The 57,671-nt window shown below is 56.4% G+C and carries 40 protein-coding genes and 1 tRNA gene (1 of these 41 cut by a window edge); 14 read left to right on the top strand and 27 right to left on the bottom strand.

The window, feature by feature from the left end; all coding sequences use genetic code 11:
* A protein-coding gene (locus QGM61_RS14270; RefSeq protein ID WP_281133376.1) for a TonB-dependent receptor plug domain-containing protein crosses the window boundary here: on the bottom strand, positions 1-364 show its 5' portion. 1,634 nt of this gene lie to the left of the window's left edge; only the first 364 of its 1,998 coding nucleotides appear in the window; the start codon lies at positions 362-364; its stop codon lies beyond the left edge, outside the window.
* Between the two features lie 313 nt (positions 365-677).
* On the opposite strand from QGM61_RS14270, the gene QGM61_RS14265 reads away from it, so the two are divergent.
* A tRNA-Leu gene (locus QGM61_RS14265) sits at positions 678-764 on the top strand.
* Between the two features lie 333 nt (positions 765-1,097).
* On the opposite strand, the gene QGM61_RS14260 is transcribed toward QGM61_RS14265, so the two are convergent.
* The 8 genes from QGM61_RS14260 to QGM61_RS14225 all read right to left on the bottom strand — a co-directional run bounded on the left by QGM61_RS14260 (position 1,098) and on the right by QGM61_RS14225 (position 7,656).
* The gene (locus QGM61_RS14260; protein ID WP_237134368.1) at positions 1,098-1,415 is read right to left on the bottom strand and encodes a CcdB family protein; all 318 of its coding nucleotides are present in this window, start codon (positions 1,413-1,415) and stop codon (positions 1,098-1,100) included.
* A complete protein-coding gene (locus tag QGM61_RS14255) occupies positions 1,415-1,660 on the bottom strand; it encodes a type II toxin-antitoxin system CcdA family antitoxin (RefSeq protein ID WP_281133375.1) in 246 nt (81 codons plus the stop codon). The genes QGM61_RS14260 and QGM61_RS14255 overlap by 1 nt, the downstream gene beginning before the upstream one ends.
* Before the next feature lie 92 nt (positions 1,661-1,752).
* The gene (locus QGM61_RS14250) at positions 1,753-3,471 is read right to left on the bottom strand and encodes an ABC transporter substrate-binding protein (RefSeq protein ID WP_281133374.1); all 1,719 of its coding nucleotides are present in this window, start codon (positions 3,469-3,471) and stop codon (positions 1,753-1,755) included.
* 22 nt (positions 3,472-3,493) lie between these two features.
* Positions 3,494-3,775 (bottom strand): DUF2160 domain-containing protein, encoded by a 282-nt coding sequence (locus QGM61_RS14245; protein ID WP_281133373.1) that lies wholly within the window; start codon positions 3,773-3,775, stop codon positions 3,494-3,496.
* 12 nt (positions 3,776-3,787) lie between these two features.
* Positions 3,788-4,609 carry a carbohydrate ABC transporter permease gene (locus QGM61_RS14240; protein WP_237134364.1) on the bottom strand — a complete coding sequence of 274 codons (822 nt, stop codon included), beginning with the start codon at positions 4,607-4,609 and terminating at the stop codon, positions 3,788-3,790.
* The gene (locus tag QGM61_RS14235; protein WP_237134363.1) at positions 4,606-5,502 is read right to left on the bottom strand and encodes a carbohydrate ABC transporter permease; all 897 of its coding nucleotides are present in this window, start codon (positions 5,500-5,502) and stop codon (positions 4,606-4,608) included. The genes QGM61_RS14240 and QGM61_RS14235 overlap by 4 nt, the downstream gene beginning before the upstream one ends.
* The gene (locus QGM61_RS14230; protein ID WP_281133372.1) at positions 5,499-6,578 is read right to left on the bottom strand and encodes an ABC transporter ATP-binding protein; all 1,080 of its coding nucleotides are present in this window, start codon (positions 6,576-6,578) and stop codon (positions 5,499-5,501) included. The genes QGM61_RS14235 and QGM61_RS14230 overlap by 4 nt, the downstream gene beginning before the upstream one ends.
* Position 6,579: 1 nt before the next feature.
* A complete protein-coding gene (locus tag QGM61_RS14225; RefSeq protein ID WP_281133371.1) occupies positions 6,580-7,656 on the bottom strand; it encodes an ABC transporter ATP-binding protein in 1,077 nt (358 codons plus the stop codon).
* A gap of 349 nt (positions 7,657-8,005) precedes the next feature.
* Between QGM61_RS14225 and QGM61_RS14220 the strand changes: the two genes are divergently transcribed.
* Complete coding sequence (locus QGM61_RS14220) at positions 8,006-10,474, top strand: penicillin acylase family protein (protein WP_281133370.1); 2,469 nt, start codon at positions 8,006-8,008, stop codon at positions 10,472-10,474.
* A 192-nt stretch (positions 10,475-10,666) separates the two neighbouring features.
* Positions 10,667-11,785, top strand: coding sequence for an OprO/OprP family phosphate-selective porin (locus QGM61_RS14215; RefSeq protein WP_281133369.1), 1,119 nt, complete (start codon positions 10,667-10,669; stop codon positions 11,783-11,785).
* A 69-nt stretch (positions 11,786-11,854) separates the two neighbouring features.
* Here the strand turns inward: QGM61_RS14215 and QGM61_RS14210 are convergent, their stop codons facing one another.
* From QGM61_RS14210 to QGM61_RS14195, 4 genes are all read right to left on the bottom strand, one after another.
* Positions 11,855-13,033, bottom strand: coding sequence for a hypothetical protein (locus QGM61_RS14210; RefSeq protein WP_281133368.1), 1,179 nt, complete (start codon positions 13,031-13,033; stop codon positions 11,855-11,857).
* A 17-nt stretch (positions 13,034-13,050) separates the two neighbouring features.
* Positions 13,051-13,971: a hypothetical protein gene (locus QGM61_RS14205; protein ID WP_281133367.1), complete on the bottom strand. Its 921-nt coding sequence runs from the start codon at positions 13,969-13,971 to the stop codon at positions 13,051-13,053.
* 79 nt (positions 13,972-14,050) lie between these two features.
* The gene (locus tag QGM61_RS14200) at positions 14,051-15,442 is read right to left on the bottom strand and encodes a c-type cytochrome (RefSeq protein ID WP_281133366.1); all 1,392 of its coding nucleotides are present in this window, start codon (positions 15,440-15,442) and stop codon (positions 14,051-14,053) included.
* Between the two features lie 172 nt (positions 15,443-15,614).
* Positions 15,615-18,083 carry a vitamin K epoxide reductase family protein gene (locus QGM61_RS14195; protein WP_281133365.1) on the bottom strand — a complete coding sequence of 823 codons (2,469 nt, stop codon included), beginning with the start codon at positions 18,081-18,083 and terminating at the stop codon, positions 15,615-15,617.
* Positions 18,084-18,292: 209 nt separating this feature from the next.
* On the opposite strand from QGM61_RS14195, the gene QGM61_RS14190 reads away from it, so the two are divergent.
* The 7 genes from QGM61_RS14190 (at position 18,293) to mtnC (ending at position 23,395) form a co-directional block, all read left to right on the top strand.
* Complete coding sequence (locus tag QGM61_RS14190) at positions 18,293-18,538, top strand: DUF4142 domain-containing protein (RefSeq protein WP_281133364.1); 246 nt, start codon at positions 18,293-18,295, stop codon at positions 18,536-18,538.
* Positions 18,539-18,676: 138 nt separating this feature from the next.
* On the top strand, positions 18,677-19,273 hold the full coding sequence (locus QGM61_RS14185) for a nitroreductase family protein (RefSeq protein WP_281133363.1): 597 nt from the start codon (positions 18,677-18,679) through the stop codon (positions 19,271-19,273).
* Positions 19,274-19,339: 66 nt separating this feature from the next.
* Positions 19,340-20,194, top strand: a complete 855-nt coding sequence (locus QGM61_RS14180) for a pirin family protein (RefSeq protein ID WP_281133362.1) — start codon at positions 19,340-19,342, stop codon at positions 20,192-20,194.
* On the top strand, positions 20,191-21,402 hold the full coding sequence (locus QGM61_RS14175) for a class I SAM-dependent rRNA methyltransferase (protein WP_281133361.1): 1,212 nt from the start codon (positions 20,191-20,193) through the stop codon (positions 21,400-21,402). The genes QGM61_RS14180 and QGM61_RS14175 overlap by 4 nt, the downstream gene beginning before the upstream one ends.
* A 97-nt stretch (positions 21,403-21,499) precedes the next feature.
* Positions 21,500-22,141: a methylthioribulose 1-phosphate dehydratase gene (locus tag QGM61_RS14170; protein ID WP_281133360.1), complete on the top strand. Its 642-nt coding sequence runs from the start codon at positions 21,500-21,502 to the stop codon at positions 22,139-22,141.
* Positions 22,138-22,698 (top strand): 1,2-dihydroxy-3-keto-5-methylthiopentene dioxygenase, encoded by a 561-nt coding sequence (locus QGM61_RS14165; protein ID WP_237134350.1) that lies wholly within the window; start codon positions 22,138-22,140, stop codon positions 22,696-22,698. Before QGM61_RS14170 ends, QGM61_RS14165 begins: the two co-directional genes overlap by 4 nt.
* 7 nt (positions 22,699-22,705) lie before the next feature.
* On the top strand, positions 22,706-23,395 hold the full coding sequence (mtnC, locus tag QGM61_RS14160; protein WP_281133359.1) for an acireductone synthase: 690 nt from the start codon (positions 22,706-22,708) through the stop codon (positions 23,393-23,395).
* A gap of 333 nt (positions 23,396-23,728) precedes the next feature.
* Here mtnC and QGM61_RS14155 read toward each other — a convergent pair whose 3' ends face one another.
* The 9 genes from QGM61_RS14155 to QGM61_RS14115 form a co-directional block, all read right to left on the bottom strand.
* Positions 23,729-25,738 carry an acetoacetate--CoA ligase gene (locus QGM61_RS14155; protein WP_281133358.1) on the bottom strand — a complete coding sequence of 670 codons (2,010 nt, stop codon included), beginning with the start codon at positions 25,736-25,738 and terminating at the stop codon, positions 23,729-23,731.
* A gap of 2 nt (positions 25,739-25,740) precedes the next feature.
* On the bottom strand, positions 25,741-26,622 hold the full coding sequence (locus tag QGM61_RS14150; RefSeq protein ID WP_281133357.1) for a hydroxymethylglutaryl-CoA lyase: 882 nt from the start codon (positions 26,620-26,622) through the stop codon (positions 25,741-25,743).
* On the bottom strand, positions 26,619-28,448 hold the full coding sequence (locus tag QGM61_RS14145; protein ID WP_281133356.1) for an acetyl/propionyl/methylcrotonyl-CoA carboxylase subunit alpha: 1,830 nt from the start codon (positions 28,446-28,448) through the stop codon (positions 26,619-26,621). Before QGM61_RS14145 ends, QGM61_RS14150 begins: the two co-directional genes overlap by 4 nt.
* 2 nt (positions 28,449-28,450) lie before the next feature.
* Positions 28,451-29,323, bottom strand: a complete 873-nt coding sequence (locus QGM61_RS14140) for an enoyl-CoA hydratase-related protein (protein ID WP_281133355.1) — start codon at positions 29,321-29,323, stop codon at positions 28,451-28,453.
* A gap of 42 nt (positions 29,324-29,365) precedes the next feature.
* A complete protein-coding gene (locus QGM61_RS14135) occupies positions 29,366-30,967 on the bottom strand; it encodes a carboxyl transferase domain-containing protein (RefSeq protein WP_281133354.1) in 1,602 nt (533 codons plus the stop codon).
* 384 nt (positions 30,968-31,351) lie between these two features.
* Entirely contained in the window at positions 31,352-32,515 is a 1,164-nt protein-coding gene (locus QGM61_RS14130) for an isovaleryl-CoA dehydrogenase (RefSeq protein WP_281133353.1), read from the bottom strand.
* A gap of 832 nt (positions 32,516-33,347) precedes the next feature.
* Complete coding sequence (locus tag QGM61_RS14125; RefSeq protein ID WP_281133352.1) at positions 33,348-34,895, bottom strand: methyl-accepting chemotaxis protein; 1,548 nt, start codon at positions 34,893-34,895, stop codon at positions 33,348-33,350.
* 75 nt (positions 34,896-34,970) lie between these two features.
* On the bottom strand, positions 34,971-37,928 hold the full coding sequence (locus tag QGM61_RS14120) for an EAL domain-containing protein (RefSeq protein WP_281133351.1): 2,958 nt from the start codon (positions 37,926-37,928) through the stop codon (positions 34,971-34,973).
* 139 nt (positions 37,929-38,067) lie between these two features.
* The gene (locus QGM61_RS14115; protein WP_281133350.1) at positions 38,068-39,261 is read right to left on the bottom strand and encodes an aspartate aminotransferase family protein; all 1,194 of its coding nucleotides are present in this window, start codon (positions 39,259-39,261) and stop codon (positions 38,068-38,070) included.
* Between the two features lie 152 nt (positions 39,262-39,413).
* On the opposite strand from QGM61_RS14115, the gene msrA reads away from it, so the two are divergent.
* A complete protein-coding gene (gene msrA, locus QGM61_RS14110; protein WP_281133349.1) occupies positions 39,414-40,040 on the top strand; it encodes a peptide-methionine (S)-S-oxide reductase MsrA in 627 nt (208 codons plus the stop codon).
* A 175-nt stretch (positions 40,041-40,215) separates the two neighbouring features.
* On the top strand, positions 40,216-41,346 hold the full coding sequence (locus QGM61_RS14105) for a hypothetical protein (protein ID WP_281133348.1): 1,131 nt from the start codon (positions 40,216-40,218) through the stop codon (positions 41,344-41,346).
* Between the two features lie 118 nt (positions 41,347-41,464).
* Here the strand turns inward: QGM61_RS14105 and QGM61_RS14100 are convergent, their stop codons facing one another.
* From QGM61_RS14100 to QGM61_RS14080, 5 genes are all read right to left on the bottom strand, one after another.
* Positions 41,465-44,107, bottom strand: coding sequence for a hypothetical protein (locus QGM61_RS14100; protein ID WP_281133347.1), 2,643 nt, complete (start codon positions 44,105-44,107; stop codon positions 41,465-41,467).
* 188 nt (positions 44,108-44,295) lie between these two features.
* A complete protein-coding gene (locus QGM61_RS14095; RefSeq protein ID WP_281133346.1) occupies positions 44,296-46,995 on the bottom strand; it encodes a hypothetical protein in 2,700 nt (899 codons plus the stop codon).
* A 211-nt stretch (positions 46,996-47,206) separates the two neighbouring features.
* Complete coding sequence (locus QGM61_RS14090; protein ID WP_281133345.1) at positions 47,207-48,235, bottom strand: MraY family glycosyltransferase; 1,029 nt, start codon at positions 48,233-48,235, stop codon at positions 47,207-47,209.
* Between the two features lie 129 nt (positions 48,236-48,364).
* Positions 48,365-50,971, bottom strand: a complete 2,607-nt coding sequence (locus tag QGM61_RS14085; protein WP_281133344.1) for a hypothetical protein — start codon at positions 50,969-50,971, stop codon at positions 48,365-48,367.
* Positions 50,972-51,343: 372 nt separating this feature from the next.
* Positions 51,344-52,474, bottom strand: a complete 1,131-nt coding sequence (locus QGM61_RS14080; RefSeq protein ID WP_281133343.1) for a hypothetical protein — start codon at positions 52,472-52,474, stop codon at positions 51,344-51,346.
* Positions 52,475-52,621: 147 nt separating this feature from the next.
* Between QGM61_RS14080 and smc the strand changes: the two genes are divergently transcribed.
* Both smc and QGM61_RS14070 read left to right on the top strand, forming a co-directional pair.
* Complete coding sequence (smc, locus tag QGM61_RS14075) at positions 52,622-56,122, top strand: chromosome segregation protein SMC (RefSeq protein ID WP_281133342.1); 3,501 nt, start codon at positions 52,622-52,624, stop codon at positions 56,120-56,122.
* 30 nt (positions 56,123-56,152) lie between these two features.
* Positions 56,153-57,671, top strand: a 1,519-nt coding sequence (locus QGM61_RS14070; protein ID WP_411268768.1) for a hypothetical protein, incomplete at its 3' end; no start/stop codon positions are given.

Here is a 57,671-nt window from a genome sequence, read left to right as displayed (position 1 = left end):
GTGTATATTTGCCGTCCAGACCCTGAATGCGGATGCTGGAGTTGAAGCTGGTCGGCGAGGTCTGCTGAACGTGAATGCCCGTACTTTCGTTAAGCAGCATGCGAATGTCGCCTGGCTTCATGTTTGCCTTTTCGTTTATCTCCTCACCAGCCAGCACCTCGACTCGGGTAGGTTGATCAGCGAAGCTGCGACGATTCCGTGTGGAGCTGACAACAATTTCTTCGATCTCAGCGTGTTCGTCATGCTCTTCGTGCTCATTGTGATCCGCCTGCTGTGCCAGCAGTGTCGCTGGTAGCGTGAAAGAGGTGATCATTACCACGCGGGCGAGAATTGAGGGCAGAGGTATTTTCTTGGCCAGCGTCATTGCAGTTCCAGTTGTAAAAGTGACAAACCATAAGCAAAAAACGCGTCACAGGCAATGTATACGCAAGGACCAGCCTGTAAGGTGCCGAATATTAAGGTCTTATCCTTCGGTGATCGGTTTGGTGAGGTGGCGTAACTCAGCACGGCGACGAAAAGTGCAGGTTATGAATTTTGGTGAGCTTGATATACAATGCGCGCCTCGAATGGGTCGAGGCACGTACAGGACGTACTGGTGCCGCGGAGGACAGGACGTCCGAGAGCGGCCGCAAGGGACAGCCTCCCCAAAGGCACACAGTATAAAGAAAGCCTCCCATGCCCGGGTGGCGAAATTGGTAGACGCAAGGGACTTAAAATCCCTCGGTGGCAACACCGTACCGGTTCGATTCCGGTCCCGGGCACCAACTCAAGTCGCTGTGCAGCGCATTCTACGCTTTCAGTGGTACTACCGGTTCGATGAGCTCGCCCTGCGGGCTCGGGCTTCGCCCAGCCTGCGGCTGCGCAGTTGCGCAAGCGCAACAGTCCGGTCCCGGGCACCAACTCAAGTCGCTTTGCAGCGCATTCTACGCTTTCAGTGGTACTCCTATCTTAATCGTATTTAAAACGTAGGAGGCCAATCCATGCTGATTGCACCCGTAGGGTGGTAGCGTGCCTTGCGCGACCCACTTCGTTCTCATCCAGTGCGCTAATGATGTTCTGGCACAAAGATCTGAAAAGGCTAGCGCACGATACAAATGTTATATGCCAGAGAGCACGAAATCGACAGCAGCGATAATTTCAGATCGGTAAAGTGCAAGATCGCAAAATTCACGGCCAAGCTGTTTACGATCTATGCCAGCCATATCTTGCACCATTGCTGTAAAGCGGTTGCCATTTATATCTAGCACAGGATTCAGCTTCGAAATGGTGATATTAGCGACTGACTCCGAAGGACTTAGTGGCACTACAATGGTAGTACGCAGATCATCAAGCAGGTTGCTTTGGATATCCAACAAGTAAGGGAACTGCTCGCAGCTATTGGGATTCGGGTTCTGGTAGGCAACGAATTGAGCCATCAGAACTTCCTTGCAGAGTCGCTAAATGTGCCATTCTTTTCGACATGGTCGTTGTAGGCCTGGATAGCTGAAGCGTTTTCCTGGCGCCATTGAACCCTCCGCTGTGCGCGCAATTGTTCGGTAAGTGCTTGTTCAAGTGTCGCAGACAAATTGATTTTCAGGCTTCTTGCTTGGCTAAGTAAGTCACTGTTTATACTGACGTTAGTCGGTTTTTTCGGTGCTTCAGCATTGTAGAAATCGGCCATAGTGCGAGCCCTGCATAACAAATGCGCATAGTTTATGCGCATAATAATTGCCGTGCAAGGCATATAACAATTCGATTAACTACACGCCCAATCTACTGCCAGCTTTTCACCAGTTCATCATAGTCCACTGTCAGAGGTGTTGGTTTTTCATTGGCCAACGGCGGCTTGGGCGCCCCTGGCTGGGAGAACCAGTATTCACGACTTTGCGGTTCGTTCAGACGTGGTCCGCATTCCCCCAGCACATTGGCCCGCTCCAGGCGCTGCATCAGACGATCCTGGGCAGTGGCCAGGGCAGTCATTGCCTCCTGCGGAGACTTGGCGCCCGATGCGGCATCGCCAATGTTCTGCCACCACAATTGAGCAAGGCGTGGGTAGTCAGGCACATTGGTACCGGTGGGCGTCCATTGCAATCGTGCCGGTGAGCGATAGAATTCAACCAGTCCACCCAGTTCTGCGGATCGCTCGGTAAAACTTTCGTGGCGAATATCCGAGTCCCGGATGATGGTCAGGCCCACGTGGCTTTTCTTCAGTGATACGGTCTTTGAGGTCACAAACTGGGCATACAGCCACGCCGCACTGGCCCTGTCTACCGGTGTTGATTTCATTAGTGTCCAGGATCCGGCGTCCTGGTAGCCCAACTTCTGACCCTCTTCCCAATAGGCCCCGCGCGGAGAGGGCGCCATGCGCCATTTGGGAGTTCCGTCCTCGTTCATTACCGGCAAGCCGGGACTGACCATGTCTGCGGTAAAGGTGGTGTACCAGAATATCTGCTGGGCAATATTCCCTTGGGCCGGGACCGGCCCCGCTTCGCTGAATACCATGCCGGCAGCTTCCGGTGGGGCGTACTTTTGCAGCCAGTCAACATACTTGGTCACCGAATACACGGCGGCTGGTCCATCGGTTGCACCACCACGCTCCACACTGGAGCCGACTGGGCGACAACCATCCACACGAATGCCCCACTCGTCAACGGGCAGGCCATTGGGGATGCCGACATCACCGGCCCCGGCCATCGACAGCCAGGCATCGGTAAAACGCCAGCCCAGGGAGGGGTCTTTTTTACCGTAATCCATGTGGCCGTAAACACGGCGCCCATCGATGGTCCCGATGTCATTGGTAAAAAACTCGGCGATATCCTCATACGCCGACCAGTTCACCGGTACACCCAGCTCGTAACCGTATTTTTCCTGAAACTGCGCCTTGATTTCCGGATCGGTAAACCAGTCATAACGGAACCAGTACAGATTGGCAAACTGCTGGTCAGGTAACTGATAGACCTTGCCATCCGGCGCGGTGGTAAACGACAGCCCGATAAAATCATCCAGATCGAGCGTTGGCGAGGTGACATCACGACCTTCATTGACCATCCAGTCGGTAAGATTGCGCACCTGCTGATAACGGAAATGGGTACCAATCAGGTCAGAATCATTGACGTAGGCATCGTATATGTTCTCGCCAGACTGCATCTGTGTCTGCAGCTTTTCCACTACATCACCTTCGCCAATCAGGTCATGTGTCACTTCAATTCCGGTGATTTCGGTGAATGCCCGGGCCAGCGTCTGGGCCTCGTATTCGTGTGTGGTCAGGGTCTCGGAAACAACCTTGATTTGCATTCCGCGGTAAGGCTGTGCCGCATCAATGAACCACTGAAGTTCGCTCATCTGCTCTTCACGACTGAGGGTGGAAGGCTGAAACTCGTCCAGCCAGCGCTGCGCCGCTGCGGTGTCTGCCAGCAGCGGCGATGATGAGAGCAACAACAATGGGCTGGCGGCGCCAATCAGGGCAGCGAGGGCAGTTTTTTTGTGGAACATGAGTGATCTCCGGTTATTGTTATCAGACAAACAAAAAAACGAACAGGGCAAACAGTAGACAGGCTCCCAGCGCCCACCACAGCGGTGGGCCCGCGAACATCAGCCAGGCCATATTGATAAACGCACTGCCCAGCAGGCTTACAAAAAGACGATCCCCTCGCGTGGTTTCAATCTGCAGGATCCCCTTGCGCGGCGCGCCACCGGGACTGACTGCTTCCCAGGCGCACATTAGTACCAGCAAGCCAGCAATCACGGCGAAAAAAATTGCTGTTGGTGTGGTCCACGCCATCCATGATAGATCCATTGATTACGTCTCCTAAACGCGACCCAGTGCAAAACCCCGGGCGATATGGTTGCGCACAAAATAGATCACCAGCGCTCCGGGGATGACAGTCAACACGCCTGCTGCCGCCAGTACACCCCAGTCCAGACCCGACGCTGATACGGTACGGGTCATGATTGCCGATATGGGCTTGGCCTCAGTCACTGTCAGAGTGCGCGCAATCAAAAGCTCCACCCAGGAAAACATGAAACAGAAAAACGCCGCTACACCAATCCCTGACGCAATCAGAGGCATGAAGATTTTGCCAAAGAATCGCGGGAAGGAATAACCATCGATGTAGGCGGTTTCATCGATCTCCTTGGGTACACTGGACATGAAACCTTCCAGAATCCACACCGCCAGAGGCACATTGAACAGGCAATGGGCCAGCGCGACCGCGATATGGGTATCAATCAGGCCAAATGCGGAGTACAACTGGAAAAAAGGCAGCACAAACACCGCCGGTGGCGCCATGCGGTTGGTCAGCAGCCAGAAAAACAGATGTTTGTCACCCAGAAACCGGTAGCGCGAAAACGCGTAGGCCGCCGGCAGGGCCACGGCCAGAGAAATCACCGTGTTCATCACCACGTAAATCATGGAGTTGATATAGCCGCTGTACCAACTGGCATCGGTCAGAATGGTCCGGTAGTTCTGCAGGGTAAAGTCCTGCGGCCACAGCGAAAATGTCGAGAGAATCTCCTGATTGGTTTTGAAACTCATCATCAGCAGCCAGTACAGCGGCAGCATGAGAAAAAGAATATAGAATGTGGGTAACAACCAGTGTTTGCTGGTGACAGAACCTCTGACCGCTGTCATTGGTGATTCCCTCCCTGACGGCTGTCGGTGACCGAATCACTGTCCTGATGTGTCATGACCGTGTAAAACACCCAGCTTATCAGCAGGATGATCAGGAAATAGATCAGCGACATGGCGGCGGCCGGCCCAAGATCAAACTGGCCGATCGCCATCTGCACCAGATCTATGGAAAGGAAGGTGGTGGTATTGCCCGGTCCGCCGCCCGTCACAACAAAGGGTTCGGTGTATATCATGAACGAGTCCATGAAGCGCAGTAGTACAGCAATCACCAGTACACGCCGCATTTTCGGCAACTGGATGTAACGAAATACCGCCCAGCGTGAGGCACCATCAATACGCGCAGCCTGATAATAGGCATCCGGTATGGACACCAGCCCGGAGTAGCACAGCAGCACCACCAGGCTGGTCCAGTGCCAGACATCCATCAGAATCAGGGTCACCCAGGCATCAAAGGTGTCCTGGGTATAGTTATAGTCTACGCCCAGCGCAGCCAGGGAATGTCCCAGCAGGCCGATATCGACCCGGGCAAATACCTGCCAGATGGTGCCGACCACGTTCCAGGGAATCAGCAGCGGCAGGGCCATCAGTACCAGGCATACCGATACTCCCCAGCCGCGCCGGGGCATGGCCAGTGCGACTGCAATGCCCAGTGGAATTTCAATCAACAGGATGAGGCCGGAGAACAGCAGATTGCGCATCAATGAGTTGTGGAAACGCTCGGACGCCAGCACTTCCTGGAACCACTCCAGCCCTACCCAGTAGAACTCGTTATTGCCGAAGGAGTCCTGAACCGAATAGTTCACGACGGTCATCAGCGGGATGACGGCGCTGAAAGCCACCAGCAACAGTACCGGCAGGACAAAAAACCAGGCCTTGTTGTTCTGTGTTTTCATGAGGGATGCTCCCAGCCCAGCAACTGTGAGTTCTGATAAATGTTGATTCGTTTGTTATCGAACAGAACACGAGGGGCGGTGGGGATGGTCTGATGCTCCGGGACAACGATGTCCAGGGGATGACTGCCCAGCATGGCCCGAACGATCCGGTGCCGCCCCACATCTTCAACGCCTGTTATCTGTACCGGCAGACTCTGTTCACTGTCGTCAAGGTAAACAAACTCCGGTCGAATTCCCAGTTCAATCACACCTGTCAGGGACGGGTACTCGCGCGCCAGGGTCACCCGGTGTGCGTCTATCAGGGCCTGTGTGCCCTGGAGCTCACAGGGCAGGATATTCATGCCCGGTGAGCCGATGAATTTGCCAACAAATGTATGTTGTGGTGAATCGAACAGCTCCTGTGGCGTACCTGTCTGAAGCACTTCACCCGCAAGCATCACAACCACCTTGTCGGCAAAGGTCAGGGCTTCGGTCTGGTCATGTGTCACATATATCATGGTGTGACCAAACTGCCGGTGGATCTGCTTGAGCTGGGTCCGTAATTGCCATTTCAGATGCGGGTCGATCACTGTCAATGGTTCGTCAAACAGAATGGCATTGACATCGGTGCGCACCAGCCCCCGGCCCAGTGAAATTTTCTGCTTGTCATCGGCGCTCAGGCCACGGGCCTTGCGATTGGCCATGGCCTCAAGGCCAAGCATGGTGATCGCCTGTTGCACCCGCTGCTGAATTTCCGTATTCGACAGCTTGTCCGGGCCACGCCTGTTGCGCAGCGGAAACGCCAGGTTTTCGGCCACTGTCATGGTGTCGTACAACACGGGAAACTGAAAAACCTGGGCAATATTGCGCTGCTCGGTGGGCAGGGTGCTGACGTCCACATCATCAAACAATAATTGACCTTCGCTGGGTTGCAGCAGTCCGGAGATGATATTCAGCAACGTTGTTTTGCCGCAGCCTGATGGCCCGAGCAGAGCATAAGCGCCGCCGTCATGCCATTCATGCGACATAGGCTTGAGTGCATGACCACTGTTGCTGTCGTAAGAATGTGCAATATTGTTGAGTGTTATTTTTGCCATGTCAGTCTGCCAGACTATCCGGCGCCAGTACCTGTTCCCCGGACGCATCAAACAGGTAGATATTTTCAGCCGAAAAATAAAGAGGGATTGTCCGTTCCACATCCAGTTGCCGGATGCCGTGACTCAGGCTCACCCAGGGTTGCTGTGCCACTTGCAGATGAACGTAGGTTTCCGACCCGGTTATCTCAGTAACGCTTACCTGCCCTTCGATTGCGCTGAGGCGTGCAGCAGACTCGATCTCCAGGTGCCAGGGTCTCAGGCCCAGGGTGTAGTCACCGTCGGGCAGTGAGGCCTGTCTTACTGACAGACCAATCACAAAACGCTCCAGCATCAGTTTGCTCCCGCGCTTGGTAACGGGTGCTGTATTAAAGGGCGGATCAGAGAAAATTTTTGCTGTGACCAGGTCTGCCGGCCGCTGAAACACATCAATGGTACGTCCAAACTGAGTAACACGCCCCTGATGAAGGGTGGCGGTATTGCCGCCAAGCAACAGGGCTTCGGAAGGCTCCGTACTGGCGTACACCAGTATGGCGCCAAGCTCGCTGAATATACGTGGCAATTCCTGGCGCAGCTCTTCGCGCAGTTTGTAGTCAAGATTGGCCAGTGGCTCGTCGAGCAAAACCAATTGTGACTCCTTGACCAGTGCGCGGGCAATGGCCGTGCGTTGTTGCTGGCCACCAGAGAGTTCCGCCGGGCGTTTGTCCAGAAATTCAGTCAATCTGAGCAGTTCAGCGGCATGACGCACTTTTTCGTCAATACTGGCTTTTGCCACTCTGGCAACGCGTAGCGGGGAAGCGATATTTTCGTAGACACTCAAGGTGGGATAATTAATAAATTGCTGATAGACCATGGCGACCTTGCGTTTCTGGACCGGAATGCCCAGCACGCTTTTACCGTCAAGCAGAATCTCTCCCGATGTGGGTTGATCCAGCCCTGCCATCAGGCGCATCAGACTGGTTTTGCCCGACAAGGTAGGCCCAAGCAGTATGTTCATCGATCCGCGTTCCAGCTTCAGGCTGACATCACGGATATGATCCTCGTTGCCCAGCCGCTTGCTCACGCCTGCCAGTTCAAGCATCTCCTGTCCTTGTTGTCGTTGTTTCAGTCAGTTTTGGACGGATGTGTCACTTTGCCCCCGTATTTCTATCACATTAAACTGACGTTTTGCAGTAGCTTTGTTGGGAAAGTATGCTGGTTGTGCCTAACCAGCCTTTACAACGTGGCGACGGATCACGGCCGGCACTGAAAAAGGTGCCAAATGGCACATCAGTTCGCATGCGAACACACGCAGACTGATGGAAATATGGCCGACTGCACTCTTGACTGGCATTACTGACGTTAAACGGGAAAAGACTACCGTTTAGATGGACAGCTAGTGGTGTGGCATTTAAGCTGGACTGATCCGTTTCCCAGACGAGAGGTTAGCAATGACCACCATCCTGTATGTGCTGCGCTGTTTCGGGGCGCCCATCTCCCGTGCCCTGTTGCTGATCCCTATTGGTCTCTGGTCTTCCACTGCAATGGCTGCAGATGAACAATCTCTGTTCCTTGATGGCCTGGAAGCGCCGGTGGAGATTCTCAAGGACGCCTGGGGTGTGTCCCACATATACGCTGAGACGGAGCGGGATCTGTTTTTCGCCCAGGGCTACAACGCAGCCCGTGACCGGCTGTTTCAGCTTGAGATGTGGCGGCGCCAGGCCACCGGCACCATGGCCGAGCTGATGGGCGAACGTATGCTTGATCATGATATTGGCGCGCGGCTGATGCGCTTTCGTGGCAACCTGCAACAGGAAATGAGACATTACCACCCGCGCGGCGACCAGATCATCCCGGCCTTTGTTGCGGGCATAAATGCCTATATAGACCACGTGCTGGCCAATCCGTCGCAATTGCCTCTGGAGTTCCGGCTGATGGAGCTGGAGCCACAGCACTGGACACCAGAAATCGTCATCTCCCGTCACCAGGGTCTGGTTGGCAACATACGCGAGGAGCTGAATCTGGCACGTGCTGTGGCGCGGACCGACAGCGAAACCGTGAAAGAGCTGATCTGGTTCCATCCTGGCGAGCCGGAACTGAGCTTCGATGAGCTTATTGATACCGAACTGCTGCATGATGATATTCTGCGGTTCTACAACGCAGCTCGCAGCAGTGTATCGTTTTTGCCACAGGACATTGTGGCGCAGTACCGGGCCACCGATACAGCCAGTCGTGAGCAGGTGGTCGATCGCCTCAATGATCAATTGGCGGCAGCCCAGACCGAGGTGTTGGGGCGCAATCATGACATCGGTAGCAACAACTGGGTCGTTAATGGCTCACTGAGTGAAAGTGGTTACCCGATCATGGCCAATGACCCGCACCGAGTGGCAGGCGCCCCGGCGCTGCGGTACTTTGTACACCTGCATGGACCGGGCTGGAACATTGCCGGTGGTGGCGAGCCCTCGCTGCCGGGTATCTCAATTGGTCACAATGGATTTGGCGCCTGGGGCCTGACCGTGTTCCAGGTCGATAGCGAAGATCTGTATGTCTACGAAACCCATCCCGATGATCCGAACCGTTACCGTTATCAGGGCCGCTGGGAAACCATGCGCATCGAGGAGACCGAAATTGCCGTGCGTGGTGGTGCCACGCGAACCGTGCAATTGAAATTTACCCGGCATGGCCCGGTGGTTCACGAAAGACCTGACCGTCAGGCGGCATTTGCCCTGCGCCTTGCCTGGCTGGACATCGGAGCTGCGCCCTATCTGGCGGGACTGCGCATGAGCCAGGCGCAGTCCTGGGAAGAATTCCGCGAAGCGGCAGCTTACAGCCGTATACCGGGTGAGAACTTTGTCTGGGCTGACCGTGACGGCAATATCGGTTATCAGGCTGTTGGTGTTGCACCCCTCCGAAACAACTGGGATGGCCTGTTACCGGTTCCCGGAGATGGTCGTTATGAATGGGACGGTTATCTGCCAATCATGGCACTGCCCAATGCCACCAATCCGCAACAGGGATTCTGGAACACATCCAATGAAAATCTGGTGCCGGACAACTACCCCTTCCGCAATGCGGTAGGCTGGACCTGGACCGATCCCTATCGCAGCAGTCGGGTACGTGAGGTGCTGGCCTCGGGCCGCAAGTTCAACCTGCAGGATATGGCGCAACTGCAAAATGATTCACTGTCCATACCGGCGCGCACACTGGTGCCCCTGTTGAACGGTCTTGAGCACAGTAACAGTGCTGTGGAAAGTGCTCGCCAGCAACTGATGAACTGGGACTACCACATGGCGATTGAGTCGGTGGGGGCCGGTATCTATATGGCCTGGGAGCGCGAATTGCGGGCGCGCGTTTCGGCGCTGCTCATACCCGAGGCTGTACAGGACTACATCGGTCTGTTGCAGATGAAACCGACCATCGACCGTCTGCTGTCTCCCGATGGCCGCTTTGGCACGAATCCCACCGCTGATCGCAATCGCTTGCTGCATGATGCGCTGATGGCGGCTGTGGACGATCTGAGCGAGCGCTTTGGCAACGATATGGCAGATTGGCAATACGGCCAGGAGGGATACAAACATGTGCGCCTGCGTCATCCGATGAGCGAAGCCGTCAACGATGAGCTGCGCAGCTCCCTGGAAGTGGGACCAGCGCCGCGGCACGGCTATAGCTATACCGTAAGTAACACCGCGTACGGTGACAATCAGACCAGCGGAGGCACATTTCGCATGATTGTAGATACCGAAGACTTTGATCGCACGCTGGCCTCAAACTCGCCCGGGCAATCCGGTGACCCGGACAGTATCTTCTACGACAATCTGTTTGACGAGTGGGTCGATAATCGCTACTTCCCGCTGTTCTATAGCCGTGACAAAGTGGAGTCGGTTACTGCCGAGAGACTGCGGCTGATGCCAAGCGAATGATGCCAGGCCTGGGGCAGCGCACGATCGTGTATGTGCGGTGTCGCACAGCATGCCATTGTCACGGAAATGTCGTTAAATTGTCTTAATGTCACGAGACTGTCATATATCTGTAATAAAGTTGCGCCCGTTCACTGAAATGAGGTCAGAAACCTTCTTTCAATGCGGATTAATACCGGCAATTTGGAGATAAATGTGACTACAAAACCTACCTGGATCAAACTTTCGCTAGCAACAGCAATCAGCGTCGCGGCAACCGGAACTGCCTGGGCACAGCCTGAGTTCGACCTGCGTGGACGTGCTCATTTCGATGCAGCCTTCGTCGACGCCGACCAGAATCCGGAACTGGGCAGTGGCGCTTTACTCCGTCGTGGCCGTCTGGGCGTCGATGGTGATCTCAACGATGACTGGGATTTTCAGATCGAATACGATTTTGCTGGCGGCAGCGCGACGGCCAATGACGTTCGCTTGCGCCGCTCTTTGGGCCCAGGCCGATTGATTATCGGTCAGGTGAAGGTTCCAATGGGACTGAACGAACTTGCAAGTTCCAACAATATCACTTTCATCGAGCGTTCGGCTCCCAGCAATCTGGTGGTGGATTCACGACGTCTGGGACTCAGTTACCACATGTCGCAGGGACCAGTCACCTTCCAGAGTATGGTCTACACCAAAGCCATCAACCAGAGCACTGCTGGCAACGACCCGGTAGGCGTGGCGGGGCGCGTGGTCTTCAATCCGGTCAATGACGGTGGCAATGTAATTCACCTGGGTCTGTCGGCCGCGGTCGAGGATCTGGGCACGAATGGCAGTGTTCGCCTGCGCGAGCGTCCCGAGTCTCGCCCTGCGAATGGGGTCCGGGTCATCGACACAGGCACGATCAACAATGTCAGTTCCACGGCCAAGTTCGGACTGGAACTGGCCTATCAGGCTGGTCCTTTTTCAGCTGAGGCAGAATACCTCAATGTGAATCTGGATCGCGCCGGTGTCAGCAGCCCAAGCTTTGGTGGTTACCACGTGCAGGCCAGTTATGTGCTGACGGGTGAATCGCGCAGTTATTCGGGTGGCGTTTTTGGTGGCATCAGCCCGTCGGGTAGTAAGGGCGCATGGGAAGTGGCAGCCCGCTACAGCAGCGCTGATCTGGATGACAGCGGCATTGTCGGCGGGGGGATGGACAACATCACTCTGGGGGTGAACTACTATGTTTCGTCCAACCTGCGCTTCATGGGCAATCTGATATTCTCCGATGTCACCGATGGCCGGTTTGGCGACGAGAACGTTAATATCTTCCTGATGCGCGCCGCCTACAGCTTCTGACGAAGAAGCTTCTTCTTGCCAGGGCGAGGGTGCCATTGCTGATCAAGGGCAATGGCATCCCGACCCTGCTCAATTAGGCCCGGACATACTCATATGATGCTGCATGTTCATGGCATCACGGGATCTGTTACGTTCCGAGCCCATCAGTTCGCCAATGGCCGGCCCACCCTGGTTGTAAATGCCGCCGCGCAGAGCTGACAAAAGATAGCTCATATCATCGGTGGCGATGTCCTTATCGGTAAACTGCGCCACTTTTGCCAGAATTGCCTGCTCTTGGGTCTGCGCATCCAGCCCCGGATAGGCGATGATATCGGTGATGGCAGCATCCAGCATGTTCAGATTGTCCACGATGATCGCGGCCTCAGGTGCCAGGGTGTACAGCGACGGCGCTATGGTCGGTACGGTGGGCATTTCCACGGGTGCGGGGAACATGCTCATGCCACTGCCTGAACCCAGTTTGTTGTTGTAGCGTGCCAGTGTCTCTCCGACCTGGCCGTCAAACTGAGGGTCCACCTGGCCACGAATCATGGCTTCCATAGAGGCCAGGTGCAGCCATTGATTGGACCAGAGCAGGCCGCTGACGCGCGGGTAGACACGCTTCAGGCTGCCCGCATAGGCATGATCAAGATACAGGGAGGCTGGCTTGGGGCGCGCGGAAACGGTATACATGTCGTCACCCGTTAGATACGTCTCGATAACTGCCTGCGTCGCCAGTAATTTGGCGTCGATGTCCAGGTCAGGATCGGCCCAGAGCTGCCACAGCTGTTCCTCGAATTGCCGACCCCGGGCCAGCACCATTGCAGCGTGGCGGGGTAAGTCAGCAACATTTGAATAAGCTTCGGCGGCTTCTGCGTCGCTATGATCCCCGCGGACCACCCGTGCCAGTTCGACCCGCATCCCCAGGTCCAGCTCGTCCATATCACTGTTGTGTGCATGACTGGTTTCCGGAGCCGCTGTCATGCCATGAGACATCATCTGTCCGTGATTCTTGTGGCTGGGGCCCTGGTCCTGCATTTGTTCCAGCTGCAAACGCACCTCTGCCTGCGCCTGAGCAAACCGGGGATCCCTGTCAACCTCCGCGATAGCATTCAGCGCGGCGGCATGGGTGACGGTGAAGGCGTTATAGAGGCGGGCCAGTTCGGGGCTGGCCTGACCGAGGGCGACAGCCGGTATCAGCAGGCTCAGGATCGAGAGACTCACGAACAAGGTGACGGGGGGCCTTAAAATGTTCAGTTGTTTGCGGGTCATAGCCCAATCCCCAGTTGTTATTCAGTGACGAGGACGCGCAGATAGGCGTTGCTCCAGCAACACTGGTCCAGCGCATCGCTATCGGAGGCGCGCCAGTTGTCGAGACGGGCTCGTATCAGGTACTCACCCGGTTCTGAAAACGAGGCGGTTACCCGTGCTGGACCCACACTTTCTTTCACCGCCACGGCATGCTGCGGCGGCGCGTTGCGGCTGAGCGGCGAGGCAGGGCGCGTGTCCAGAAACGGCATCGACTCATGGGCGGTAAAGCTCACTTCACCAGGCCCCTGGTGCCGGTACCACGACACGCGGGTGTCCAGTGGTTTGGCATAGCGTGGATCGTTGGGGTCGTGTTTGGATGGGTCATTGGTCCAGACCTCAAGCGTAATGGGCTGATCGACAGGAGTCTGCAGTACCTGCTCCGAGATGATGCCCTCCGGACCACTGCCGTGGGGTCCGCTCTGGCTGAAAGCGATCAGTGGCTGAACGCTTCCCTGCGGACGCGGATTCCGGTCCAGTTCGTAGGCCGTGGATCCCCGTTCGCCGGGCACCTTAAGCTCTTCGCCTTCGGAGATCAGGTGCCACCAGATCGTAATGTCCTCCATGGAGGCGGGGATGGTGACGGCAAACGCACCGTGGTGTCGCCCCGGTAAAAAGTACTCTGGCTGCATGCCGCCCAGCGCTTCCGGCGCAATGCGATTGTTCTCTCCAATCGGGATCAGGACTGGCTCCCGATTGCGGTTTTGATAACCATAGGACACCGTCACCGAGCCGTCCTCATTGGCATACCAGCCTTCCATAAAGGGAATGACAGGTGTCCCGGCGCCAGGTGCCGGTCGCAGCAGGCGATCAGTCTGTTGCGCGCCCAGGCTGGTGATCATCAAGGCATTCACCAGTAAGCACAGCGCCAATCGCAGCGCATGGGAATTCACTATTCGCATGTAACCGCCCTCCAGTCTTATTATTAGAATCCGCCCTTCAATCTGGCGGGCCCTGAACCTGCCAGGGCCCGGCCTGGAATCAGTTGTTCGCCGTCGCAGCCATGGCCCTTGCTTCACGGGCTTCGCGCTCGGCCAACAATCGCTGATAGGTTTCATCATCCAGATGGGAAACGGCTATCCAGGCATGCGTCATTTCATCGGCGGTTCGCTGGCCCCAGGCGACCCACTGGCGAGGATCCGGGTTGTTGGGGTTGTTGGCGGTATTGTCATACCACTGCTTGATCACCAGGACGGCGCCGGCCGGCAGCAGCGGAGCGGCATCAGGCTCGAACAAATGGCTGTGATGCCAGGTCGCGCTCCAGTCGGAAATAGAGCTGACGACCTCGGTTTCACCCGTTTGCGGATAAAAAATCTCCAGCGACGCAGCGTTCATGCGCAGGTGGCCATGAGGCTGGAAACTGTCAATCCGGACCGGATGGTCAAATGTGTGGAAGCCCTGTGTCATAATCCTGCCATGGGGCGGAATGAGCAGTTCTCCCTGATCCAGTTGATACGCTGACAGATCCTGGATGATGTCAGCCTGGTAATCCTCGTCGTGCAGCCAGATGCCCAGCTCGACAACGTTATCCTCGATGACCCCACCAGGAGCGGTCGCACCGAGCCCGCCCGGATACAGATGAATGTCCCACTGTACCAGTTTGCCGGCGGTGGCTTTGCGGCAGACACCTTCGGGAATGATCTCGCCCCATTTGCCCATGGCGTACTCGGTCAACGGGCTGCGGGATACGTTCCCGTTTTCGTCAACTTCTGCGAAGTAGGTGTTGGCATGGTGCACCACTGACTTGGCGTCCCCGCGCGGCTTCACCTGCACGGCCTTGATGCAGCGATCCGAGGTCAGCCCGCTGTCGACAAAATGGATGTCCCACAGATCATTGCCGCTGGCCGGCACATCTGACGGGTTGGACGCCAGCACAATATCCGGCTGGCCAAACTGGTCAGCAAAATTCCATTCGGCCAGATCCGGCAGATCCGGCATGGGTGGTAGTTCGTTGAGGTTACCGGATTGGGAGCCGTTCTCTACCCAGGCGACAATGGTGTCAATTTCGTCCTGAGACAGCCGCCAGTCGCCCTGCAGGTCCTGGATGCCTATTCCATGGTCGTAGGAGTAGGGGGGCATCTTGCGACTGACCACTCTGTCCTGGATCAGAGGTGCCCACGGGCGCACCTGTTCATAGCTGGTTAACTGCATGGGCGCGATACCACCTTCGCGGTGGCAGACTACGCAGTTTTCATTGATGATGCTCGCCACATCGGCGGCATAGGTGGGTGCAGACATGGCCGTGGTGGAGCTGTGAGCGCTGGTTTCCTGGGCCATGGCATCCAGCGACAGACCGGCGACGATCAACGCCGTGAGCACCGCGGGGCCTGCGTGAGTCTTGTGTAACATGCCGGGAGTGAGTCTTGTTTTCATTCTGTTCTCCTCGATTAATGCAATGGGTCGACCTGAACACGCTCCTTTCGGGAATGGCTACAGCTTCAAAAGACTAAAATATTTACTTAAATAAACAGTACAATAATCATCAGCACAATAGAAGCCGGTATTACACCAGAATTACCAAAATATTTGTGCCCCAGACACGGCCTCACCGTATCAAGGCCGACCAGTCCCCGTACTCGCCGTTCACCGGCCCGCGCGGAATTGACGCCACTATTGTCGCTACCGCTATCCCCAGCGTAAACAGCTGCACTGTCAGCGTACTCTCCAGCACAAAGGCGCAGATCGCCAGTGCCATGGCCATGATCATGTTCAGGAACCGCAACGGCCGGCCCACTTCAGCCAGGGCCGATATAGAGACGGTGATCATCAGCGCACCAATAAGATGATGGGTGTCGGCCATGGCGCCCTCGGCACCCAGCAGCAGGCGGGTGAACATCAGCACCACACCCAGTGCTACACAGATACATAAACCGGTACACCAGCGTACGCCGCCGGAAAACAGCATACGCATGACCTGCAGCGGCGGCTGTTCGAAGTGCTCCTTTTCGTACACCTGTTTATTCTCTGGCATGTCGTCCGTGTCACCGAAGATGAATGTGCGCAGCAGGGAATGTCCCTGCCGTTTGCGGCGCGCCAGGAACTGGCAGGTGGCAAGAATCTCATCCAGCGAGAAAGGAATCTGCAACAGCATCGCAGCCGCCGCCATCAGACACAGGGTGCACCAGGTGTCGAGCAGAATAGGCTGAATGATGATGAAGGTAATTGAAACCGTGCCTAGTGGTACAATCAGAATGCCGAACAGTATTGTCAGCCAGGGCATGGTTCGCCAACGACTGGATGAACCAATCAGTCCGACAAGAATCTCCAGCAGGTAAACCATTGCGCCGGCACCGGCATCGGGTACAGGCCAGGCCTCAGAAATAGAGGAGGTGATAATCTCCCCGGTACCGTTTTTACCGTCCCCATCTATGGCGCCCACAAAGAATGGATCCCATACGGTGTCGATGTGCCCGAGTTGGTAGGCTGCCATGTAGGCGGAGATAAAAAACCCGATTAGTGCCAGGATAATAATCGGCAGACGCTGCGACCAGGTCGACGGCGAATACTGCCAGCCCGGTGGAACTGTCGGGCCGGTCATCACGGCAACTGGCGACACCCCGGGGGCAGGGCGTAGCGCTACCGCAAAACCGGCAACCAGGGTGCCCACAATACAGCCGTTAAGGTAGGCAGCAGGAGATGTACTGCAGAACACGAGCGGTGCCAACATTACCCACAGACCGACGATGGCCGTAGCCCATCTGGCGACCGGCAAGCGCCAGGACATAGATAATAGCGACAGCATGATAATGGCCGCACCGGAGATCATGTCGCTGATCACCATAGCCTGGGATTCGTAGGCAAGCCGTGGCACAGAAAACAGCAGCCAGCAGCCCAGGAACACATTGATCATGCTGCCCCATAAGTTGCGGGCGTGTTCGTCCCGGTACCACTTCTCGTGTGCCTTCAGCAGTTTGTCTGGGTCATCAACCTGTTCGTCGGCGACTGCCAGCGTGTCCGGCGGTCGCATGCCGTTGCGCTGATACCAGCCAACAGGATCTTTCTCCAGATTTTTGAGCATGGCTGGCAGTTTTTTGCGGATAGAGTGTTTTGGTTTCCAACCAAGCATTTCCTCAGCCTTGCTGATATCAAGCGCGTAGTGGTCAGCCGCCAGATCAATAAGAAAGGGACGCACGAACGGCTTTTCGCCGTGGTCAATGGCATCGGGTACTACCGGCTCGCTTTTTTCCTGCAACCAGGCGCCGGCTTTGGCAAGCGGCTGTGGCAGATTGACAGTGGTCCATTTGTCTTCTCCATGAATCAAATTGCCCAGTGTGTTCTGCAGCTCCGAGTAGCTCATCACCTCGGGTTCGCCGGCCAGAATAACGCAGTCATCAGGCATCTTGTTGCGGCGATCAACAGAGCGTTTAAAAAGATCCAGCATGTCATCCAGATGAATGAAGGACTGGCCAGCTTCGGTGTCGCCAGCATACAGATGTGATTTGGGGTGGCGCTCATAGATCCAGGCGATTTGATGCGCCAGTGTTGGTACGGCGCTGCCATCGTCATACAGACCTGCCAGGTGCAGAAATGTGCATGGGATCTTGCCACGTTGTTCGCGAATTTTTGCCTCGGTATCCGCTTTTGATTGAGGGTAGGCCCAGGCAGGCTTCAAAGGTGTGAGTTCGTTGATCGATTCACCGGGTGAGCAGGGCTGATGGACCAGCATGGTGCCAGAGTAGATGAATCGTTCGACGTTAAAATCCCTCAGCGCATTGAGCAGCCGTTCCGAGCCGCGCACATTAACTTCATCGTAAAGTGGCGATTTTTCACCGCTAAAGTCAAAGTAGGCGGCCAAGTGGATGACGGCAGCAATTTTCTTACCGTGTTTCTTGCGAAGCTGTCTAAAGGCTTTCGCCATGGACTCGTCCGACGTCAGATCAGCCTCCACATCAGCAGGCTTATCCCGGTCCAGGCCTATCACATGATAATCAGATGAGAGTGACTTGCCGAGCGCCGTCCCGATGTTGCCGTTCGACCCAGTGATCAACACCAGTGGTTTCGACTGTCTGGCCATGGCCGCGCTCCTCCTGTCTTGCTCCTTTTCAGCTTGCTTCTGCACTTACCGTAACACTTCCACGACGCCATTTCATGTGATGCTGCTTTTCGTACGTAGCAATTATGGACTGTATGGTGCTGAAATAAAGCCACATTGAAGTTGTCAGTAGCCAGCTCTATTGCGGTTCCAATGTTTCAAAAACTTCTTTGAACTTCAGGCCATGCCTGTTGTCACATTTAGTATGGTTCTTCATTTCACCAAGTGAATTTGTTGCGGCTGCCTCTGCCAGTCATATCGCTCAGGTCGCAGCTGCCAACGCAGCACTGCAGGACTGCAGCAGTGAGATCCGGACCTACGCCAGTGAAATGTCTGAAGGCTTCGCCGAGATCAACGCTGAGTTGGGGGCCATTGCCGACGAATATGATCTGCAAATGACTGACGCCCTTTACCCCCAGCAAGTAACCGGCAGCTGAGTCAGCGATCATCACATCATCCTGTTTTTCCATGAACGAGGGTAGTCTGCTCTGGTGCTGCCGTCGTATGCCCTGATAGTCTGGGTTGAATCAACCCTCAAAGTTATGGGTAAAGCAAAACGTAAATGGAGTGCTTTCATGGAAAACATCAAACAATACCCCGACACGATCAGGCCCGATTTTTCGGCACGCGACATGCTGCCAGGCGTTGATGAGCTGATTGCCCGGCGCTGGTCGCCGCGCGCTTTCGCCAAAACTGAAATAGCCGAGGCGGGTGTAAAAACGCTGTTCGAGGCGGCACGCTGGGCCCCATCGTGTTTTAACGAGCAACCCTGGCGGTTCTACGTTTCCACAGACGAAAATTTTGACGACTTCCTGGGTCTTTTGCTCGATGGCAATCAGGCATGGGCTAAAAATGCCTCACTGCTTGGTTTCGTCGTGGTAAAAAAAACGTTCACCAGCAACGGCAAACCCAATGCTTACGCCGAGTTTGACGCAGGTGCTGCCTGGATGGCGATGACACTTCAGGCGCGCCAGATGGGGCTGTACACCCACGGCATGGGGGGCATCAAACATGATGAGGTCGCGCGCTACCTTAAACTCGATGATGATTACAAGGTTGTCTGTGGACTGGCCATTGGCGTGGCGGCTGAACCTTCAGTGTTGCCTGAGGAAGTTGCGGCGAAGGAAAAGCCCTCACCGCGCAAACCTCTGTCTGAAGTTGTGATACGCTAAGCGGCGCTTAGTCGGGTACGGGGCTAAAGCTCCGTCCCCGCCTCAATTTTACGGAGAACCTCTGACATGGCAAAAGTACTCAAAGGCGACGACAAGGATTTGGGCGGATTCTCCGTCTCGCGTGTACTGCCCCATTTTGAAAAGAAGATGGTCGGCCCGTTCATCTTCTTCGACAACATCGGTCCTGCAAAATTTCCTGCAGGCAAGGGCATCAATGTGCGGCCGCACCCCCACATCGGCCTTGCCACAGTCACCTACCTGTTTGCCGGCAGCATGCTGCATCGTGACAGCCTGGGCTCGGTTCAGGAGATCTTCCCCGGTGACGTCAACTGGATGATTGCCGGCAATGGGATAGTGCATTCCGAGCGTGAAACCCACGAGGTACGTGCGACCGAGCATCCGCTGCACGGTCTGCAGCTTTGGGTGGCGCTGCCGCCGGATCATGAACGTATCGACCCGGATTTTTTGCATGTTGGTAAAAACGATCTGCCCTGCATTTACCGTCCCGGTTTGATGATGCGTCTGATTGTAGGAGCAGCCTACGGTCGCAGCTCGCCGGTGCGTACGTTCTCGCCGATGTTTTATCTGGATGTGCTGGCCGACAAGGACAGCGAGCTGGAGCACCCGGCACGTGATCAGGAGGCTGCCATCTGCATCATTTCTGGCGCTCTGGAGATTTCTGGCCAGCGTTACGAGAAGGGTGATTTCGTCCTGCTCGACAGCGATGACACGTCTTTCACAGCGCTGGAGAATTGCCGATACGTCATCATTGGCGGAAAACGCTTTGAACGCATCCCGCACATACACTGGAACTTTGTTGCCTACGAACGTGCGACCATCGACGAGGCCCGCAAGCGTTGGGACGCAGGCGAGTTCCCGTCAATCCCCGGTGATGACGAAGAGCATATCCCACTGCCATGAATACCTTACAACTGAGTAAAGGGCGCGAAGCGTCGCTGTTGCGTCATCACCCCTGGGTGTTTTCCGGTGCCGTGGCTCGTGTCACGGGCAACCCCGCACCTGGCAGCACCGTGCAGGTGGTGGCGGCCGATGGCAAACCGCTGGGCTGGGCCGCGTATTCACCGGAGTCCCAGATTCGCGCACGAATGTGGGCGTTTAACGCTATTGTGGGTGACAATTTTCAGGTGGATGCAGCCAATATTGCCTCGCGTGTTCAACGCGCGGTGCAACGGCGTCAGCACCTGCTGGGTGAACGCCGCACGGCGATACGCCTGATCTATGCAGAATCCGATGATCTGCCTGGTCTGATTGTTGATCGTTATGGCGACTACCTGTCATGTCAGTTCCTCAGCGTCGGCGCCGAATTCTGGCGTGACACCATTATTGCGGCGCTCAATGAGCACTCGCCCAATCGTGGCATCTACGAACGTTCAGACGTCACAGTGCGCAAGCACGAGGGGCTGGAGTCCCGAAAAGGGTTGATCAGTGGTGAAGAGCCACCAGAATTCATCACGATCAATGAGGCCGACCGGCTGCTGGATGTCAGCATCACCGAAGGCCACAAAACCGGTTATTATCTGGACCAGTACGACAATCGCAGCCTGGTTCAGCAGCTTTGCACACAGGCAGGGCGCCCGCTGAAAGTGCTGAACTGCTTCTCCTACACAGGTGGTTTTGGCATCGCTGCGCTCAAGGGTGGCGCAGAGCACGTCACCAACGTGGACTCATCCGGGCCAGCGTTGGAGCTGGCGGGCCGTAATCTCGAACTGAATGGATTTGACCCGGATCAGGCGGAGCTGGTGCAGGCCAATGTGTTTGATTATCTCCGCGATCTCAAGCAGCAGTCGGGCAGCCGCTACGACATGATCATTCTGGATCCGCCCAAGTTTGCCGAGACCAAACATCAGTTCAAACGGGCGTCCCGCGCCTACAAAGATATTGCGCTGCAGGCTGGTGCGCTGTTGAATCCTGGCGGCTGGCTGGTCAGCTTTTCCTGTTCCGGTGCCATCGATCCACCGCTGTTTCAGAAAATCACGGCAGATGCGCTGCTCGATGCAGGAAGACAGGGACGAATCACTCACCATCTGCATCAGTCCTCCGATCATCCGGTGGCTTTGCCATTCCCGGAGGCACTGTATCTGAAAGGTCTGGTTTGCCATGTCGACTGATGGTGAGCTGGCAGCCAGACCCAGGACGACAATGTCGTGTCACTTTACCGGCAACGGCGCTTATGCCAGGCCGCAATTCAGTTTATAATCGCGCCCCATGACCCAAGCAGATTCCTTCCAGCAAGCCGTGAATGGCCTGATCAGCGCTGGCCAGCGTATATGGCAACAGGGCTGGTGTCCTGCGACGAGCAGCAATTTTTCGCAGCGCCTGGACGACAGCAGCTGCGCAATCACCGTATCTGGTCGTGACAAGGGGCAATTGAGCGCCGATGACATCATGCGCGTGGACCTTGATGGCAGGTCCCTGGATGGCAAAAAGCCGTCGGCCGAGACCCTGCTGCACACCACGCTGTATCGTCGTGACCCTGGTATTGGAGCGGTGCTGCATACCCATTCGGTCAAGGCGACGCTGGTCTCCATGCATGCCGATGGCCCGGTAGAGTTCAAGGGGCTGGAGCTGCTGAAAGCCTTTACCGGCACGGTCACACATGAGTCCAGCCTGTCGCTGCCGGTGTTTGATAACAGCCAGGACATCGCCGCCCTTGCAAAACAGGTCGATGACCATATGAATGAGACAGGTACCGGTCACGGTTATCTAATTCGAGGCCATGGTCTTTATACCTGGGGTCCGGATTTGCCGACAACACTGCGCCACCTTGAAGCGCTGGAATTTTTACTGGATTATTACTGGCATGCCAGCCGCTGGCAGCCAGCCGAAGCACGCGAGGTCGACCGATGAGTGAACTGAGTATCTTTGCCGACAACAAGCCCGATCACGAACTGTTGCACAGCGCCGATGCCAGCGAGATCGCGCAGGAGCTGGCCAAAGTCGGCATCCGATTCGAGCAGTGGCAGGCTGGTCAGGACGTTAAGGCCGGCGACAGCAGTGAGCAGGTACTGGCAGCCTACCAGGCCGACATCGACAAACTGGTCGAAGAAGAGGGTTATCAGACAGTCGACGTGATCAGCCTGGATGCCACCGATAATCCGGACGTACAGGCAAAAGTGCCTGAGCTGCGTCAGAAGTTTTTAAGCGAACACCGTCACAGTGAGGACGAAGTGCGCTTTTTTGTCGATGGACAGGGTTTATTCAGCCTGCATCTCAACGATAAAGTGTACGAAGTGCTGTGCCAGAAAGGCGACCTGATTTCAGTGCCCGCCAACACTCCGCACTGGTTCGACATGGGGCCAAAGCCCCGTTTTGTAGCGATCCGGTTTTTCAACAACCCCGAAGGCTGGGTAGCCAACTACACCGGGAGTGCGATCGCCGAGTCGTTCTCCAGACTGGAGTCATAAAAGGACAATGAAGCCAATCGCGATCGTTACCGATATCGAAGGTACCACCAGCTCCATCCGTTTCGTCAAAGACATCCTGTTTGTATACGCCGAGCAGTTTCTGCCCGACTTCGTTCGCAAGCACAAGGAAGAGCGTGACGTGGCCCGCCAGCTGCGCGCCATGTCCGAGAGCACTGGCATCCCGCTGCGCAACACCGAGGCACTGATCGCTCAGTTGCAGGAGTGGATGCGGCAGGACAAAAAGGTGACCGAGCTCAAAGCGCTGCAGGGAATGGTCTGGGAGCAGGGCTACCAGCGCGGTGAATACCAGGCGCACCTGTACCCCGATGTCCCCGAGAAACTGCGTGAATGGCAGGAGCAGGGCATCAATCTGTATGTCTACTCATCAGGTTCCGAAAAGGCCCAGCGCCTGTTCTTCCGCTACACTACCCACGGCGACCTGCGTCTGCTGTTTGCCGGCTACTTCGACACCACCATCGGCGCCAAGCAGGAAGTCGAATCCTACCAGCACATCGCTGACTGGATAGCGCTGCCGCCCAAGGACATTCTGTTCCTCTCTGACATCGAGGGTGAGCTGGATGCGGCGGCGGAGATCGGGATTCAGACGATCCGCGTGGTCCGCCCGCAGGAGGGTGACGCTGAGGTGGATTCGAAACACCGGGTGGTTCACTCGTTTGCGGAAATCACATTTGATTGACGGCTGTCAGCTTTAGCGCTTCCGGCGTCGGAACCAGGGTAGCAGTCCTCCTCAGGTTTTCGTCGCTCCTTGCTACCCTGTCCCCGCCGCCTCGATTGGACGTTGGTGCCGCATCTAACTGACGCCGGCACGAGGGGAGGGAGGCGGGTGTTACTTGTCGCCCCATCAGGGCGCGTTTATCCTTTTGCCGGACACCCGATCAGCGGGAGGACTGTCTGAGTCCTGAGCGGCGAAGCCGCGAAGTCGAGTTCCGCCCCGCCGGGTGTCCGGTGAAAGGATGCGATCCGGGCGACAAGTAACACCCGCCTTCCGGACCGATCCAGAACCGAATCACTAGCGGTGGCGTTCGGCAAAGGCTTCGTACTCGCGCAGGGACTGCGGATTTGCAAGTGAGTCCTGGTTTTTGACGGGCCGACCGTGAATCGCCTCCCGCACTGCCGTCTCAGCGATCTTGCCGTTCAGCGTGCGCGGGATGTCGTGCACCTGCTCCATCAGCGCCGGGACGTGCCGGGGTGAGGCGCCGTGTCGGATGATCTGGCGGATGCGTGCCTGCAGTGCCTCGTTCAGCGTGGCTTCGTCCCGCAGGCGCACAAACAGCACGATGCGGATGTCCCCATCCCATTCCTGGCCGACCGCGACGCATTCCAGTACTTCATCCACCTGCTCCACCTGACGGTAAATCTCGGCCGTGCCAATCCTTACGCCGCCCGGGTTCAGCACCGTGTCCGAGCGGCCGTAGATGATCCAGCCGCCATTGTCTGTCTGTTCTGCGTAGTCGCCATGAGTCCAGACATTATCAAAACCTTCAAAGTAGGCGGCGCGGTACTTCTGCTGGTCCTCTGTGTCATTCCAGAAGCCGACCGGCATGCTGGGAAAGGACTGTCGGCACACCAGTTCACCTTTTTCGCCAACAACCGGCTGGCCGGCCTCGTTATAGACGGCCACGTCCATGCCAAGACCCGCGCCCTGAATCTCGCCGCGGTTCACGGGCTGCCAGGGGTTGCCCAGTACGAAGCAGGAAATGATATCGGTGCCACCTGACATTGATTGCAGATGGATGCCGGGTTTGATGTCGCGCCAGACATAGTCAAAGCTTTCTTCGCTCAGTGGCGAGCCAGTCGACATCAGTGCCCGCAGTGCGCTCAGGCGATGTGTCGTCAGTGGTTTCACACCGGCTTTCTCGGCGGCAGCCAGATACCTTGCAGAGACGCCCAGCAAGGTGATGTCCAGCTCGTCGCACAGATCAAACAGTATGTCCGGTCGCGGATGAAACGGCGAGCCATCAAACAGCACCAGCGTCGCGCCGGATGCAAGTCCTGTCACCAGCCAGTTCCACATCATCCAGCCACAGGTGGTGAAGAAAAACAGGGTGTCGTCGCGAGTCAGCTGCAGATGCAGGTGGTGTTCCTTGCGCAGTTGCAGAAGCGTGCCGCCTGTCCCATGAACGATGCATTTGGGTACACCTGTGGTACCCGATGAGTACATGATAAAAAGCGGGTGATCAAAGTCGGCGGGGTAAAAGCTTAAAGCTTCGACCTCTGTGGCCTGGCTGTTTGCGCTACTGCCTGGGCTGTATTCCACGCAGCTTTGCCAGTCGTGGACTTTGCAGTTGTCTGAACCTTTGGGTTGCTCACTGGCATCGTAGAGTTCTGGCAATACGATCAGGACTTTCAGTGAGGGAAGAGCGGTGGCGAGTCTGTCCAGAGTGTGGTGGTGACTGTGCTGCTTGCCGGCGTACACATGGCTGTTAACGGCAAACAGCGCCACTGGCTCGATCTGCGAAAAACGATCCAGCACACCATTAACACCAAAATCCGGGGAGCATGAGCTCCAGATCGCGCCCAGAGAGGTGGCCGCCAGCATCGCCACCACGGTCTCTATTCGATTCGCGGCAAAACCGGCAACCCGGTCACCGGCCTGCACACCCTGATCCCGCAGCCAGGCGGCGACATGTGTCACCTGTTCTGCAAGTTGCGCGTAGCTCAGCGTCTGGCGATTGCCGCGCTCATCGGCGAATATCAGCGCTGCCTGGTCATCGCGGAAGCGCAGCAGATTTTCGGCGAAGTTGAGCTGCGTTCCGGGAAACCAGCGATCCTGCCAGATGTGCTCGCCGCGTTTAAGCGTCTCATCTCCGAGTGTGTGGGTGATGATGCCAGTAGTGGCCAGGCAGGCGCGCCAGAAGGCCTCGCGTTGAGTGATGCTGTGCGTGTGCAGCGTGCTGAAAGGAGTGGGCGGAGTAAACGCAGCGAGCTGCCTGTTGTGGTCGCTGTCCGGTTCCGGGCTGTGTGATGGCGTACTGTGAAGTTGTTCAAGAAGCTGCCGGAAATCGATGTCAGTGCTCATGACTATGTCTCCATTGCCTGCGCAACTTTGGAGCGGTTCTGACACTCCAGCTGCCCGCAGATCCAGTGACTGACGGCGACCAGTTGCGGGAGGTCCACACCGGTGTCCATGCCCATGCCGTGCAGCATGTAAATCACATCTTCTGTGGCTACGTTACCACTGGCACCTTTGGCGTAGGGGCAGCCACCAAGACCCGCCACTGAGGCGTCAATGGTGGTGATATCCAGTTCCAGCCCGCTGAGCAGATTTGCCAGCGCCTGGCCGTAGGTGTCGTGGAAATGCATGGCCAACTGTGCCGGTGATGCAACCGACAGGCAGGTCTTGAGAACCTGACTGACCTGTCTGGGTGTACCGACACCAATCGTGTCGCCCAGTGAGACCTGATAACAACCCAGTGCCAGCAGTTCTTCGATGGCCATGACCACATCAGCCTCGGGTACTTTGCCCTGGTAGGGGCAACCCATGACAGTGGACACATAACCGCGTACCGGAATGTTTTTATCGCGGGCCGCTTCGCAGACCTGGGTAAAACGCTGAATGCTCTCGCGGATGCTGCAATTGATATTCTTCTGACTGAAGGCCTCTGATGCCGCGGCAAACACTGCAACTTCATCAGCGCCCGCGGCCATGGCCCGCTCAAAACCCTGCATGTTCGGGGTCAGCGCAGAATAGGTCACTCCTGCCTGCCGCTTGATCAGACCAAACACGGCTTCCGAGTCAGCCATCTGCGGGATCCAGCGTGGTGATACAAAACTGCCTGCTTCAATATGCTGCAGACCACACTGCGCCAGTCGATCAATCAACTCGGCCTTGACTGCAGCTGGCACCATGACCGGTTCGTTCTGCAGCCCGTCGCGTGCTCCCATCTCATACAGTGTAATCATGCGTCCAGCTCCATCAGTAACTGGTCGGGCTGTACCATGTCGCCCTCATTGCAGTGCAGCTCGGCAATGACGCCATCGTGAGAGGCACGCAAGGTGTGTTCCATCTTCATGGCTTCCATCACCAGCAGTGCTGAGCCGGCTTCCACTTTGTCACCCGCTTTAACTTGCAGGGCAATCACGCGGCCGGGCAGGGGCGCCCTGATATGCCGCTGAGCCTCGCCTGCGTGGCCGGCACCGGACAGTGCCTCTGGCAAAGTGGCCGGGGAGGGTGTGCCACCAGCAAAACGCGGTGACAGATAAAGGGCATCCAGATGGTAACGACGCGAAGCTTCTGACTGCTGCGTGCGCCAGGCGTTCAGTGCACCCCAGTCTCCGGCATGGTGTCCCGCATGGCTCGTCAGACTGGCAGTATCTGAAGCGGCAGCGCGGGTTTGTGGCTGCGACATCGCACGCGTTGCCAGAGAAGCCGCAATGGCTTCGTGGTGTTTTTGCAAAAACGCCGTAGTGACATCACCACGACGGAAGGCAGCAGTATCAACGATGGCACCCAGATAACTGGCGTTGTGATCAATGCCAACAATTTTTAGCTGCGCCAGTGCTGCCGACAGCCGGGCGGCAGCTTCTTCACGACAACTGCCATGACAAATGACCTTGCCCAGCAGACTGTCGTAATAGACGCTGATACGGTCGCCGCTGCGAAAACCTGCGTCGACGCGAACCTGCTCGTCCTGCGGCCAGGCCAGGTGTGTGATGGTACCCGTTGATGGCAGAAAATCCGGAGCACCAGACTCTGCATTGATGCGTGCTTCCATCGCCCAGCCCTGACGTTTGATGTCATCCTGCTGCGCGGGTAAAGCTTCGCCACTGGCCACGCGCAATTGCCATTCAACCAGATCCAGTCCGGTAATGAACTCGGTGACCGGGTGCTCCACCTGCAGTCGGGTGTTCATCTCCAGAAAGTAGAATTCACCGTCCTGATAAAGAAACTCAACCGTACCAGCGCCGCTGTAGTTAATGGCCTTTGCAGCGTTCACAGCCGCCTCGCCCATAGCCTGACGTGTCTCCTCCGTCAGCCCGGGTGCCGGCGCTTCTTCAATCAGTTTCTGGTGGCGCCGCTGGATGGAACAGTCACGTTCATGCAGGTGAATACAGTTGCCCTGCGAGTCGGCAAATACCTGAATCTCCACGTGCCGGGCATTGGGCAGATATTTTTCCAGCAACACCTGGTCATCGGAGAAAGCCGCTTTGGCTTCACGTTTGACGCTGGCCAGTGCCTCGGCGAATTCGCTGCTGGACTGGACCACACGCATGCCCCGGCCGCCTCCACCAGCACTGGCCTTGATCAGTACCGGATAGGCTATTTCATCCGCGTGCTTCTGGAGGGTCGCAGTACTCTGACCAGCTTCATGGTAACCCGGCAATAGCGGGACACCTGCCTCGCTCATCAGCTGTTTGGCCTGCGACTTCGATCCCATGGCGGCGATTGCATCAGCGGAGGGACCCACAAAGATTAATCCGGCGTCGCTTACTTTGCGTGCAAACCCGGCGTTTTCTGAAAGAAAGCCGTAGCCTGGATGGATCGCCTCGGCGCCTTCGGCTTTAGCGATTTCGAGTATCAGCGCCTGATTAAGATAGGTGTCAGTGGCGCTGAATGCCTCCTTGCCGACCGAATAAAGTGGCACTGCTTTGTCGGCCAACTGCACGTGCAGGGCCTGACGATCGGCCGCCGAATAAATGGCGATGGTGCGAATGTTCAGCCGGCGGGCGGTACGAATGATGCGGCATGCTATTTCGCCGCGGTTCGCAATCAGCAGGGATTTGATCATGGTCAATTCCCACCCTTGCCTGTGGGCTGTTTCTGGCTGCTTGCAATCCAGGGCGCGTCAGCCTTGTCGAAGAATGCCTGCAGACCACCCTGTGCCTCTTCAGCTGCACGTACCCGCGCGATCAGCTCGCAGGTGTACTCAGTCACTGCCGCATCTTTGGGTACCGGCACCAGATAACGGATCAGGTTTTTGGTGTCGGCCATCGCGCCAGGTGCATTGCGCAGCAGTTGAGCTGCCAACTCGTGCGCGCGTGTCATCAGAGAATCAGCCGCCACGGTTTCGTGGATCAAATGCGCCGCAGACGCTGCTTCTGTATCAAACACCTCTGCCGTCAGGAAATAACGACGCGCCAGGTGCGGCCCCATCCGACTGATTACAAAAGGACTGATCACCGCAGGTACCAGTCCGAGTTTGACCTCGCTGATGCTGAAGCGGGTATTCTCGGCCGCCACTACCAGGTCCGAACAGCAGATCATGCCGGTGGCGCCGGCGAATACGTTGCCATGCACCGCAGCAATGATCGGTTTCGGGAAGTCATGCAGCGCCCGCAGCATGGCCGCCAGCCGGGCCGCATCGGCCACATTCTCTGCATGGCTGTAGTTCACCATGGACTTCATGTACTTCAGGTCAGCGCCAGAACAAAAACTCTTGCCACGGCCAGCGATGATCAATACACGCGTGTCCGCATCAGCGGCCAGTCGTGTGATGGTCTGATGGATGCGCGCGATCAGTTCGGGATTAAATGCGTTATGTTTATCTGGCCGGTTCAGCCATATTTCTGTAATGCCGGGGGCAGGGCGCACAATTTCCAGAATGTCGGTGTCAGCACCCTCTGTCAGCGATACCTTGTCCGTGTTCTTCTTTGCTGTAGTCATAGTGTTTAGCCTGTTCTGATCTGCTATCCGAATGCAGCTCTGTTACATACGGAAAATGCCAAAGTCAGTTTTGTTCTGTGGCGCGTGACGCGACGCAAACAGAGAGAGTCCCAGAATCTGACGCGTGTCAGCCGGTACCACAATGCCGTCGTCCCAGATTCGGGCGCTGGCGTAGTAGGGGTGCCCCTCACGTTCGTATTTTGCTTCTATTGGCGCCTTGTAGGCCTGCTCCTCGTCCGCGGTCCAGGCCTGTCCCTTTGCCTTAAGCATGTCGCCACGCAGTTGCCCGAGCACGCCTGCTGCCTGCGCGCCGCCCATTACCGAAATTCGGGCATTGGGCCAACTCCAAAGGAAGCGCGGATCAAAGGCGCGTCCCGCCATACCATAGTTGCCGGCCCCAAAACTTCCGCCAATCAGCGTGGTAATCTTTGGTACGCCGGCGGTGGACACCGCGTTGACCAGCTTGGCACCGTTCTTGGCGATACCTTCATGTTCGTATTTGCGACCGACCATAAAACCGGTGATGTTCTGCAGGAACACCAGCGGAATATTGCGCTGGCAACAAAGCTGAATAAAGTGAGTACCCTTCAGGGCACTTTCAGAAAACAGAATACCGTTGTTAGCCAGAATGCCGACGGTTTGACCGAAGATTTCTGCAAAGCCACAGACCAGCGTGGCGCCGTACAGCGGTTTGAACTCATCGAAATAGGAACCATCCACGATACGCGCGATGACTTCACGCACATCATAGGGACTGCGAACATCCGCCGACACGATGCCGTAGATTTCGTCCGGATCATAAGCGGGTGCAGCTGCTGACACGTCAATGGCAGGTGAGCGGCGACCCAGCCTGGCGATACTGCGGCGCACCAGTGCCAGTGCGTGCACGTCATTATCCGCCAGGTGATCGGCAACGCCGGAAATTTCCGCGTGAACACGGCCGCCACCCAACTCCTCAGCAGTGACTTCCTCGCCAGTGGCGGCTTTTACCAGCGGCGGACCGCCCAGAAAGATGGTGCCCTGGTCGCGTACGATGATCGATTCATCGGCCATCGCCGGTACATAGGCGCCACCCGCTGTGCAGGAGCCCATCACCGCAGCTATCTGGGCGATACCAGCAGCGGACATGCGCGACTGATTGTAAAAAATACGACCAAAATGATCCCGGTCCGGAAACACTTCTGCCTGATGCGGCAGGTTGGCACCACCGGAGTCCACCAGATAAATGCAGGGCAGGTGGTTCTCCATGGCGATCTGCTGCGCACGCAGATGTTTCTTGACAGTCAATGGATAATACGTGCCCCCTTTTACCGTAGCGTCATTGGCCACGATCATGCACGCCTGACCTGAGACCATGCCGATACCGCTGATCATGCCCGCGCCGGGTATATTGTCTTCGTAGACCTGGTAGGCGGCCAGCTGCGACAGCTCCAGGAACGGCGAGCCGGTATCCAGCAGTGCTTCAACGCGTTCGCGAGGCAATAGTTTTCCGCGAGACACATGGCGCTCTCTGGCTTTCTCGTCGCCGCCCAGAGCCAATTTGGCCGTCAGCGCCTGCAGTTCGTCGCGCAGCGCGGTGTGGTGGGCGTGGTTGCGTTTGAATTCATCCGACTGTGGGCTGATCTTGCTCTGAATCTTGTTCACGCGTTCAGCACTCCTTTTGCTGCGGCTCTGAGTTCAGCGCTTCCGGCATTGGAACCAGTGTGGCAGTCCTCGTCAGGTTTTCCTCGCTCCTTGCCACATTGTTCCCAATGCCTCGATTGGGCTGTTGTGCCGCATCTGATGGCAAGCGTAGCGCTTCCGGCATCGGAACCAGTGTGGCAGTCCTCGTCAGGTTTTCCTCGCTCCTTGCCCCACTGTTCCCAATGCCTCGATTGGGCTGTGGTGCCGCATCTGATGGCGAGCGTCAGAGCATCCGGCGTTGGAACCAATGTGGCAGTCCTCCTCAAGTTTTCGTCGCTCCTTGCCACATTGTTCCCAGCGCCTCGATTGGGCTGATTGCTGTGTTCAGATGCGGGCAGTGTGTAGTTAAGCGGTTTCACGGAAGAGCTCCCGTCCGATCAGCATGCGTCGGATCTCCTGGGTGCCGGCGCCGATTTCGTAGAGCTTGGCGTCGCGGAGCAGGCGGCCGGTGGGGTAGTCGTTGATGTAGCCGTTGCCGCCGAGGATCTGGATGGCATCGAGCGAAAGTTTAGTGGCGTGGTCGGCGCTGAACAGGATGGCGCCGGCGGCGTCTTTGCGTGTGGTTTCGCCGCGGTCGCAGGCGCGTGCCACAGCGTACACATAGGCGCGCGAGGCATTCAGCGCAGTATACATATCGGCGACCTTGCCCTGTATGAACTGAAATTCACCGATCGCCTGACCGAACTGCTTGCGGTCATGCACGTAAGGTACGACGACATCCAGACAGGCCTGCATGATGCCCAGAGGGCCGCCGGACAGCACTACACGCTCGTAGTCCAGGCCACTCATCAGCACCTGCACACCACGGTTTTCGCCGCCCAGAATATTGGTCGCTGGCACCCGGCAATCGGCGAACACAAGCTCGCAGGTGTTGGACCCACGCATGCCCAGTTTGTCGAGTTTGGGGGAGCGGCTGAAACCCGGCGCGTCGCGCTCTACAATGAACGCAGTGATGCCGTGCGGCCCGGCGCTGGCGTCGGTTTTGGCGTAGATGACGTAAACGTTTGCATCCGGACCATTGGTGATCCACATCTTGCTGCCATTCAGCACAAAATGATCGCCATCGCGTTTGGCTGACAGCTGCATGCTCACCACATCGGACCCGGCATTGTGCTCACTCATGGCCAGTGCGCCCACATGCTCGCCGCTGATCAGACCCGGTAGATACTTTGCCCGCTGCTCGTCAGTGCCATTACGATAGATCTGATTGACACAAAGGTTTGAGTGCGCGCCGTAGCTCAGCCCGACACTGGCAGATGCACGGCTGATTTCTTCCTGCACCACCACATGCGCCAGATAACCCATATCAGCGCCGCCATATTCCTCAGACACGGTAATACCCAGTAAACCCAGGTCACCCATTTTGCGCCACAGCTCGGCAGGAAACTGATTACTGCGATCAATTTCGGCTGCAAGGGGCGCAATCTCACGTGCTGCAAACTGCTGCACCTGTTCCTGCAGCATGCGCAGGCTTTCGTCGAAGTCGAAGCTTAGTTGGGGGTAGTGCATGGGTGCGCTCTCATTCTAATTTTAGTTCGGGCTTGACCCGATTCTAAACCAAAACTGAACGGATTCACACAACACCCACCGGGATCGCGTAGGCAGGCCAGCATCTTTTGGAAGCGGGACGGGAGGCGGGTGTCAGATCTCGCCCGGATCGCATCCTTTCACCTGGCGCCCGGCGGTGCGGGTCTCGACCTCGCTCGCTGCGCGGGCTCGGGACTCGAACAGTCCTACCCGCTGATCGGGCGCCATGCAAAAGGATAAAGCGCGCCAACCACCATGGATGGCGGGAATGCAGGTTTTGCAGGAGCAAAAACCTGTCTGATTGATATTCTGACACCCACCTCCCGTCCCTTGTGCCAACGTCGATCTGTCAGCTGCCGCCACCGCTCTCCCTCTGCATTGTTGCAGCGAATCAGTTTACTTTTGAAAGAGGGAATCGGACGGTTTCGTGAGCGTTGAAGCATGCTTTGGCGCAGGCGACAGGTCAATCAGCGTCATTTGTACCAAGCTCTATTCGCAGACAAACACCGAAAACAGGTAATGGTTAGCGATTTCCACATAGCTCAAAGATGGCACTAGGGCAGGTGAGGGGGTATCAGCGCTTGCCCAATCAGGGCGCGTTTATCCTTTTGCCGGTCACCCGATAAGCGGGCGGGACTGTCCGAGTCCTGAGCGGCGTAGCCGCGAAGTCGAGTTCCCCCCCGCCGGGTGACCGGTGAAAGGATGCGATCCGGGCAAGCGCTGATACCCCCTTGCCGGACCGCTGTTCAATTATGCGAAAAAGAAGCCGGTGAGCAGGCGGTACATCGTGCCTGCCGACCGGCTTGAGGAGCGATCAACGCGCTGAAAACTGACGAACAAGCTCATGCATGGCAGAGATATCCTGCGCCAGACGCTTGCTGCTGTCCGCAGTCGAACGTGAGGCCTCACTGGTGCGCTCCGACTGCGTCTGAATATTAACGATATTGCGGTTCACCTCTTCAGCCACCGCGCTCTGCTCTTCCACAGCAGTTGCCACCTGGAAGGTCATGTTGCGGATTTCCGAGACGGCCCGGCTGATTGCGCTGTAGGCATTGCCGGCGTCCTGGTTGAACTTGACGCAGTGCTTGGCCTTGTCCTGGGCGCTGGCAATCGAGTCCACGCAGCTTTGCGTGCTGCCCTGGATGCGGTTAATGATGTCCTTGATCTGCACTGTGGAGTTCTGGGTACGCTGCGCCAGAGTGCGGACCTCATCGGCTACCACTGCGAAGCCCCGGCCCTGTTCGCCGGCGCGAGCAGCCTCAATCGCCGCGTTCAGAGCCAGCAGGTTGGTCTGCTCGGCGATACCGTTGATCACCTCGATGACAGAGCCAATCGCGTTGCTGTCATTGCCCAGCTCCTGAATCATGCGGGTAATGTCATCAATATTCGCTGCCAGTTGTGTCGTTGCCGACAGACTTTCATCAATCGAGTGACGGCCGTCTCCAACGCTCTGGTCAGCCTGTTCTGCGGCTGTGGAGGTGTTGGCGGTATTACTGGCCACTTCATGAATGGCGCTGGACATTTCTGTTACAGCTGAGGAAACAGAGTCGATTTCCGCCTGCTGCTGTGCAATGGCCTGATCGGTGGCAGCGACTGCCTTGCTCGCCTGGTCTGCAAGACGGTCGAGGCTGGCGGCCGATTCGTCGACACGTTTCAGAATTGTCGTGACTTCCGAACTGAGCTTTTTCATGGCCAGTTCTACGGTGCCAAGCTCATTCTTGTGACCGGTGTAGACTGCGCGCGAGAGTCTGTCACTGGCGATTTTTTCGGCAGCGTCGATCAGCGGGTTCATCTGTGCAAGCAGGGCTGCGCCGGCAGCGACACCGCATACAGCGCCAAGGGCTGCCAGGGTCCACCCCAGTACGCCACTCAGTGCTGGCACTGTCAATGCAGCAACCACTACCAACAGACTGACAACCTGAACCGCGAGGATGCTTTGACGCCATCCAATGGATGCGTTCAGGCTAACGGACGCGCCACTGCGCAGGCGGGCGTAAAGGCTGCTGGCAGTTTTTACGTGCTTCTCGTCAGGTGCTGAGCGGACAGACTGGTAGCCGGTCACCTTGCCATTTTCAAAGACTGGCGTTACGTAGGCATCAACCCAGTAATAGTCTCCGTTCTTGCAGGAGTTTTTGACCATGCCCATCCACGGTTTGCCGCGCTGAACGGTTCCCCACAATGATTTGAATGCCTCTTTTGGCATATCCGGATGGCGCACGATGTTGTGCGGGGAGCCAATTAGTTCCTTCTCGGAATAGCCTGATATTTTAATGAATTCGGGGTTTGCGTAACGAATATAGCTGTTCAGGTCGGTTGTAGAAACCAGCTTTTCGTTCGCGGAGAATACTTTGCGTTCGGCCATTTTGCGTGTCTCGCTCTATGACATGGGTTGTCAAAATAGCTAACGGCACTGGCCTGCAAAACTTGAACAATATCCCTACAAAAATTGTGTTTGTTTGAGGTACCAGCTTACAAAGTCATCAGCCGGCATCGGGCGATGGTAGAAGAAGCCCTGAATCTGGTCGCACTGGTACCGGCTTAACAGTGCCAACTGATCCGGCGTTTCCACACCTTCGGCAACTACCGCCATACCCAGCGTCTTGCCCATCGAGATGATGGCCTTGCTGATCGCCTGGTCTTCCCGGCTGTTGGCCAGGTCGCGGACAAAGGCGCGATCAATCTTCAGCGTGTCAATCGGGTAGTGCCGCAATTGGCCCAGCGATGAATAGCCTGTGCCAAAATCATCCAGCGCAAAGCGCACGCCAGTCGCCTTGATCGCCTTGATCACGGCGATGGTATGCTCCGGATTCTGTATCATCAGGCTTTCGGTGATCTCAAGTTCCAGGCGCTGTGGGTCAATCTCTGCGGCGCGTAAAGCGTTGGTGATGAACTTGCCCAGTTCAGGATAGTTGAACTGGCGCGCCGACAGGTTAACGGCCAGATTCAGTGGCGGCAGATTCAGCACGTCCCACTCGTGAAGCTGTTTTATGGCCTGCGTAATGGCCCACTCACCGATGGGGATGATCAGTCCGTTATCTTCGGCAATCGGGATAAACTGATTGGGTGATACATCACCCAGCTCAGGGTGATGCCAGCGCAGCAGCGCTTCTACACCGACCGCCTGGCCAGTGTTCATGTCCAGTTTGGCCTGGTAGTTCAGACTCAGCTGATCGTGTTGCAGCGCCTGGCGCAGTTGCAGTGACAGCCCGGCGCGGCGCTGGGTATGTTGATGCAGCTCAGCAGAGTAGCAGTGCACATTGTTGCGGCCATCTTCTTTGGCGGCATACATGGCCGTGTCTGCGTGATTCATCAGTTCTTCTTCATTAAACGCGTCGATTCCAAACAGGCTGACACCAATGCTGCAGCCGACCATGAATTCGCGATCATCCACTTTCACAGGTTGCGAGAACGTTTCCAGAATATGTTTGGCGGTGGTCAGCGCCAGTCCACGTGCGCTGACCTTGTGTAGCAGGACCACAAATTCGTCTCCGCCCAGCCTGGCGACTATGTCGCTGCTGCGCAGCGGCAGGCGCAGACGCTTGGCAACTTCTACCAGCAGCCGGTCGCCGGCATGATGACCATAAGTGTCATTGACGGTTTTGAAGCGATCCAGGTCGATGAACAGCACGGCAAAGGCATTGTCTTTATAGCGACTGGCGGTGCGCGTTGCGTTGCGCAGCAGTTCGGTGAACATCACCCGATTGGGCAGGCCAGTCAGGGTGTCGTGAGTGGCCAGATGACGAATGCGGTTGTCGGCGCGCTTCTTGTCGGAGATATCACGTGATATCCCGCGATACCCGCAAAACCTGTGCTGATCGTCAAAGATGGGTTCACCAGCCAGCGACAGGTAATAAACCACGCCCTCTGAGTTGGTGAACGAGTATTCAAAGTCACGGAAGGCTTTCTCCTGTCGCAGCAGGCGACGAAATTTGCGCCAGTTCATGGTGTCGGCATGCACGCCGGGCATGTTCCACAGATGACGTCCAATCAGGGTGCGCACCGCTTTCTGGTTGCTCTCACCGATGATGCGTCCTTCGTACTGAATGAAGTGCAGGCCGGCATCCATCTCCCAGTAGAAGTCAGAGGTCAGACTGGTCAGACTCCGGAAACGCTGCTCATTACGTCGAATGGCTTCTGCTGCCCGCTGCTGTTCTTCGTCAGCGGCAAAACTGTCCAGTGCAAAGGAAATATTGTCGGCCATGCTTTGCAGGATGGACTGGTTCTGCGCGTCAAATGTGTCAACCGGCCCGGCGTAGAACAGCATGACTGCGATGCACTGTTTACGCTCGAACAGTGGGTAGGCGGCGGCACTGCCGATGTCGAACTGGCGAGCCAGGTCATGCCATGGACTGGTGCGCGGATCATTTTTGAAATCGTTGCTGCTTTGCGCCTTGCCGCTACGAAAAGCCTCACTGGTCAGGCCGCGCCCTTCTGGTATGTCGGGGGTCGTGGTAACCAGTACCTTTTCGGGTTGGCGGGTATAGTTGCCGGCATTGGCAATGGCCTTGAAGCGACCGCTTTTGAGGGGAACCAGTATTGATGCAGTCGTGAACAGGCCTGATGACACGGCCGCTGCACAGACATCCTCAAACAGGTCCTGACGGCTCTCGGCGCGCAGAATGGCTTCGTTGGTCAGACTCAGTGCCGAGAAAATGCGCTGCAGCCGCAGCGCGCGGTTTTCTGCCTGCTTGCGGGCAGTGATGTCACGGCCCACACCAATGATCACCCAGCGCCCCTGAATCTCCGTGGCGCGGCTGTAAATCTCGATAATGGTTTCGCTGCCGTCAGAGCGCCGCAGCCGGCGCTCGATACGGCTGCTGACACCCTGTTTGATCAGCCGGTCATAACGCTCTGTCAATTCGGCTTCAGAGAAACCCATTATTTTGCCCGGAGTTTGTGAGATAAGCTCGTTGCGGCTGAGTTCCAGGCTCAGACAGGCGGTGTCATTGGCGTCGATAAAGGTGAGTGTTTCGCGATCGACCAGAAAAATCATGTCCAGCGACATGTCCATGGCGGCACGAAAGCGCTCCAGGTCGGCATCGTGGCTGCGAACACTGGTAATGTCGACAGCCATGCATTCGTAATGGCTGAACTTGCCACGCTGATCCATCACCGGCGTAGCGGCGATCTGCAGATAGCGGTGACCCTCTGCTGTATTGACGCGGCATTGCCAGCGCCTGAAAGTATTGCCGCCATGCAGCTGATTGAGCCAGGCGTCCCGGTCTTCAAGGGCGATCAACTGGTCAAAGCTGTGCTTTCGCAACTGTCTGGCAACTGCGTCTGTACTGGCAGAAAAACTGGCCACCTGATGGCAACGGCCGTCGGCGTCCTGACACCAGTACAGGTCGGTGCAAAGAGAAAGCAGGGTATGCTGCGGTTGCAGGGCTGGGGTCATCAGGTCTTATTTTTATATTGTTGATTTATACCTGTACTGTCGACCACATAACATGTAACAGACAGATGGGCCTTGTCACAGTTTGTGACAAGGCCGCTAATCTAGCAGGGAAAGATCGATATGCCAAGCGTTCGTTCGATTATTGGACAGGCAGGCTGGCGCAGGCTTTCTCCAGTAAATTCAAGGCCTCATCGATTTCTCGCGGGCTGACTACCAAAGGTGGCAACAGGCGTATGGAGTTGCCGCCAGCTTTCACCGCCAGCAGGTGATTTTTCTGCATGGCCTTGATCAGATCGGCGTTGCTGGCCACGCATCGCAGGCCCACCATCAGGCCCAGGCCGGTGTGTTCGGCCAGCACTTTGGGATAACGTTTAATCAGCTCATCCAGCCCGGCGCGCAGTTGCGTGGATCGCTCGGTGACCGTCGCCAGAAAACCCGGGTCGGTCAGCACATCCATCACGGCATTGCCGACAGAAGTTGCCAGCGGATTACCTCCAAAGGTGCTGCCATGGGTGCCGGCCGTCATGACCTCAGCTACCCGCTCGGTCGACAGGCAGGCGCCAATTGGGAATCCGCCGCCCAGGCCCTTGGCGGAAGCCAGCACGTCGGGTGTCACGCCCAGCGCCTCGTGAGCAAACAGATAGCCAGTGCGGCCCATGCCGGACTGCACTTCGTCAAACATCAACAGAATGCCATGTTCGTCACACAGTGCCCGGACTGCTTTCAGGTACTCGGCGGTGACAGGACGAATGCCGCCTTCACCCTGCACCGGCTCCAGAATCACGCCGGCTGTGTGTTCTGTCACGGCCTGACGCAGAGCCTCCAGGTCACCAAAGGGCACCTGGTCAAAACCACCATCGCCGACCAGGAATCCCTCAGTGTGCAGCGGGTTGCGGCAGGCGGCCACCGGTGCCAGTGTGCGGCCATGAAAAGACTGCGCCAGCGTAATGATGCGCACGCGTTCCTTGCGGCCATGATGGTAGTGAAAGCGGCGCATCATCTTGAAACCACACTCAACCGCTTCGGTGCCAGAGTTGGCGAAAAACACGCGATCGGCAAAACTTTTTTCAACCAGGCGCTTCGCCAGCCGCTCAGTGGGAATATTGCTGAACAGATTGGACGTATGCCACAGGGTTTCGGCCTGGGTTTGCAGCGTGGATACCAGGTGAGGGTGACAATGCCCCAGACAGTTCACAGCAATACCAGCGGTGAAATCCAGATAGGCATCGCCGGCTTCGGTATAAAGATAGCACCCCTGACCCCGGCTGAACTGCAGGTCGGGGTGTCCGTAGTTGGCCATCAAGGCAGATTGATTCTGCATAGCTGAGGTCATTCGCTGTTTGTCCTGTAATCGATTCCTGTTTTCAGACCCATTCACTGGATCTTGTGTTCGGTTCAACTCATGGCTGGGCACCTGAGTATGGTATTCTAGGCAGCCTGCCTTCAGATGTATAGCAGGGGTGCACACCCCGGGAGTATGTAATCATGTGGTTCAATGACAAAACCAGAATGGTAACGGCCGATGCGGCGCTGCCGGGTCGCGATAAGCCACTGGATATTTCGGGGCGTCACACCGTCACTGGCAATTCCATGGTGCCACCGCTGCCGGAATCATTGGAAGAGGCCGTGTTCGGCCTAGGCTGCTTCTGGGGAGCTGAGCGGGTTTTCTGGCGCCAGCCGGGTGTTTTCAGCACCGCTGTTGGTTATGCCGGGGGCTTCACACCTAACCCTACCTACGAAGAAGTGTGCAGCGGACAGACCGGGCATGCTGAGGTGGTCCGGGTGTTTTTTGATCCGGCCAAAGTCAGTTATGAAGAATTGCTTACTTTGTTCTGGCGCTCTCACAATCCAACCGAAGGTATGCGCCAGGGCAATGACCGTGGCACGCAGTATCGCTCCGCCATCTATACCGTCAACGACAAACAGCTTGAAGCTGCCAAAGCCAGTCTGGACGTGGCTCAGCAACGACTCAGTGCTGCCGGTCATGACGCCATCACTACAGAAATCAGGCCGCTGGCCGATTTCTACTATGCCGAAGAATATCATCAGCAATATCTGGACAAGAACCCCGCTGGCTACTGCGGTATCCGTGGGCTTGAGTGTCTGATCTGAACGTTTTTGGTATTTGTCACAATAATGTCTGCTAAATGTAGATAACACGTCACGCACCTGTCGTGTGACGCATAATTAACGTTTTCGTGACACTCAGCCATTCGGTCAAGAATCCTGCCATCAACAGCATAGTTGAGGCAGGGTTGTTTACTAAGTTTAAGAGGGGAGATCCTAATTGAAGTATACCTGTTGGGCACTGAGTGCCGCGGTGGCTGCTGCCATCAGTTCATCTGCGCTGGCACAATCCACCGAATTTTCCGGCGACCTGCGCTTTGGTTACTATTCTTTCGACCGGGAAGAGCGCAACGGCACGAACCCGGATGACGGTCAGTGGCGTCTGCGCGCCCGCGCCGGTCTGCTGTGGACCATCAACGACACCTACAGCGTCAAAGGCCGTTACGCCGCGCGTGTCCACCATGAAGATAACGACAGCGAATTCCGCCTGTATCGCGGCCTGAATGGCGGCAGCAGTATTCAGCCCGGCCAGAGCACACTGGACGAGCTCTACGTACGCGCCCGTTACGGCAACTGGGATCACCGCATCGGCCGTTTCCAGAGCAACAACCGTCTGGTTGGCGTGGCGGCAAAGTCATTCAGCCGTACCAACTCCACCAGCTGGGATGTGGGCTGGACCGACGGTATCCAGAGCACCTGGCGTGGCCCGAATGGTTGGAACCTGACCGGCATCATTGAGCGCAACGACAAAGAAGAGGGACCGACCAACCTGCGTCGCGCACCGCTGGGCTTTGACAAGTCAGAAAGCCGCGCCACTTACTACCTGGCGCTGGACAGCCGCGAGACTGATGGCCTCTGGGCACAGCGCTCAGTGGACATCACCTACATTCCATCATCGCTGTACTACAATGGCTACGCGGCAGGCATGACCGAAGACTACATCGGTATCACCGGTCGACTGGCCACCCAGGTTGCCATTCGCAATGAGATGACGTTGGTAAGCGGTGTTGAGCTTGCCTACGCGCCTGACACCCCACGTAATGCCGTGATGAACCTGCCGGGTGCTGGCGATGCAGATGGTTTTGCCTGGCAGGTCTCCATCAACCTGATGGACATCGTCCCGGGGCATAGCGTGGGTTTTGTGCATGGTGAAAACGATGCTGGCTGGCTGCTGTCCACCGACTTTGGCAACAACGCTTCACTGACCGAAGTGCGTTATGCCTGGCGCCCCATGTCGGGCCACCTGCTTGAGGCGCGTGTCCGTCAGCGTGAAGACCTTATTCAGCAGCGCACGGCTCTACGCAAACGTTCCGAGCAGGACTTCTACGTGCGTTACAGCATCAGCATCTAATGCCTGGGAAATTCTGCTGAAAAAAAAGCCCCCGTCAGCTGAAACTGTCGGGGGCTTTTTGTTTCTGAGGCGGACCGGGGGGTGGGCTGGCCGGAAGAGTCTCCAGCCAGCACTGCCATCAGTTCACGCCATAGAACAACTGGGTTCCAGTGGCTGAGATCACTTTGTAGTCCATTTTACCGTCGCCATTCACATCCATGGCCTGGTAGGCCAGGCCAAAGCTGTCCTTGTTGGCATCAAAGTAAGTCACTTCGGCAGCCGTGCGCGGGCTGACAAAAAAGCTCGGCTTCAAAACACCGACGCCGCTGATCGTGATGAAGCCGGAGCTGCGGTCTGCATTCACGGTCAGGCCGGCGGCCGTCACACTGTCAATGAACGAGGTGTTGTCCGGATAGGGCACCACGCGCTGAGTGGTGCCATTGGCGCATTTCACACCAAACGCATACTCGGCTTTGTTAACTTCAGTCGTCGGTTCAGTAAAGCTGACTGCGCCACAGTTAGTGATCGTCTTGCCGCTCAGGTTGTCGTAAGCGAAGGTACCGGAGAAGGTATTGCCGGCGCCCAGATTCAGGCCAAATGAGCCATTGTCTCGTCCCGAGAACTGATAGCCGGCAGTTTCCGCAGCGGCGCCAAAGGAGAGTACATCGACTGCCATTGGCGCCAGCTCAACCGCAACACCATCCGTCACAATCACGGTATTGCCGTTACGGCGCACCCGGATGCCATTCGGGACAGTCGCGGGTACGGACTTCACCGCCACGATCGCGCCGGCATAGGTTTCGCCGGGCAGAATCACTTTCACCGCGCCGGTCACGTTATCGACTTCAATGTCAGCCTGGCTAGTGTGAGTGGTGCCGGCAATACCGCCAAAGCGACCGGTTTCGTCGGTAATGGCCAGGCTGAAACCTTGAGTGCCACTGCCACGGAACAGATTGCGCAGTTTGTCGAGAATGTTTACACCGTTCACAACCACCGAAGTCGGCACCACAAAGTTATCCCGTGTGGCATCGGCAAGTCGTGCACGCTGCACAGCGTTCAGGTTGGCGGTCGACTGGGCATTATTAACTTTTTGCTGTCGTTCAGCCTGCGTTTCAACCACGGCAGGTGGTATCGGCAGTGCCAGGTTTAATACCTGCTCGGCCAGACCCTGGTTTTGCTGAAGCAAGGTGGTGATTTCGGCATCAGAAACGTTAGCACCAGCCACAGCACGAATGGCTGCCGTCGCGATCTGCGTGCTGGCATTGGAAACCGCAGTCACCAGTGCCGTATCGGCAGCTACGTTAAGGCGCCGGTTGGCATTGATGGCCTGGGCCGCGGCGGCTGCAGCGGCGCGGATATCTGATGTAGAACTGGACTGCGTACTCAGCGTCGATGCTGTCGACAGCAGGTTTGTCGTTGCCGTTTTTACCTGAGTCACCTGAGTTGAAGAAAGCGCCGGCGTGCTGCCACTCTGCGTCTGACTGGCCAGTGTTGCCAGGACGTTGGCTGTGGCATTTAGAACGAACCGGGAAGAGGCAAGCTGTTCCTGTTTAGCATCAGCATTGGACGTCGCAGTGGCCACAGTTGCACCCGTGCTGCCCGCTTTAGAGGCTAACAGAACAGTGTTCAGTAAGTTGCTTGTATTGACGGCGCCACCTTGTGCCAGTGTGGTACCGATGCTGAGAATATTATTCGTAGCATCGTTTGTCGCAAGTATGGCCTGATTAACGACATCCTGTGATGCTTCGCCACCCGTGCTGATGACCTGGTCAATTGCATTGGACAGATTGTCTACCACCTCATTTTGTTGATTCAGGGTCTGCTCATCGACAACGACTGTGCCGCCACCTGTATTACCGCCTCCGGTATTGCCACCACCACTGCCGCCGGTGTCCACTGCACAGGTCTCTGTAAAGGTTGACAACGTAGCCGTAGAGGCGCTCTGTCCGACACCAAATTTGCCCTGTACCGCGTAAGCCAGTGAAAACTGTTCGTTGATGCGGTAGTTGCTGTTATTCACCGTGCCCAACAGACGGAATACGCCGCTGTCTCCACCGAGCTGGGAGGATGATGCAGCTTCACAGCTGGTCTGTACGCGCGGGAACGCATTGAAGGTGTTGTTAACCACGCGCCCAAAACGGTTGGAAGGTGATCCGGAGGTCTGTTCCATGACCACACGGAAAGTGTATTGTCCGCCCGCATCGAAGGCGTTCAGTATGGTCTGAAACGCCGCGTTAGCACTCGTCAGTCGATTCACCAGATTGGATCCACTGAAGGTCACGCTGCCACCACTGATGGTGACCGGGCCGTTGGCAGCACTGTTATTGCTGACCACGGCGGTGGCATTCACCGCGCCATCGCGGGCAATCACAATCAGATCCTGGTTGCCGGGGATCGTGCCGGTGACGGTGCTGCCATTGATATTCAGTGTCAGATTGCCGATGAAGGCTTCAAAGCGACGGTTGCTGTTGGTATCGCTGGAGATTGCCACGCCCACTTTAAAATTATAAGTGCCGTTGGTCGGTGTGGTCGCCGAGTTGACCAGATCAAAGCTGAAGTTTGGTATACCAAAACTGTTGCTGGCCGGGACGTTGTTGACCGACTCCAGAATGCCGTTAGACCCGACAGTGACTGTCTGTGAGAACGTGCCGTTGCTGATGGTCAGCTGGCCATTATTGATGCTGAAATCATTCGCCAGTGCCTGTGAGCTCACGCCGGCAATCAGCGAGGCTGCAACATACTGCGCAAGACGTTTTTTCACAAAGCCTTTGTTGTTCTTCATTGTAGACCCTTGTCATGAGAAAAACTGGAGTAGTCAACGCGTCGATTAAAATATCAGACGCCCCAGGTTTCCACAATCGGCCCGAATGAGAAGTTTTTTATACAAGGCGATCAGTAAGGGAGGCCGGAATTCGTGTCAGGCGACAAACAGTCATCGCCGCCTGACAGAATCGCGGTACAGCTTTCTGATTAGTTAGCGCCGTACAACACCTGGGTTCCGGCGGCTGAGATCACCTTGTAGTCCATTTTACCGTCAGCATTCACATCCATGGCCTGGAAAGCAATACCATTGGCGTCCTGGTTGGCCGTGCGATAGGCCGCTTCGGCTGCTGTCGCCATGTTGACAAAGAAGCTCGGCTTAAACGTACCCACGCCTGTGACCGCGATAAAACCGGTGTTACGGTCAGTTGTCACTTCCAGGTTGGCGGCGGTAAGGCTGCCATAGAAGTTCTCCGCATAAACATAGGGAAGAATACGCTGACTGGCACCGTTGGCACAGTTCATCACAAAGGCGTACTCCGGGCGATTCACTTCTACGGTTGGCTCGGCGAATGTTACCTGGCCACACGTGGTGCGGTTAATGCCAAAGTGGTTCTCAAACCCAAACGTGCCGGAGAAGCGTTGACCGCCCGCCAGCTCCAGCGAGAACGTGCCATCATCGCCCCGAGTCGTCAATGGGAAGTTCAGCGCTTCAATGCCCGCTACAAAGCTGACCGTATTAATGGCAGCTGGCGCCAACTCAAAGGCAGCTCCTGTGCTACGGATGACCAGTGCACGGCCGTCATCAGTAAACGTCACAGAGTCGTTGGCACCGGCCGGGATCGATTTCACACTCAGCGTTGTGGCCAGATAGGTCTCGGTTGCAAACTTAATCGTTGCTGAGTTATCTGCCTCAACAAAGTCCACGCCCGGCGTCTGCGTGCTGCTGCTCAGCGCACTGATACCGCCACTCCTGCTTAGATTGCCAGGGTTAAAACTACCCGTACCGAAAATCTGCGCGAAGCCAATAAAGTCATTGGATGCCGTCACGAATTGACCACTTGGCAGTGTACGCTGGGTGCGCGTAAAGTCTGAGGAGTTACTTTTCAGGGAAGCGATCGATCGAACGGTGTCATCGGTTATCTGAAAACCAGAACCTCCAAAATTCTGGATGTTCTGGCGAGACTCTGAGTCCGTAGGGAAACTGGTTTGTGGCAGGCCCGCCAGGGTCAGCGTGCTTTTGTATACCTGACTATTTCCAGAGTTAAACTGCTGAACAATATTCTGATCCGTGACTATGGCGCCAAACTTAAGTTCAAAATCCTTTTTAAGGATATCTCGTGAGGCGTTTGACAGCGTCGTCACCGTATCATTATCCACAGGCGTCTGCAGACGAATAAGATCCTTGCTGAAGTTGTTCAGGGATCGGTTGATATCCGATAGATCGTCAGGATTGGTCAGTTTGGTTGTTATCTGGGCAGAGCCGCTAACGACATTCTTAAAGGTATTAGCAACCAGAGTTTTCTGAACGGAGCTTAACACCGACTGAGTAGCGTCCTGGACCGCTTTCAGGGTAAGTTGCCTCATAACGTCCGTGGTGCCCGTGATCAGAGTCTTGGTCTGCGCTACCAGCTGGGTAGTGTCCGCATTGGTATTGGCCGCCGCTTTGCCCGAAGTGCTGACGGCATTGGACGCTGTTGACAGTGCATTCAGGGCGTTGTCGGTGTTCACCGTGGTGCCGGGATTGTTAAATGCGTTCAGTACCGTTGTGACCTGGTTGTTCGCATTACTTGTGGTCTGAGTAACGGTTGTCACGGTGGACTGAGAAACGTTACCAGTTGAAATCTCATTGTCGACAGTAGTCGTCACCTGAGTGACCGTGTTGCCCAGGTTGGTAATATCTTCGGGATTAACCGGGTTAACAGGCTGGTTGGTGCCACCGCCCGTACCTCCACCGCCCGTACCTCCACCGCCCGTGCTGCCGCCACCCGAGCTACCGCCGCCACCACTGCCGCCAGTGTCAACCACACAGGTTTCGGTAAAGGTTGACAGCGCACCAGTAGAAGCGTTCTGTCCCACGCCGAACTTGCCCTGCACCGCGTAAGCCAGTGAGAACTGGTTTTCAATTTCATAGGACTGGTTGTTGACAGTGCCCAGCAATCTGAACACACCGTCGTCGCCACCCAGCTGTGATGAAGGCGCTGCCGAACAGGTCGTCTGTACACGCGGGAAAGCTGTGAACTGACTGTTCACCACTCGTCCGAAGCGGGTAGAAGGCGATCCGGAGGTCTGCTCAATGATAACGCGGAAGGTATACTGACCACCGGCATCAAAGGCGTTCAGAATGGTCTGGAAGGCGGCATTGGCGCTGGTCAGGCGATTCACCAGGTTGGTACCACTAAAGGTCACACTGCCACCACTGATGGTGACCGGACCATTGGCTGAACTGTTGTTGCTGACCACAGCCGTAGCATTCACTGCTCCGTCGCGAGCGATGACGATCAGGTCCTGACCGCCGGGAATCGTACCAGTCACAGTGCTGCCGTTTACGTTAAGTGTCAGGTTGCCCAGATAAGCCTCAAAGCGGCGGTTGGCATTCGTGTCGCTGGAGATCGCAACGCCTACTTTAAAGGTATAGGTTCCGTTACTGGCCGATGATGCCGAATTCACCAGATCAAAGCTGAAGTTTGGAATACCAAAGCTGTTGCTGGCAGGTACGTTGTTAATTGACTCCAGAATGCCGTTGGATCCCACGTTGACGGTCTGTGAGAACGTGCCGTTGCTGATAGTCAGCTGCCCGTTGTTAATAGTGAAATCGTTTGCCAGTGCCGGAGTGCTCACGCCGGCGATCAGGGAGGCAGCAACATACTGCGCAAGACGCTTTTTCACGAAGCCTTGGTTGTTCTTCATTGTGGATCCTTTTACATCGGGCGGGATTGAGAAAAAAATTAGGGCGCTAAAGTAACAAATGCACCACAATATCTCAATCGACCTGTGTGCAAAATTCTTTAATTACAAGATGATAAGGAGGGAGGACAGGACGCCTGTCAGGCAATATCAGACTACCTGGCCGGCACGAGCAGTAGCTACCGCATTGGGGTCAGATAGATCACAAATTCTGTCAGGAAATGGTGTCAACGTGCCGTTGTTGTTCGTCGGTGTTCAGCTTGAGTACACGTTTGGACAGCTGCAGATAAATCGCAAACACGGCCAGGAACAGCGCAAACATCAAGGACTCGGGCGCGCCAGTGAAGTGGCCGATCAGGCCGATGCCACCCATGCCCAGCGCTGTGCCATGAATGATCAGCACGGTTTTGCGGGGGCTAAGGCCAGCGTTAAGCAGACGGTGGTGCAAATGATCGCGACCGGGTGAGAAGGGCGAGCGGCCCTGGAGTGGGCGGCGGATCAACAGGCTCACTGTATCAATCAGGGGTATGGCCAGGAACCACAGTGCGTAAACGGGCGCAATAAACGCATTGCTGCCCTGACTCGCGGCAATCACCAGCCAGGCGACAATAAAACCAAGCAGTGTGCTGCCGGCATCACCCAGATAAACCAGGGCGCTGCGTTTCCAGATCAGCCGGAAGTTAAAGGTCAGAAAAGCCAGCACGGAAACAATCAGAATCTGGCTGAAGCTGAGCATGGCGCTTTGACCGGCACCCATAGCCGCTATTGATAATAGAATCAGGGCAATAACGACCAGTCCGCCGGACAGACCGTCCAGGCCATCACTCATGTTCACCGCATTGATGACGCCAACAGTCGCAAACAATGTAACCGGCACGGCCAGCAGGCCCAATTCCAGAGGCCCCAAAAACAGTATGTCGCCGAAAGACGTTATCTGCACACCTGCGCTGACTGCCATGACCCAGGCGGCGACCGCATGCACGGCCATGCGCACTGATGCACGTATGTCATACAGGTCGTCAATAACGCCCACTACTAGCACAAAGCCCGAGACTGCAAGAAGAATCTGATAGTTTTGCATCACTACCGGGGAGAGGAGACAAATGGCGACAGTGCCCAGGTAAATACCCAGGCCACCAATCATCGGTGTTGGCTGCTGATGGCTTTTGCGACCACCCGGCATATCCAGCAGGCCAATTCGACCTGCCAGAGGGCGGAGCACCACCAGGCAGAAGGCCGTCACGAGAAATACGCTTGTTAGAGCTGCCAAAGTCATTTTTTGTTGCTATCCCTGATCTGGTGTTGCAATTGGAACCCGCCAGTCAGCTACGGCCTGGGGCCGACTGACGGGTTCGCATTCCAGCGTCGACGTTTAATTAACGCCGTAGAACAGTTGCGTTCCTGTCGCTGAGATCACTTTGTAATCCATTTTGCCATCGGCGTTGACGTCCATCGCCTGATAGGCGAGGCCGAAACTGTCCTTGTTGGCATCGTAGTAGGTCACTTCTGCAGCGGTGCGAGGGCTTACGAAGAAGCTGGGCTTCAGTACGCCGACACCACTGATGGTGATAAAGCCAGAGCTGCGATCAGCATTTGCCGTCAGCCCCGCTGCAGCCACACTTTCGAAGAACGAAGTGTTGCTCGGGTAGGGCACAACGCGCTGGGTAGCGCCATTGGAACACTTAATGCCGAACGAGTAATCGGCTGTGTTGACTTCCTGGGTTGGTTCCACAAAGCTGACGCCACCACAGGTAGAGATGTTGGCGCTTGTCAGATTGTCGTAGGCAAATGTGCCTGAGAAGGTGTTGCCTGAGCCCAGATTCAAGCCGATTGAGCCATTGTCTCGTGTTGAGAATTCGTATCCAGCTGATTCAACGGCTGCACCGAAGGCAACCACGTCAAGTGCCATGGGTGCCAGCTCAACGGCAACGCCATCGGTGACGATGACAGTTCTGCCATCACGACGAACTCGGATGCCGTTAGGCACGGTGCTCGGTACCGACTTAACGGCAACAATGGCGCCAGCGTAGGTTTCGCCTGGCAGCACTACCTTTACAGCACCGGTGACGTCGTCGACGATTATGTCAGCCTGTGTTGTGTGCGAAGTGCCTGCAATACCACCGAAGCGACCTGTCTCATCGATAATTGCGAGACTGAAGCCCTGAGTGCCAGATCCACGGAACAGGTTGCGCAGTTTCTCGAGAACGTTAACGCCGTTCACGACTACCGCAGTCGGTACAACAAAATTGTCGCGGGTCGCATCTGCGAGTCGGGCGCGAGCTGCAGCACTCATATTGGCACCTGCCGCTGTGTTGCCGATCTGATTGTTTCTTTCCGCCCGGGTTGTAACCTGGCTCGGCGGGATCGGCAGTGCCAGATTCAGAACCTGCTCGGCCAGCCCCTGGTTCTGCTGCAGCAGCGTTGTAATTTCGGCGTCACTGACATTGGCGCCGGCTACCGCGCGAATGGCGGCGGTTGCAATCTGAGCGCTGGCATTGGATACCGAGGTCACCAGTGCCGCATCAGCTGCCACGTTCAGGCGTCGGTTGGCATTGATCACTTCCGCTGCCGCACGCGCTGCTGACGCAATGTCAGTGGTGCTGGTTGATTGCGTACTAAGCGTTGAAGCAGTGCTCAGCAGGTTGGTCGTCGCCGTTCTAACCTGCGTAACCTGCGTGGCTGTCAGCGCCGGAGCGTTGCCTGACTGCGACTGAGCCGCGAGCGAGGTCAAAGCGGCAGCGCTATTTGTAAGCAACGATGAAGACTTTTGCGCGAGTGATTGATTGCCTGTGCCTGAGCCTGAGGCAGTGGAGCTCGTGCTGCTAGCCTTGGCTGCCACCTCGAGTGTTGCCAGCAGGTTTCCAGTATTTACCTCTGTGCCCTGTTCGAACCGCGCTATGACGTTTCCAATGTTCTGGACGGCGTTATCTGTTGCCTGGTCGATTTGCTGAATGACTGCTTCAGGAACGTTGCCGGGGTTGTTGGCGATCTGTTCAGCCAGGCTATCCAGCTGCTCGGCCTGCTCTTGCAGCTGTTCCACAGGAACAACGACTTCACCGCCGCCGTTATTACCGCCACCGCCACCGCCACCGGTGGTCTGCTCAGTACAGTCTTCAGTGAACGCCGTCAGGGCGCCAGACGAGGCCGCCTGTTGCACACCAAACTTGCCTTGCACCGCGTAGGCGCTCGACAGCAGCGTCCTGATGGCGTAGGGCGCGTTATTCACGGTTCCATTCAGTGTAAAGACGTTGCTCAGCTGGGAATTGGTGGCCAGCGAGCACTCAGTCTGCACGCGAGGGAATGGCGAGAATGTGCCATTCACAATGCGACCGAACCGGGTTGCCTGGGCACCGGTGGTCTGCTCAATTGCCACAGTGTAGGTGTAAGAGCCACCGGCGTTAAACGCATTAAGAATGGTCTGGAATGCGGCGTTGGCATTAACCAGGCGGTTGACCAGATTTGAACCGCTGAAGGTCACGCTGCCGCCGCTGATGGTCACAGCGCCATTGGACGCGGAATTGTTGCTGATCACCGCGGTGGCATTCACAGCGCCATCGCGGGCCAGTACCACCAGGTCCTGATTGGCAATGGTGCCGGTCACTGTGCTGCCGTTGACCGTCAGAGTCAGGTTGCCCAGGTAAGCCTCAAAGCGGCGAGTTGAAACACTGTCTGACTGGATGGCCACGGCCACTTCAAACGTGTAAGTGCCGTTTGTCGGTGTGGTCGCCGAGTTCACCAGATCAAAACTGAAATTGGGGATGCCAAAATTGTTGCTGACAGGTACATTATCGACGGATCCCACGATACCGTTGGCACCCACTGTGACGGTCTGCGAGAAACTGTTGTCGTTACTGATGGTCAGTTGACCATTGTTAATCGTGAAGTCGTTGGCCAGTGCCTGTGTGCTCATGCCGGCGATGAGCGAGGCTGCTACATATTGCGCGAGACGCTTTTTCACGAAGCGTTGATTGTTGTTCATTGCGTGTCCCTCAAAATGCGATTGCAATCGAAATATTTCGTGAATTTAAAAGTGTTTCAATGCCTTACGTCACAAGCCTGCCATGTTGGATTAGATAGCGGCGAAAGCACAGATTTAGACATATCAGATTCTGCCATAGATATGTGTCAAAATGTTAGCGCATTCTGAAAAAATTCTAATTACTTTTCGTGACTTAAGCTCGCGACCTGAGTGCCAATTTACAGGCAGTCTGCCATTTTTTGATCGCAGGTTCGATTAGCCGGATGGCTAATCGAACCTGCGCACCACTTAAATGCACGTGCGCACGCCCAGGGTGCAAACTTGTCCCGACGTGCCGCTTCCAGCCTGCCTAAACCTGCACCAGCTGTCCCGTTACTGTAGCGCTGCAAATTTTACGCCAAGCGTCAATTCCAGGTGGCCGTAGGTAATGTCTGAAAAACTGCCGCTTAGCGGATTGTTAAAATGCGGCATGATGCCGGTGTACTGGTTGCGAAACAGCTTGCCAGCAATGCCGGTGTAGATATGTGGACTGATCCAGAAGTTCAGCGAGCCATACAGTGTGTGGTTGTTGTCCGCACTGGCATTCAAGTTTGTGCCACGCAGGAAGCTGGGCACCAGCGGACTGCTGCTGCTGTTGATCACCGCATCCCGATTGCGGATGTTGATGTATTCATAGCCGATCTGCAGCGGCAGACGTGGCGTGATCTGCCAGTTCAGGCTGACACCCGCAGTCAGCAGCTCCTCGGACACATCAAAAGTCTGCAGAAATGCGTTCCGCAGAGAGGGTTGCTCGAGTTCGGTGCTGGTGCCGGAGCTGGAATCCTGCTCGCCATAACCGGCCCAGTAGCTCAGCGCAACGCGCTCGCCCAGGCCGTGAGTGAAGATCAGTTGTGCCTGCCAGCCGTCATCTTTCATGCGATCCAGGCTGAAGCGCTGTGGCGGATCCAGGCGAATATTGACCGTTGGGGAGAAACTCAGGCTTTCCAGAAAACCACCAAAGTCATCACTTTCATTCTCGGTGTATTTCACCTGCAGTGCGGCGCTGGTCCAGGGTCGCTGCGGTACCGGGTTTGCTGTCTGATAAAACACAAACTTGCCGCCCCAGGAGGTGCTGGTGGTCTGCAGCTTTTCATCCAGATCTGCGATGTCCACGCGAGAGTTGGGCGCAACCTTCAGGGTCAGATCCTGCTGCTGGCGGCTGTAAAACAGTTCAATGCCGCGCCAGATACCTACGCGCAGGTCGCCGCGCGAGCCTTCCAGGTCGCCGCTGTTGTCAGTCAGACGGTTGTTGTTGGCCAGGACCTCCTCACGCAGATCCAGGAAATCAATGGTGTCATCCACACGCAACAGGCTGCCGCTGAGTTCAAATTCGCCGGCGCCCAGCGTGTAGGCGCTGGTGTGTCCGTTGCCAATCCAGCCGGAGGGCTGTTGTGCCTGCGCCAGGCTTGAGAGAGAAAGCGTAGAAAGGGAGATTGCGGTAGCCAGCAGTGTGGTGCGTTCCATAAGTCCGGGTCTCGTTCTGAAGGTCCTTGCAAGCCACAAAGCTTAGCAGTTATCGCTAAAAAAATAATCCCTCCGGCGCGGCTTTTTAAGCTACACTCTCCCGTTGATAACAAATACACAACAGGACGTTAGAGTAAGCTTCACAACATGCGCTTAAAAAGTATCAAGCTCGCCGGTTTCAAGTCTTTTGTGGATCCCACCACGGTCAACTTTCCCAGTAATCTCTGTGCCGTCGTTGGCCCCAATGGCTGCGGCAAATCCAACATCATCGACGCCGTGCGCTGGGTGATGGGCGAGAGTTCGGCCAAAAACCTGCGTGGCGAGAATATGACTGACGTCATCTTTAATGGCTCGGGCGGTCGCAAACCGGTGGGCCAGGCCAGCATCGAACTGGTATTTGATAACAGCGACAATCGCATCAAGGGCGAGTACGCCAAGTTCAGCGAAATTTCCATCAAGCGCAAAGTGACCCGCGACGGTCAGAACGTCTATATGCTAAACGGCACCAAGTGTCGTCGTCGTGACATCACCGATATTTTCCTCGGTACCGGCCTGGGTCCGCGCAGCTACTCCATCATCGAACAGGGCATGGTCTCGCGTCTGATCGAGTCCAAGCCGGAAGAGCTGCGTATCTTCATAGAAGAGGCAGCAGGTATCTCCAAATACAAGGAGCGCCGCCGCGATACCGAAAACCGCATCAAGCGTACCCGCGAGAACCTGGAGCGTCTGACCGACATCCGCGAAGAGCTGGATCGTCAGCTGCAGCACCTGCATCGTCAGGCACAGGCGGCAGAAAAATACAAAGAATACAAGGCTCAAGAGCGCGATCTTAATGCACAATATAATGCGATTCGCTGGCGTACCCTGAACGACGAGGTGGAGTCCAAGCAGAGCGTCATCAAGGATCTGGAACTGCAGATAGAGGCTGTCATCGCCGAGCAACGTGCGCTGGACGCCCAGCATGAACAACTGTTGCTGAACCAGACCGACCTGAATGACAAGCTCAGTGAAGTGCAGGGCCGGTACTATTCTATCGGCGGCGACATCGCCCGTATCGAACAGTCCATCGAGCATCACATCGAACGCATGAAACAGCTGCGTGCTGATCTTGATGACAACCGTCGCAATTTCTCCGAATCGCAGGCAGAAATGGATGTCGACGTGCAGAAATTGGACACGCTGCAGGACGAACTGGACGGCCTGGCGCCCGAACTGGAAATGGCCGAAAGCACTGCCGAGGAATCTGCCATTCAGTTGGAAGAAGCTGAAGAACGCATGCAGAACTGGCAGCACGAATGGGACACCTTCAGTCAGCGCTCGGAAGAACCCCGCCAGACTGCCGAAGTTGAGCAGTCACGCATCCAGCAGCTGGAGAAGATTGTTGAGCGCGGCATCGAGCGGCGCGCGCGTTTAAAAGAAGAACGCGAGACCCTGGGTGAAAACCCCGAGCAGGACGCCATTGATGAGCTGTCCATGCAGGTGGCCCAGATGGAAGACACGCTGGACGCCGAGCAGACACGCAATTCCGAGCTGGCTGGCAGCATCGAGCAGGAACGTGGCCGCGGCCAGCAGCTGTCGCAGTCGCTGGATCAGACCCGCTCTGAATTGCAGAAGTACAAAGGGCAGTTCGCCTCGCTGGAGGCACTGCAACAGGCCGCACTGGGCCAGAAGAATGACAAACTGAACAAGTGGCTGGATCAGCGCGGGCTGTCGCAGCGGCCGCGCCTGGGCGAGCTGGTCCGCGTCGCCGAGGGCTGGGAAAAAGCGGTTGAAGCGGTGCTGGGCGACACATTGCAGGCTGTCTGTGTAGAGGATCTGGGTGGGGCGATCGGCTCGGACGTGGCGGATGTGCCCAGCGTGACGCTGGTCGGCGAGGGAGCTGGGTCCCAATCGTTGTCAGATGCCGCCAGTCTTGCCAGCAAGATTAGCGGCAAGATCGACGTCGGCCCCATGCTGGCAGGCATTCTTGCTGCCGATACGCTGGAACAGGCCATGGCGCAGCGCGCCGGTCTGCGCGATGAGCAGTCCATAGTTACGCGTGACGGTGTCTGGCTGGGGCTTAACTGGATCCGCGTGCGTAAAACGGTGGATGCCAGTGAAGGTCTGCTGGCCCGTAAAGGCGAGATGGCCAGACTCACTGAGCAGATGGACGAACTGCAGGCGCGAGTTGACGACCTGGTCGAACAGCAACAGCAGAGCCGCGATACGCTGCGGGATCTGGAAGCCCAGCGTGAGGACGTGCAGCGTCAGATCGCCCAGCTGAGCCGGGAGTACAGTGACCTCAAGTCACGTCTCAGCGCCAAGATCATGAAAGAAGAGCAGACCAACCAGCGCCGTCAGCGTGTTCAGCACGAGCTGGAAGAACTGCAGAAGCAACTGGAGTTTGAACAGGACAATATCACCCAGTCCCGCGAGCGTCTGCAGGCCGCACTGGATACTATGGAGCAGGATGTGGAACGCCGCGAGCAGCTGCTGCAGCAGCGCGATGATCTGCGCCAGACCCTGGATCAGGTACGCCAGAAAGCCCGTCACGACAAGGATCATCACCACCAGATCAGTATGCGCGCACAGTTGCTGAACTCGCAGATCAGCTCGCTGAAAGACACCATGGCGCGCATGAACACCCAGGTGCAGCGATCGCGCGAACGCATAGAATCAATCGAAAGGCAGCTGTCCGAGTCCGACTCACCGCTGGAAGGCAAGCGCGCCGAGCTGGAAGAGCTGTTGCAAAAACGTCTGGAAGTGGAAGAGCAGATGAACACTGCCAAGGCCGCGGCCGACGACAACGAACACCAGCTGCGCGCCATGGAACAGCAGCGCGCCGGCTTTGAACGTCAGGCGGCGGGTCTGCGCGAAAAGCTGATGGAGAATCGTCTGAAGACCGAGGGCGATCTGGTTAAACGTGAGGCGTTGCAGGAGCAACTGCGTGAAGCGCGTTATGACCTGGATACAGTACTGGCCAATCTGCCAGAAGATCTGACGGCCAGCGGCTGCGAGCAGGAGCTGGAAGCGCTGGGTCAGCGTATCAGCCGGCTCGGCGCCATCAACCTGGCTGCGATCGAGGAATACCAGCAGCAATCCGAACGTAAAGTCTACCTGGATGCGCAGAACGAAGACCTGGAAAAGGCGCTGCTCACGCTGGAAAACGCCATTCGCAAGATTGACCGCGAAACGCGTACCCGTTTCAAGGAGACCTTCGACAAGATCAATGCCGGGCTGCAGGAGCTCTTCCCCAAAGTCTTTGGCGGCGGCCATGCCTATCTGGACATGACCGGTGACGATCTGCTCGATACCGGTGTCGCCATCATGGCGCGCCCTCCAGGCAAGCGGAACAGCACCATTCATCTGCTGTCTGGTGGTGAAAAGGCCATGACCGCGATCGCCCTGGTGTTCTCGATCTTCCGTCTGAACCCGTCGCCATTCTGTATGCTGGATGAGGTTGATGCGCCACTGGACGACGCCAACGTTGGACGTTACAGCCGGCTGGTCAAAGAGATGTCCGACACGGTACAGTTCGTGTTTATCACGCACAACAAACTGACCATGGAAACCGCCAATCAGTTGCTGGGTGTCACCATGCACGAACCCGGTGTCAGCCGGATCGTGGCAGTAGATATAGAAGAAGCAGCCGAACTGGCGGCAATGTAAGGCCCGTGCAATTAAAGGAACCGCAGAACAATGATGTTACGGGAATTTCTCATTCTGATTTTGATTCTGGCGATCATCGTCGTGCTGCTGCGTGGCATTTACGTGGCCATGCGTCGTCGCAAAAACAAAATCAAATTCCAGCTGGAAAAGAACATTCCCGAGTATGACCTCGAAGAGCTCGAGCTGCGCGAGCTGCCCAGTGGTGGTGCCCGGGTTGTTGAGCGCTCCTTCGCCGAGGTGATGCGACAGCACGGTCTTCCTAACGATCGTATTCCGGCCGCACGCGGCCCCGGCAGCCTGTCATCGCCGACCAAAACCTTCCCCAAAAAGACAACGGATACCTTTGCGCGGGCCAAAGGTCAGCTAAAAACAGACCAGTTTAAAAATACCGCAGCAGCGGCAGCGGGTGTGGCTGCCAGTACCGTGGCCAGCCAGGCATCGGCGGCGCCTCTATCTGAGGAAGAGGAAGGCTGGCAACCGACAGAGCCGTATTCTCTGGAGCCGCAAGTTGAAGAATCTGTTGAGCTGCAGTCGCAGGATCATCAAACCGCCGACGCCGCGGAACAAGTGGCCGACTCAAACGTTGAACCTGTAGATGAGCCAATAGAAGAGGACTCAGACCCGGTTGCTGGTGACCCAGATTCTAATGTAGATCAGGAGTGGGGTGCCGCGGTCGGCCGGGCCTCAAATCATAGTTATGACGACGACAATGACGACTGGCTGGATGATGTATCTCCAGTGAGGGAAGTGAAAGTGGCGGCTGACAGACGCTCCGACGAAACGGCATCACGAACCGAGCCGAGCTTTGACGCCAGTGCGTCTGAGGATTGGGATACAGAGATTGCCCAGACTGATGTGGAGTTGACTGACGATGAATTGGCTGAAGATGAGCCGCTGGATGCGGAGTCAGAACGTCAAGATGAGTCAGAGTCTGTTGGCGAATCGCAGGCGGTTTATCAGTCTGAACACGCGATAGAGGCAGAGCCAGAGCAAGAGATTGAGCCTGAAGCTGAATTTGAACCAGAGCCTGAGCCTGAGCCGCAGCCAGAGATTGAATCTGAGCCTGAATTTGAACCTGAGCCTGTCCAGGTACATCAGACCACTCCAGAGAGTGAGCCAGAATTTGATCCAGGTTCAGAGAGGCACGCCGAGGAAGAAGCCTCGGAAGACGGTGAAGAAGCTGAGTCCGACACAGAATTTGAATTTGCCTCCACATCATCATTCGGCGCCCAGCGCGGTGCTGACGATGAAGTGAACATGGACGAGCCCGACTGGTCTGAGTCCAATCTGTATGAATCAGCCGCAGATGACCTGGACGATATGGATGTCGCGGATAATGCAGGCGACTGGGCCGACGCAGACGATGAGCCGCCGGTAGAACAGACGCGTCGCCGCGCTGAGCCAGAAGAACTGGATGATGTGCTCGATGAACTGCTTGAGCAGAGCGGTGTCTCAGTTCATGCTGCTGTCGAGCCAGAGCCAGAGCCAGAGCCAGAGCCAGAGCCAGAGCCAGAGCCAGAGCCAGAGCCAGAGCCAGAGCCAGAGCCAG

The organism is Pseudohongiella sp. SYSU M77423, assembly GCF_029911965.1.
In the GTDB taxonomy this organism is placed as follows: domain Bacteria; phylum Pseudomonadota; class Gammaproteobacteria; order Pseudomonadales; family Pseudohongiellaceae; genus Pseudohongiella.
This window is presented reverse-complemented; position numbering and strand designations above follow the sequence as displayed.

What these genes read in the sequence shown, in the direction of transcription:
- QGM61_RS14125 (WP_281133352.1), bottom strand. Translation starts at nt 34,895, where the DNA reads ATGGCCGAACGCAAAGTATTCTCCGCGAACGAAAAGCTGGTTTCTACA.
- QGM61_RS14175 (WP_281133361.1), top strand. Translation starts at nt 20,191, where the DNA reads ATGAATACCTTACAACTGAGTAAAGGGCGCGAAGCGTCGCTGTTGCGT.
- QGM61_RS14155 (WP_281133358.1), bottom strand. Translation starts at nt 25,738, where the DNA reads ATGAGCACTGACATCGATTTCCGGCAGCTTCTTGAACAACTTCACAGT.
- smc (WP_281133342.1), top strand. Translation starts at nt 52,622, where the DNA reads ATGCGCTTAAAAAGTATCAAGCTCGCCGGTTTCAAGTCTTTTGTGGAT.
- QGM61_RS14240 (WP_237134364.1), bottom strand. Translation starts at nt 4,609, where the DNA reads ATGACAGCGGTCAGAGGTTCTGTCACCAGCAAACACTGGTTGTTACCC.
- QGM61_RS14140 (WP_281133355.1), bottom strand. Translation starts at nt 29,323, where the DNA reads ATGACTACAGCAAAGAAGAACACGGACAAGGTATCGCTGACAGAGGGT.
- msrA (WP_281133349.1), top strand. Translation starts at nt 39,414, where the DNA reads ATGTGGTTCAATGACAAAACCAGAATGGTAACGGCCGATGCGGCGCTG.
- QGM61_RS14165 (WP_237134350.1), top strand. Translation starts at nt 22,138, where the DNA reads ATGAGTGAACTGAGTATCTTTGCCGACAACAAGCCCGATCACGAACTG.
- QGM61_RS14220 (WP_281133370.1), top strand. Translation starts at nt 8,006, where the DNA reads ATGACCACCATCCTGTATGTGCTGCGCTGTTTCGGGGCGCCCATCTCC.
- QGM61_RS14200 (WP_281133366.1), bottom strand. Translation starts at nt 15,442, where the DNA reads ATGAAAACAAGACTCACTCCCGGCATGTTACACAAGACTCACGCAGGC.
- QGM61_RS14180 (WP_281133362.1), top strand. Translation starts at nt 19,340, where the DNA reads ATGGCAAAAGTACTCAAAGGCGACGACAAGGATTTGGGCGGATTCTCC.
- QGM61_RS14255 (WP_281133375.1), bottom strand. Translation starts at nt 1,660, where the DNA reads ATGGCCGATTTCTACAATGCTGAAGCACCGAAAAAACCGACTAACGTC.
- QGM61_RS14115 (WP_281133350.1), bottom strand. Translation starts at nt 39,261, where the DNA reads ATGACCTCAGCTATGCAGAATCAATCTGCCTTGATGGCCAACTACGGA.
- QGM61_RS14230 (WP_281133372.1), bottom strand. Translation starts at nt 6,578, where the DNA reads ATGGCAAAAATAACACTCAACAATATTGCACATTCTTACGACAGCAAC.
- QGM61_RS14095 (WP_281133346.1), bottom strand. Translation starts at nt 46,995, where the DNA reads ATGAAGAACAACCAAGGCTTCGTGAAAAAGCGTCTTGCGCAGTATGTT.
- QGM61_RS14145 (WP_281133356.1), bottom strand. Translation starts at nt 28,448, where the DNA reads ATGATCAAATCCCTGCTGATTGCGAACCGCGGCGAAATAGCATGCCGC.
- QGM61_RS14150 (WP_281133357.1), bottom strand. Translation starts at nt 26,622, where the DNA reads ATGATTACACTGTATGAGATGGGAGCACGCGACGGGCTGCAGAACGAA.
- QGM61_RS14120 (WP_281133351.1), bottom strand. Translation starts at nt 37,928, where the DNA reads ATGACCCCAGCCCTGCAACCGCAGCATACCCTGCTTTCTCTTTGCACC.
- QGM61_RS14100 (WP_281133347.1), bottom strand. Translation starts at nt 44,107, where the DNA reads ATGAAGAACAACAAAGGCTTTGTGAAAAAACGTCTTGCGCAGTATGTT.
- QGM61_RS14235 (WP_237134363.1), bottom strand. Translation starts at nt 5,502, where the DNA reads ATGAAAACACAGAACAACAAGGCCTGGTTTTTTGTCCTGCCGGTACTG.
- QGM61_RS14085 (WP_281133344.1), bottom strand. Translation starts at nt 50,971, where the DNA reads ATGAACAACAATCAACGCTTCGTGAAAAAGCGTCTCGCGCAATATGTA.
- QGM61_RS14185 (WP_281133363.1), top strand. Translation starts at nt 18,677, where the DNA reads ATGGAAAACATCAAACAATACCCCGACACGATCAGGCCCGATTTTTCG.
- QGM61_RS14260 (WP_237134368.1), bottom strand. Translation starts at nt 1,415, where the DNA reads ATGGCTCAATTCGTTGCCTACCAGAACCCGAATCCCAATAGCTGCGAG.
- mtnC (WP_281133359.1), top strand. Translation starts at nt 22,706, where the DNA reads ATGAAGCCAATCGCGATCGTTACCGATATCGAAGGTACCACCAGCTCC.
- QGM61_RS14210 (WP_281133368.1), bottom strand. Translation starts at nt 13,033, where the DNA reads ATGACCCGCAAACAACTGAACATTTTAAGGCCCCCCGTCACCTTGTTC.
- QGM61_RS14130 (WP_281133353.1), bottom strand. Translation starts at nt 32,515, where the DNA reads ATGCACTACCCCCAACTAAGCTTCGACTTCGACGAAAGCCTGCGCATG.
- QGM61_RS14080 (WP_281133343.1), bottom strand. Translation starts at nt 52,474, where the DNA reads ATGGAACGCACCACACTGCTGGCTACCGCAATCTCCCTTTCTACGCTT.
- QGM61_RS14170 (WP_281133360.1), top strand. Translation starts at nt 21,500, where the DNA reads ATGACCCAAGCAGATTCCTTCCAGCAAGCCGTGAATGGCCTGATCAGC.
- QGM61_RS14245 (WP_281133373.1), bottom strand. Translation starts at nt 3,775, where the DNA reads ATGGATCTATCATGGATGGCGTGGACCACACCAACAGCAATTTTTTTC.
- QGM61_RS14205 (WP_281133367.1), bottom strand. Translation starts at nt 13,971, where the DNA reads ATGCGAATAGTGAATTCCCATGCGCTGCGATTGGCGCTGTGCTTACTG.
- QGM61_RS14250 (WP_281133374.1), bottom strand. Translation starts at nt 3,471, where the DNA reads ATGTTCCACAAAAAAACTGCCCTCGCTGCCCTGATTGGCGCCGCCAGC.
- QGM61_RS14225 (WP_281133371.1), bottom strand. Translation starts at nt 7,656, where the DNA reads ATGCTTGAACTGGCAGGCGTGAGCAAGCGGCTGGGCAACGAGGATCAT.
- QGM61_RS14195 (WP_281133365.1), bottom strand. Translation starts at nt 18,083, where the DNA reads ATGGCCAGACAGTCGAAACCACTGGTGTTGATCACTGGGTCGAACGGC.